The sequence below is a fragment of the Vibrio mediterranei genome, assembly GCF_013364395.1.
Lineage (GTDB): Bacteria > Pseudomonadota > Gammaproteobacteria > Enterobacterales > Vibrionaceae > Vibrio > Vibrio mediterranei.
This window is the reverse complement of the sequence record NZ_JABXGK010000001.1, coordinates 457,907-515,577: the sequence shown is the minus strand read 5'-3', so window position 1 is coordinate 515,577 and position 57,671 is coordinate 457,907. Positions and strand designations below refer to the sequence as shown.

General features: G+C 44.6%; 54 protein-coding genes and 2 tRNA genes (2 of these 56 running past the window's edge). 18 read left to right on the top strand and 38 right to left on the bottom strand.

Annotation, left to right across the window (positions count from 1 at the left end; genetic code table 11):
* The 5 genes from HOP38_RS02555 to HOP38_RS02535 form a co-directional block, all read left to right on the top strand.
* A protein-coding gene (locus HOP38_RS02555) for a PD-(D/E)XK nuclease-like domain-containing protein (RefSeq protein WP_198557345.1) crosses the window boundary here: on the top strand, positions 1–66 show its final stretch. The gene continues 2,847 nt to the left of window position 1, outside the view; the window shows 66 of its 2,913 coding nt (coding positions 2,848–2,913); the start codon falls outside the window, past its left edge; it ends in the stop codon at positions 64–66.
* 2 nt (positions 67–68) lie between these two features.
* Complete coding sequence (locus HOP38_RS02550; RefSeq protein ID WP_198557344.1) at positions 69–1,130, top strand: recombinase RecT; 1,062 nt, start codon at positions 69–71, stop codon at positions 1,128–1,130.
* Positions 1,130–1,324 carry a hypothetical protein gene (locus HOP38_RS02545; RefSeq protein WP_198557343.1) on the top strand — a complete coding sequence of 65 codons (195 nt, stop codon included), beginning with the start codon at positions 1,130–1,132 and terminating at the stop codon, positions 1,322–1,324. Before HOP38_RS02550 ends, HOP38_RS02545 begins: the two co-directional genes overlap by 1 nt.
* Entirely contained in the window at positions 1,314–1,577 is a 264-nt protein-coding gene (locus tag HOP38_RS02540) for a hypothetical protein (RefSeq protein WP_198557342.1), read from the top strand. Before HOP38_RS02545 ends, HOP38_RS02540 begins: the two co-directional genes overlap by 11 nt.
* A gap of 233 nt (positions 1,578–1,810) precedes the next feature.
* On the top strand, positions 1,811–2,068 hold the full coding sequence (locus HOP38_RS02535; protein ID WP_198557341.1) for a hypothetical protein: 258 nt from the start codon (positions 1,811–1,813) through the stop codon (positions 2,066–2,068).
* 62 nt (positions 2,069–2,130) lie between these two features.
* Here HOP38_RS02535 and HOP38_RS02530 read toward each other — a convergent pair whose 3' ends face one another.
* The gene (locus tag HOP38_RS02530; RefSeq protein ID WP_198557340.1) at positions 2,131–2,829 is read right to left on the bottom strand and encodes a hypothetical protein; all 699 of its coding nucleotides are present in this window, start codon (positions 2,827–2,829) and stop codon (positions 2,131–2,133) included.
* 374 nt (positions 2,830–3,203) lie between these two features.
* Between HOP38_RS02530 and HOP38_RS02525 the strand changes: the two genes are divergently transcribed.
* A complete protein-coding gene (locus HOP38_RS02525; protein WP_006071969.1) occupies positions 3,204–5,549 on the top strand; it encodes a PilZ domain-containing protein in 2,346 nt (781 codons plus the stop codon).
* Between the two features lie 51 nt (positions 5,550–5,600).
* Here HOP38_RS02525 and serB read toward each other — a convergent pair whose 3' ends face one another.
* Entirely contained in the window at positions 5,601–6,569 is a 969-nt protein-coding gene (gene serB, locus HOP38_RS02520; protein ID WP_198557339.1) for a phosphoserine phosphatase, read from the bottom strand.
* A 107-nt stretch (positions 6,570–6,676) separates the two neighbouring features.
* On the opposite strand from serB, the gene HOP38_RS02515 reads away from it, so the two are divergent.
* Positions 6,677–7,276 carry a YtjB family periplasmic protein gene (locus HOP38_RS02515; RefSeq protein WP_006071972.1) on the top strand — a complete coding sequence of 200 codons (600 nt, stop codon included), beginning with the start codon at positions 6,677–6,679 and terminating at the stop codon, positions 7,274–7,276.
* Positions 7,277–7,372: 96 nt separating this feature from the next.
* On the opposite strand, the gene deoD is transcribed toward HOP38_RS02515, so the two are convergent.
* From deoD to HOP38_RS02480, 7 genes are all read right to left on the bottom strand, one after another.
* On the bottom strand, positions 7,373–8,092 hold the full coding sequence (deoD, locus tag HOP38_RS02510) for a purine-nucleoside phosphorylase (protein ID WP_006071974.1): 720 nt from the start codon (positions 8,090–8,092) through the stop codon (positions 7,373–7,375).
* Between the two features lie 103 nt (positions 8,093–8,195).
* Entirely contained in the window at positions 8,196–9,416 is a 1,221-nt protein-coding gene (locus HOP38_RS02505) for a phosphopentomutase (RefSeq protein ID WP_038225473.1), read from the bottom strand.
* 15 nt (positions 9,417–9,431) lie between these two features.
* Complete coding sequence (gene deoA / locus HOP38_RS02500) at positions 9,432–10,766, bottom strand: thymidine phosphorylase (protein ID WP_006071978.1); 1,335 nt, start codon at positions 10,764–10,766, stop codon at positions 9,432–9,434.
* A gap of 85 nt (positions 10,767–10,851) precedes the next feature.
* On the bottom strand, positions 10,852–11,628 hold the full coding sequence (gene deoC, locus HOP38_RS02495; protein WP_006071980.1) for a deoxyribose-phosphate aldolase: 777 nt from the start codon (positions 11,626–11,628) through the stop codon (positions 10,852–10,854).
* A gap of 449 nt (positions 11,629–12,077) precedes the next feature.
* On the bottom strand, positions 12,078–13,343 hold the full coding sequence (locus HOP38_RS02490; RefSeq protein WP_006071982.1) for a NupC/NupG family nucleoside CNT transporter: 1,266 nt from the start codon (positions 13,341–13,343) through the stop codon (positions 12,078–12,080).
* Between the two features lie 205 nt (positions 13,344–13,548).
* Entirely contained in the window at positions 13,549–14,328 is a 780-nt protein-coding gene (locus tag HOP38_RS02485; RefSeq protein ID WP_198557338.1) for a TatD family hydrolase, read from the bottom strand.
* A complete protein-coding gene (locus tag HOP38_RS02480; RefSeq protein WP_198557337.1) occupies positions 14,318–14,440 on the bottom strand; it encodes a DUF5363 family protein in 123 nt (40 codons plus the stop codon). Before HOP38_RS02480 ends, HOP38_RS02485 begins: the two co-directional genes overlap by 11 nt.
* Before the next feature lie 317 nt (positions 14,441–14,757).
* Between HOP38_RS02480 and HOP38_RS02475 the strand changes: the two genes are divergently transcribed.
* The 4 genes from HOP38_RS02475 to HOP38_RS02460 all read left to right on the top strand — a co-directional run bounded on the left by HOP38_RS02475 (position 14,758) and on the right by HOP38_RS02460 (position 19,542).
* Positions 14,758–15,753: a BMP family lipoprotein gene (locus tag HOP38_RS02475; RefSeq protein ID WP_006071987.1), complete on the top strand. Its 996-nt coding sequence runs from the start codon at positions 14,758–14,760 to the stop codon at positions 15,751–15,753.
* A 113-nt stretch (positions 15,754–15,866) separates the two neighbouring features.
* Positions 15,867–17,447 carry an ABC transporter ATP-binding protein gene (locus HOP38_RS02470; protein ID WP_198557336.1) on the top strand — a complete coding sequence of 527 codons (1,581 nt, stop codon included), beginning with the start codon at positions 15,867–15,869 and terminating at the stop codon, positions 17,445–17,447.
* Complete coding sequence (locus tag HOP38_RS02465) at positions 17,444–18,574, top strand: ABC transporter permease (protein ID WP_006071990.1); 1,131 nt, start codon at positions 17,444–17,446, stop codon at positions 18,572–18,574. Before HOP38_RS02470 ends, HOP38_RS02465 begins: the two co-directional genes overlap by 4 nt.
* 2 nt (positions 18,575–18,576) lie before the next feature.
* On the top strand, positions 18,577–19,542 hold the full coding sequence (locus HOP38_RS02460) for an ABC transporter permease (protein ID WP_038225478.1): 966 nt from the start codon (positions 18,577–18,579) through the stop codon (positions 19,540–19,542).
* A gap of 76 nt (positions 19,543–19,618) precedes the next feature.
* Here the strand turns inward: HOP38_RS02460 and prfC are convergent, their stop codons facing one another.
* Positions 19,619–21,208, bottom strand: a complete 1,590-nt coding sequence (prfC, locus tag HOP38_RS02455) for a peptide chain release factor 3 (protein ID WP_006071994.1) — start codon at positions 21,206–21,208, stop codon at positions 19,619–19,621.
* Between the two features lie 335 nt (positions 21,209–21,543).
* Here prfC and HOP38_RS02450 point away from each other — a divergent pair, with 335 nt between their 5' ends.
* Positions 21,544–22,722: an MFS transporter gene (locus tag HOP38_RS02450; RefSeq protein WP_062456859.1), complete on the top strand. Its 1,179-nt coding sequence runs from the start codon at positions 21,544–21,546 to the stop codon at positions 22,720–22,722.
* A 52-nt stretch (positions 22,723–22,774) separates the two neighbouring features.
* Here the strand turns inward: HOP38_RS02450 and HOP38_RS02445 are convergent, their stop codons facing one another.
* Positions 22,775–23,899, bottom strand: a complete 1,125-nt coding sequence (locus HOP38_RS02445) for a BamA/TamA family outer membrane protein (protein ID WP_124940666.1) — start codon at positions 23,897–23,899, stop codon at positions 22,775–22,777.
* Between the two features lie 271 nt (positions 23,900–24,170).
* On the opposite strand from HOP38_RS02445, the gene HOP38_RS02440 reads away from it, so the two are divergent.
* A complete protein-coding gene (locus HOP38_RS02440) occupies positions 24,171–25,826 on the top strand; it encodes a transmembrane adenylate cyclase (protein WP_124940665.1) in 1,656 nt (551 codons plus the stop codon).
* Between the two features lie 54 nt (positions 25,827–25,880).
* On the opposite strand, the gene HOP38_RS02435 is transcribed toward HOP38_RS02440, so the two are convergent.
* The 7 genes from HOP38_RS02435 to ubiT form a co-directional block, all read right to left on the bottom strand.
* Entirely contained in the window at positions 25,881–26,270 is a 390-nt protein-coding gene (locus HOP38_RS02435) for a hypothetical protein (protein WP_038167341.1), read from the bottom strand.
* Between the two features lie 13 nt (positions 26,271–26,283).
* A complete protein-coding gene (locus HOP38_RS02430) occupies positions 26,284–27,051 on the bottom strand; it encodes an SDR family NAD(P)-dependent oxidoreductase (protein ID WP_031494732.1) in 768 nt (255 codons plus the stop codon).
* A gap of 203 nt (positions 27,052–27,254) precedes the next feature.
* Positions 27,255–28,046, bottom strand: coding sequence for a hypothetical protein (locus HOP38_RS02425; protein WP_031494731.1), 792 nt, complete (start codon positions 28,044–28,046; stop codon positions 27,255–27,257).
* Between the two features lie 170 nt (positions 28,047–28,216).
* Positions 28,217–28,675, bottom strand: a complete 459-nt coding sequence (rimI, locus tag HOP38_RS02420; RefSeq protein ID WP_006072005.1) for a ribosomal protein S18-alanine N-acetyltransferase — start codon at positions 28,673–28,675, stop codon at positions 28,217–28,219.
* Positions 28,668–29,099, bottom strand: coding sequence for a DNA polymerase III subunit psi (locus tag HOP38_RS02415; RefSeq protein WP_124940663.1), 432 nt, complete (start codon positions 29,097–29,099; stop codon positions 28,668–28,670). The genes rimI and HOP38_RS02415 overlap by 8 nt, the downstream gene beginning before the upstream one ends.
* Positions 29,100–29,261: 162 nt before the next feature.
* The gene (locus HOP38_RS02410) at positions 29,262–29,777 is read right to left on the bottom strand and encodes a GNAT family N-acetyltransferase (RefSeq protein WP_006072009.1); all 516 of its coding nucleotides are present in this window, start codon (positions 29,775–29,777) and stop codon (positions 29,262–29,264) included.
* Positions 29,761–30,288, bottom strand: coding sequence for a ubiquinone anaerobic biosynthesis accessory factor UbiT (gene ubiT / locus HOP38_RS02405; protein ID WP_006072010.1), 528 nt, complete (start codon positions 30,286–30,288; stop codon positions 29,761–29,763). Before ubiT ends, HOP38_RS02410 begins: the two co-directional genes overlap by 17 nt.
* Before the next feature lie 179 nt (positions 30,289–30,467).
* On the opposite strand from ubiT, the gene HOP38_RS02400 reads away from it, so the two are divergent.
* The 3 genes from HOP38_RS02400 to HOP38_RS02390 all read left to right on the top strand — a co-directional run bounded on the left by HOP38_RS02400 (position 30,468) and on the right by HOP38_RS02390 (position 34,536).
* Positions 30,468–32,507 carry a sensor domain-containing protein gene (locus HOP38_RS02400; RefSeq protein WP_006072012.1) on the top strand — a complete coding sequence of 680 codons (2,040 nt, stop codon included), beginning with the start codon at positions 30,468–30,470 and terminating at the stop codon, positions 32,505–32,507.
* A 126-nt stretch (positions 32,508–32,633) separates the two neighbouring features.
* A complete protein-coding gene (ubiU, locus tag HOP38_RS02395; RefSeq protein ID WP_038225488.1) occupies positions 32,634–33,647 on the top strand; it encodes a ubiquinone anaerobic biosynthesis protein UbiU in 1,014 nt (337 codons plus the stop codon).
* 10 nt (positions 33,648–33,657) lie between these two features.
* Positions 33,658–34,536, top strand: coding sequence for a U32 family peptidase (locus HOP38_RS02390; RefSeq protein WP_006072016.1), 879 nt, complete (start codon positions 33,658–33,660; stop codon positions 34,534–34,536).
* 46 nt (positions 34,537–34,582) lie between these two features.
* Here the strand turns inward: HOP38_RS02390 and HOP38_RS02385 are convergent, their stop codons facing one another.
* From HOP38_RS02385 to rlmE, 17 genes are all read right to left on the bottom strand, one after another.
* Positions 34,583–35,923, bottom strand: a complete 1,341-nt coding sequence (locus HOP38_RS02385) for an MATE family efflux transporter (RefSeq protein ID WP_006072018.1) — start codon at positions 35,921–35,923, stop codon at positions 34,583–34,585.
* A gap of 46 nt (positions 35,924–35,969) precedes the next feature.
* Positions 35,970–36,380, bottom strand: a complete 411-nt coding sequence (locus HOP38_RS02380; RefSeq protein WP_198557335.1) for a MarR family winged helix-turn-helix transcriptional regulator — start codon at positions 36,378–36,380, stop codon at positions 35,970–35,972.
* A 121-nt stretch (positions 36,381–36,501) separates the two neighbouring features.
* The gene (gene nlpI / locus HOP38_RS02375) at positions 36,502–37,437 is read right to left on the bottom strand and encodes a lipoprotein NlpI (protein WP_031494135.1); all 936 of its coding nucleotides are present in this window, start codon (positions 37,435–37,437) and stop codon (positions 36,502–36,504) included.
* Between the two features lie 176 nt (positions 37,438–37,613).
* On the bottom strand, positions 37,614–39,755 hold the full coding sequence (gene pnp / locus HOP38_RS02370; RefSeq protein WP_006072022.1) for a polyribonucleotide nucleotidyltransferase: 2,142 nt from the start codon (positions 39,753–39,755) through the stop codon (positions 37,614–37,616).
* Positions 39,756–40,066: 311 nt separating this feature from the next.
* Positions 40,067–40,336, bottom strand: a complete 270-nt coding sequence (gene rpsO / locus HOP38_RS02365; RefSeq protein ID WP_005380094.1) for a 30S ribosomal protein S15 — start codon at positions 40,334–40,336, stop codon at positions 40,067–40,069.
* Positions 40,337–40,454: 118 nt separating this feature from the next.
* A complete protein-coding gene (truB, locus tag HOP38_RS02360) occupies positions 40,455–41,408 on the bottom strand; it encodes a tRNA pseudouridine(55) synthase TruB (protein ID WP_198557334.1) in 954 nt (317 codons plus the stop codon).
* Entirely contained in the window at positions 41,408–41,824 is a 417-nt protein-coding gene (rbfA, locus tag HOP38_RS02355; RefSeq protein ID WP_006072035.1) for a 30S ribosome-binding factor RbfA, read from the bottom strand. Before rbfA ends, truB begins: the two co-directional genes overlap by 1 nt.
* Before the next feature lie 108 nt (positions 41,825–41,932).
* On the bottom strand, positions 41,933–44,650 hold the full coding sequence (infB, locus tag HOP38_RS02350; RefSeq protein WP_006072037.1) for a translation initiation factor IF-2: 2,718 nt from the start codon (positions 44,648–44,650) through the stop codon (positions 41,933–41,935).
* Between the two features lie 22 nt (positions 44,651–44,672).
* A complete protein-coding gene (nusA, locus tag HOP38_RS02345) occupies positions 44,673–46,160 on the bottom strand; it encodes a transcription termination factor NusA (RefSeq protein ID WP_006072040.1) in 1,488 nt (495 codons plus the stop codon).
* Positions 46,161–46,193: 33 nt separating this feature from the next.
* Positions 46,194–46,649, bottom strand: a complete 456-nt coding sequence (rimP, locus tag HOP38_RS02340) for a ribosome maturation factor RimP (RefSeq protein ID WP_006072042.1) — start codon at positions 46,647–46,649, stop codon at positions 46,194–46,196.
* Between the two features lie 234 nt (positions 46,650–46,883).
* Positions 46,884–46,960 (bottom strand) — tRNA-Met (locus HOP38_RS02335).
* A 55-nt stretch (positions 46,961–47,015) separates the two neighbouring features.
* Positions 47,016–47,099: transfer RNA gene (locus tag HOP38_RS02330), tRNA-Leu, on the bottom strand.
* Positions 47,100–47,133: 34 nt separating this feature from the next.
* Positions 47,134–47,469 (bottom strand): preprotein translocase subunit SecG, encoded by a 336-nt coding sequence (gene secG / locus HOP38_RS02325; RefSeq protein ID WP_006075643.1) that lies wholly within the window; start codon positions 47,467–47,469, stop codon positions 47,134–47,136.
* Between the two features lie 280 nt (positions 47,470–47,749).
* Positions 47,750–49,087 carry a phosphoglucosamine mutase gene (gene glmM, locus HOP38_RS02320; protein WP_198557333.1) on the bottom strand — a complete coding sequence of 446 codons (1,338 nt, stop codon included), beginning with the start codon at positions 49,085–49,087 and terminating at the stop codon, positions 47,750–47,752.
* 21 nt (positions 49,088–49,108) lie between these two features.
* Positions 49,109–49,939: a dihydropteroate synthase gene (gene folP / locus HOP38_RS02315; RefSeq protein ID WP_198558239.1), complete on the bottom strand. Its 831-nt coding sequence runs from the start codon at positions 49,937–49,939 to the stop codon at positions 49,109–49,111.
* Between the two features lie 55 nt (positions 49,940–49,994).
* Complete coding sequence (gene ftsH, locus HOP38_RS02310; RefSeq protein ID WP_124940659.1) at positions 49,995–51,974, bottom strand: ATP-dependent zinc metalloprotease FtsH; 1,980 nt, start codon at positions 51,972–51,974, stop codon at positions 49,995–49,997.
* Between the two features lie 106 nt (positions 51,975–52,080).
* The gene (gene rlmE, locus HOP38_RS02305; protein ID WP_038225504.1) at positions 52,081–52,710 is read right to left on the bottom strand and encodes a 23S rRNA (uridine(2552)-2'-O)-methyltransferase RlmE; all 630 of its coding nucleotides are present in this window, start codon (positions 52,708–52,710) and stop codon (positions 52,081–52,083) included.
* Between the two features lie 112 nt (positions 52,711–52,822).
* Here rlmE and yhbY point away from each other — a divergent pair, with 112 nt between their 5' ends.
* On the top strand, positions 52,823–53,119 hold the full coding sequence (gene yhbY / locus HOP38_RS02300; RefSeq protein ID WP_103879276.1) for a ribosome assembly RNA-binding protein YhbY: 297 nt from the start codon (positions 52,823–52,825) through the stop codon (positions 53,117–53,119).
* A gap of 147 nt (positions 53,120–53,266) precedes the next feature.
* Here yhbY and greA read toward each other — a convergent pair whose 3' ends face one another.
* Positions 53,267–53,740, bottom strand: coding sequence for a transcription elongation factor GreA (greA, locus tag HOP38_RS02295; RefSeq protein WP_006075365.1), 474 nt, complete (start codon positions 53,738–53,740; stop codon positions 53,267–53,269).
* A 460-nt stretch (positions 53,741–54,200) separates the two neighbouring features.
* Here greA and dacB point away from each other — a divergent pair, with 460 nt between their 5' ends.
* Positions 54,201–55,640 (top strand): serine-type D-Ala-D-Ala carboxypeptidase, encoded by a 1,440-nt coding sequence (gene dacB / locus HOP38_RS02290; protein ID WP_198557332.1) that lies wholly within the window; start codon positions 54,201–54,203, stop codon positions 55,638–55,640.
* A gap of 33 nt (positions 55,641–55,673) precedes the next feature.
* On the opposite strand, the gene HOP38_RS02285 is transcribed toward dacB, so the two are convergent.
* Positions 55,674–56,519 (bottom strand): magnesium transporter, encoded by an 846-nt coding sequence (locus HOP38_RS02285; protein ID WP_006075367.1) that lies wholly within the window; start codon positions 56,517–56,519, stop codon positions 55,674–55,676.
* 414 nt (positions 56,520–56,933) lie between these two features.
* Positions 56,934–57,671 carry the 3' portion of a 4-hydroxy-3-methylbut-2-enyl diphosphate reductase gene (gene ispH, locus HOP38_RS02280; protein ID WP_198557331.1) on the bottom strand. 219 nt of this gene lie beyond the right edge of the window, so 738 of the gene's 957 nt are visible here — the last part of the coding sequence; its start codon lies beyond the right edge, outside the window; its stop codon occupies positions 56,934–56,936.

The following is a 57,671-nucleotide window of genomic DNA, read 5'->3' as shown; positions in this document are numbered from 1 at the left end:
CAAGCGGAGCCTAGCGGCTTTGCAATGAAACGCCTAGAAAACTACCGCAACGGAATGGAACAATAATTATGAATCAACTAACTGTATCAAGTATCAACAACGACCTAATGCCAGCGATTGTCAACGAGGGAATAGAAGCTATTCTTCCTTCACATATAAAAGTTGAAACGTTCGTTAAATCTGCGGCTATAGCGATATTTAATAATTCATCGTTAATTAAAGCAGATCGAAACTCGGTTATTAGCTCGTTGATCCTAGCGGCTAAAGATGGTCTGGTTTGCGATGGTAGAGAAGCGGCATTAGTACCATATAGCACAAAAACAAATGGAGGTTTCATCCAGAAAGCGCAATACATGCCAATGGTGGACGGAGTATTAAAACGCGCTCGTCAATCGGGACAAATTAAAATGATCATGGCTAAGCCTATTTTTGAAAGCGATCATTTTGATTATTACGCAGACGAAAACGGCGAACATTTCAAGTATGTTCCTGCAATGACACAACGCGGAAATTTACAACGCGTATTTGCTGCAGCAATGATGACTAATGGTGAACTACAGATAGAGGTGCTCACCCTCGAAGATATCGAACGATCCAGAGCCCATAGCAAAACAGGCAATAATGAAAATGGTGCATGGAAAAATTTCTATGATCGAATGGCAGTTAAAACTGCACTGCACCGTTTAGCTCGTCGTCTTCCCAATTCTTCCGAATTAATAGAAATGCTTGAACGAGGCGATCCTAAATTATGGGATAACACGGAGGATAGGAAGGTAATGCGTCCTGAAAATATTAAAAAAGAAACCGCCGCGCAAGTCGATTCATTAATGGGCGAGTCTGCTAGTAAATCAGAAGTTATTGAAGAGGCAGAAGTAACCTCTGAGACGACATCGAGCACAGCAGATATGAGCTCACTTATGGGAGGGGGAGCAGTTGAGGCCCAAAGCAAGTACCAACAATGGCACGATCTTGTTTTATCCAGCACCACAACCAACGAAGTAAGTGAGTACATGGGTCAAGCTCGTGAAGATGCGAATAACGGACTACTTTCGCACCAAGAATGGGAAAAGCTATATGCAGCAGCTAGTGGAAAGCACAGAAGCATTGTTAACAGTACGAGAGGTCAGTGATGGAAAGGTACATCATTGCAGGGCAAATATCTGAAAATCTCGGTATCACCCTAGATGGATTAAACAAAATGATCGCAAGGGGAGATTTTCCTAAAGCAGACATAGGCAATGGTAGGGGTTCAGTTCGTCGCTGGAAGGAGTCTACTATTAAAAAATGGGAGGATAGCCTAGGGAGTGAAGAAGATGATTCCTAAACCATTGAAAGGTTACAGCAAAGGACAGCGCGCACTCGCTGAGACTATCCGGTTTAACGTACTTCGCAATAGTCAGTTTGGTTACGACGAATCTCAAGCAGAAAGATTGCGCCAAAGAATTTGTGAGATCACTAGTCCGATGTTTTTTATTCGGTATAGAGATCGCTTGATAAAGGGTGATGTTGCCAACTGCCTGTCAGAATATTCTGACGCAAACTACAAACGCAAAGCTAAGTTCATTCAAGATAGCTAAGACAATACTTTAGTCTGCTTGGATTGCAGTCTCTACAACAGTAACAGACTGTAATTTAAGCAGAAGTCCATGATTTAAAACTGGCAATTTGCGCCAAATCAGTTAATCACAATCCTATCATTTAGTCACCAAAGGACATGTGCTAAGTTGAGAAAGTAGAGTAAATACTCGAATCAACCAAGAGAGCTCTGCAAACGTCAGTTTTTCCACATGCTATAAAGAAGGTAAAAATAATGGCAGATAATGAAAACAACGCGGGACAAAAAAAAGCTGTATTTGAAACTATTTCAAATAAGATGGTTAAGGAATATTTCAGTTCAAACGGAAAAGTGGACGTGTTTGGGTGTGTCTCTGTCGCACAATCACTATTGAGTTTAACAATGCAAGCCACTGACGAATCTGGAAAGTTAGCTGATGGAAGCGAAGATGCATTATGGCTGGCATCGGGGCTATTGAAATCGGCTTATAATGACGCCATGAACAGGCAGTAAAGTATGGGCCGCGTTTGCGGCCTTTGCTTATCGATGGTAGTCGCTCGTAACTATATTGAACTCTACATCAAATAACTGTCAGTTGTGAACCATGAGTAACGGAAGTCATAGATCCAATAATCCGTTCCTTCAAAAACTTTAGTGTCAATTAAATCCACACTAGTCAAACCGATCCCTTGATGAAGACCCAATCTAAGAACCGGAAAATCCATAACACTACCAGGACCACGAACGCGGGTATTAAGTTGATATAGCTTCTCTTGGTATACCTTTCCGTCGTCAGTGTATGAGTTGGCAAAGCCTATAGCAGTTAGTGAAACAGTTTCTCTAACGCCGTTACTTTCATTGCTGCAAACCATAGAGGGGCTATTAGGCATAGCGTTATTAGTCTTTGAATCTAGGCAAACTATAGCGTCTATCAATTCCGCTTTTACCGTAGCTTTGAATAAATCCGCCATGGTAAATAAATCAGTGCCGTACGTTTTCCAGCGGGTAGCAAGGTTATTTATTTGGTCTAGATTTGGCTTGATCTCGTTGGTTATCCAAATATTTTCATTGGCAATCGGTTTTTTTGAACCTTCCTTAACTTCAAACCCAATCTGATAACTGATCTTTGATTCGGTTACATCCGGGAAAAGCGTCGCCCCATAATCTAGAGGGTAGTCAATATTTGCACTTTTTGGCGCAGGATCGCCACCACCTCCACCACACCCAGCCAACACTAAGGCCAATCCCAAAATAACCACCGTTTTACTATTCATTTTGATTTCCCTTTTTCATTATCAGGCTGATTTACTGCCAGCTTGTCTGACCACTGTATGCGCAAATATTACCATATGCGCAAATCGCATAAATTAAAGCTAAGTTTGCACTTTACCTCACTATCTACTAGTTTCTGTTACTCTATATACGTTAACGCTTGTATAAGTAATTGTATAAAATATAGAAATTGCAAAGCACAAAAACATACCAACACATTGTATTTATTAATAAAAGTATTTAATGACATTTATTTACCTTATATTTATCAGTAGATAACATTAAGGTTTTCGGCATGGTAGCCGATATAATAGCTTCACGCTGTGCTATTTCTTGATGACACTCATCATCTCAAAGGGACACTTTAACAAAACTCATGCAGCAACCTGAAATACTTTCCATCGCAGAACGCTTGATTTCGGCGTATCACGCTGATGACTTTGATTATGTACTTAGTCAAGTGACCGAGGGTGAATCTCCCTCGACAAAACTCCTGGTAAAAATGGAACTCAATCGCCTTATGGCCCCTTGCCATAAGCGTATTGACCTTCGTGGTCGAGTCACCAGCAATTGCCACGAGTATCAACTTAATGGGCTCGCTCACTGGCTTGATGACCGTGCATTTGATAGTTACCACAAACTGACCAAGAAATTTGGCGGCTACACCGAAGGCGTATGGGAATCGTTAGTTAATAAGAAAACCTTGAGCAATCTTGGTGATGAGCAACGCGCCGCGCATGAGGGCGAGTTGACCGATCCACAAAGTCCTTATCTGGCGGACGCCATTAACTTAGGTTACGACCTGAAGCGTAAAGAGAATCGCCTTAAACTCGAATCTCAAGTATCTATTCAATTGGAAAATGGAGACGTAGTCACTGGGCTTAGTGTCGATCTCTCCAGTTCAGGTGCCAAATTCAAAGTGCCAGGTACCTTTGATTACGACTTAGGCCAAGTGATTAGTGTTAGCTTTGACGAACTCGCCCAAACCAGTCAAGTTAAGGAAATCACCAAACCGATCGAATACCGTGTACTCGGTGTCGATGGTCTACACGGTGTATCCCCGGTTAAGTATCTAAGAACACTAAGATTGTCGCGCACTAATGCGGTCGAAATGGTGGTTGAAAAGCTACTGAATACTGAATCAAAAAAAATCCGCCACGATAACCAAGATAGGATTACCCGAGCTCGTACTCGAGGTTTCGAACACAGTTATCTTAAACACGCCTGTAACCTACCGCTGTTTTTTAGCGGTAATGAACTGAAGGTGGCACTGCTAACAGAAAATAACCAAGACATTTGGCACTACTGGCATGATGAGCGTAATCAACAATCGCTGGGGGCTTTGTTTTCTCGAGAGAGAATGGATTTACTGGTCAAAGCAGGCATCAAAGGCTGTAGCAACGTACTTTATACCTTTACCCACGAACATCAGGGGATGAAACTGTTTTATTCCATGATGATGCCAGAGGCAGATCGTCAAGAACGTCAATTGTTCTGGCATATTGGCGGACGTCGAGATAGTTGGAAAGCGTTTCGTCTCTCCGTATTCGAGCTGTCCGAAGAAGACGTCACCACGATTTCGCACAACTACAGCGATCTCGTGAATGGTAATGAAAAATTGACTCACTTCGGTATTCTGCAGGAGATCAGTGATGCTAATTCAGCCGCTGACTACCTATTTACAGAAAAACCTCGTCTTCCGGCTAACAGTCTAAATCGCTTTAGACACCCAAGAAAAGTAGAAAGCCAGCCAAGAGGGTTGTATTTCGATGCGCAATCCAGACGAAAAGAACCGCGATATCAATTCAGCACGCCGCTGTTTGTTCAATGTGATGAAAACACTGTTATTCGTGGAAAAACGCTCGACTTGTCTAAACGTGGTGCAAGCATAGAGCTATTGGAACCGTTGCCTGTCAAAACAGGGGCATTAATCTCGATAGATTACTTGGAGCTGAAACGCTATAACGACAGATTGCCATTGAACCGAGTCCCCTATGAGGTGGTTCGGTTATCCCAGGATCGCAAAACCGTACATTTATCGATTGTCGAATCCGGCAAAACCATCAAGACCATCGCCTTTTTCAATGGCATGATTGATAACAACCAAGATAAGCTGATCGCTAAACAAGAGCTGCTTCCAAGTCCCGCTTTACTAGAATCATTGCATAACGTCTTATTGGCTAAAATGGTCTCAACACCTATCTATATCGATAAACGAGGGACCTCAATAAAGAGTCGCACTGTTGGCGTCAATTTCCCTCTGCCAGGCTATATGCAGTTCTTGGAACGAATTGGCCACAATCAAAAATTTGCCTTAGAACCTATTTTTAAAGGACGCAGCAATACGTTAATTGCAGAACCGATGAAGAAGAAGCCCGGAGCAAAGCCGGTCTATCACGAACTGTATATTGGAGTATTAAAACTAGGGCAACGTATTCAGTCGATTCATACCAAATTACGCGAAGACTTTGAGTCCACCCAGAGCCGGATTAAGTTCATTAAAGATGCGCTAAGTATGGGCGAACTCTACGTGTTAAGGATTTCCTCTGGTCCGGTGTATGATGCTTTGACAACCTTGATGAAGAAAGACATCAATGAACTGCTCTCGTTGAGTTTGAGCCACGCTCGCAACTTAGAAAATGAGATGACATCAATTTGCGGCTATTGCGAGCTTATCGACATTACAGAAGAAGTATTGATTCGCCTAGAGCTGAATCATTAAGTTTCCCCCCATAAAACAAGGGCGCTCAATGCGCCCTTTGTTATCTTTCACTTACCAGTTGATTCGTTTTTGTCTTGCGAGCAACCCTGACAGCACACACACAACCCCACCTAAACCTGCATGGTTAATGGCTACCTGTGCCTGAGCTTCAACTTTAGGTTTTGCGTGATACGCAATACCTAAGCCGGCCGCCGCCATCATCACCAAATCATTAGCGCCATCGCCAACGGCAATGGTGTTATGCGGCTCAACATCATACTCTTCCGCTAACTCTAGCAAGATGTCTGCTTTAGTTTGTGCTGAGACGACATCCCCAAGCACTTCGCCAGTCAGTTTGCCATTTTCAATCGCCAACATATTTGATTGAGCAAAATCCAAATTCAATTTCTGCTTTAAGAAATCAGAAAAATAGGTAAATCCACCAGACGCAATCGCCGTTTTCCAGCCATAAGACTGAAGAGTTTTTAGCATTTCTTCTAACTCTGGCATCAACGGCAACTGTGAACGAACTCTCTCAAGAATCGCTTCATCTGCATCTTTTAATGCTGCAACACGTTGGCGCAAACTCGCCTCAAAATCCAACTCTCCTTGCATCGCTCGCTCTGTTACTTCTGCAACCTGCTCGCCTACTCCAGCAAGTTTGGCGATCTCGTCAATACACTCAATCTGAATGGCGGTCGAGTCCATATCCAAGACAATCACACCAGGCTTGTTGAGGTCGGGAACATCATACAGTGCTGCGCAATCCACTTTGAGCTCATTCAGAATCACTTTATGGTCGGCGGTTAACTGGCCATCCATCAGTGCCACTTCATATTGCCCGACCTGCCAAATGTCGAGAATTCGGCTAGTTTCACCGATGTAGAAATCCATATCATTGAAAATATCAGGAGACAAATAATGAGAATACATAATCCAACTGGCTTTATTTTTCTCCAGTTGATGAGACATGAGTGTCTCAGGGAAACGTTCCTTCAATGGAATACGTTTGGTAATCACTAACGGCTTTACAGCGTCCATGGCTAATCCTTCCTTTAAAAAGCTCCTAAAACGTTAACCTATTGCAATTTGGTTGTGCAAGCATCAATATGAACCAATCAGTAATTTCATAGTACTTTTAAACTTATATGGACGGTTCGCTGTTTTCGTTTCGCAACTTTTTGAGGTTAGTAGCGCTTTGCTTAATCGCTGCTATGGTGTTCTTCATCACAACAAATAGCTTTGTTATCAGTAAAGGTAACGAGCGCATTCAAGCGAATCAGTTAGAAGTGCTTTCTAAAGTTCTGATTTCTCAGGCCTCACTCTCTGCTAGACAGATGCTGATTGATCAAGACCAAGAGCGTTTAGGCGCTCTGACCAACCAGTTAGCACAAGAACGTCTGGTGTTAGATGCAACCGTTTATGATTCTGAAGGGGTCAAAATTGCCGCCAGTACAGACGCCAAAACGGCGCGCGAAGTCCTAGGGCTCGATACTCCACTCTCAACTGCCAGCATTGGCCGCCAACAGCTAGTCGAGCCGATCATCAACGATCATACCATCATAGGTTTTGTTCGAATCACCTTTGAAACTGGTAAGGTAACCGCAATTTCCGATCATCACTACCGCAAGAGTGATCGCTTTATGTATATGATGATCTTGATGAGTTTTATCTCTGGTGTGTTACTGATGGTCATCCTTAGAAAACAACCAAAAACCAAAGGCGAGAATTTACTGCTCAAGCAATAGAATGCTCGTGTACCTTTTGAAAACATAAGCCATTCCCAGATACAAAAAAGCCTCGCACAAGCGAGGCTTTTTTACATACTTTATTAAGCGTCTTGCTTATTCTGCGTCACCTAGCAAAACAGAATCTAGAGCAATCTCCATCATTTCATTAAATGTGGTTGCACGCTCATCAGAGGTCGTTTGCTCACCAGTCTTGATATGGTCAGATACGGTACAGATAGCCAGTGCTTTTGCACCGTATTCTGCTGCAACACCGTAGATGCCTGCCGCTTCCATCTCAACACCAACAATGCCATATTTGTCCATTACATCGAACATTTCAGGATCAGGAGTGTAGAACAGCTCAGCAGAGAATAGGTTACCCACCTTTACGTTGATACCGCGAGCTTTTGCCGCTTCTTCAGCGTTCTTCACCATGTTGTAGTCAGCAATCGCCGCAAAGTCATGGTTCTTAAAGCGAATACGGTTCACTTTAGAATCAGTACATGCGCCCATACCAATAACAACGTCGCGCACTTTGATGTCTTCATTAACCGCACCGCAACTACCTACACGGATAATCTTCTTAACACCAAAATCTTTGATCAGTTCAGTAACGTAAATAGAGCATGATGGAATACCCATACCGTGACCCATTACAGAGATACGACGACCTTTGTAAGTGCCTGTGTAGCCATACATATTACGTACATCACACACTTGTACCGCATCATCCAAAAACGTATCAGCAATGTATTTTGCGCGAAGTGGATCGCCCGGCATCAATACTACGTCTGCAAAATCACCCATTTCCGCATTAATGTGAGGAGTAGCCATGACTGTTTCCCTTTATTCTCAGTGCTTGTTCCTAGGACTTAGTGCCTAGAGATATGTTAAATGTACAACGCTCAAGTGAGACTTGAGCGTTGTTCGTTAATGATTATAAGAAGTTCTTTCCGTAATCCATTGAGGATGTACCAAAGTAGCTTGCAAGGCTTTGACCAATATCAGCAAAGCTATCACGAAGGCCTAAAGAACCTGCTGGAACCTTGTGACCATAAACGATAACAGGAATGTGTTCACGTGTATGGTCAGTACCTGGCCAAGTTGGGTCACAACCATGGTCAGCCGTCAGAATAAGAACATCGTCTTCTTCCATCAGTTCAATTACTTCGTGAATACGAGAATCGAAGTACTCAAGCGCAGCTGCATAACCCGCCACATCACGACGGTGACCATACGCTGAATCAAAATCAACAAAGTTAGTGAAAACGATCGTGTTGTCGCCCGCTTCTTTGATTTGTTCTTTGGTTGCTTCAAATAGCGCTGGAATGCCTGTGGCTTTCACTTTCTTAGTGATACCGCAGTTCGCGTAAATATCAGCAATCTTACCGATAGATACCACTTGTCCCTGCTTCTCTTCAACAAGCTTCGACAACACGGTTGGCGCTGGCGGTTCAACAGAAAGGTCACGACGGTTACCCGTGCGCTCAAATTGCCCTTTACCTGGACCAATAAATGGACGCGCGATAACACGACCAATATTGTAATCCTCAAGCTCTTCACGAGCGATTTGGCAAAGCTCAAGCAGACGATCTAAACCATAAGTTTCTTCATGACATGCAATCTGGAAAACTGAATCCGCTGACGTATAGAAGATAGGTTTGCCCGTCTTCATATGCTCTTCGCCCAGGTCATCAAGTACTTGAGTCCCTGATGCGTGACAGTTACCTAAAAAGCCATCTAAACCTGCACGTTCTAGAATGCGGTCGGTCAGCTCTTTCGGGAAACTATTTTGCTTATCCGTGAAGTAGCCCCAATCAAACAAAACAGGAACACCAGCAATTTCCCAGTGACCAGACGGAGTATCTTTACCTGACGATAACTCTGCTGCGTGACCATAAGCACCGACAATTTCGACGTCATCACGAAGGCCCTGTGCCAAAGCACCTGTAGACTCTTTATGCGCCATGGCTAGGCCGAGCTTGCTCAAATTCGGTAGCTTTAGCTCACCGCTGCGCTGATCGTTATCAGCCAAACCTTTTGCACACTGCTCTGCAATATGACCCAGTGTATCTGAGCCTACATCACCAAATTGCTCAGCATCGGCTGCTGCGCCAATACCAAATGAATCTAATACTAAAATAAATGCGCGTTTCATAATTTCTCCTCACGCTTATGCGAGATCTTCCGCTCGAATTTGGCGGTACACACAAGGCGTTTCTACGTAAGCTTGCTCACCGATTGTCATTGCGGCTTTCAATGCATTTGCTGCTTCTTGCCATTGCGCTTCATTACGCGCATGGATAACAGCTAGTGGCTTGTCTGCACTTGCCGTCTCGCCTAATCGAATAAATTGATCAAAGCCTACCGCGTAGTCGATGGTATCTGTTGCCACGCGGCGACCACCGCCCATGCCAACTACAGCCATACCAATCGCTCGAGTATCCATCGCTGAAACAATACCTTCATTGTCAGCGTATACTGGCTTGATAATTTCTGCTTTCTCTAAATAATTATCGTAGTTTTCAACGAAGTCTGCAGGGCCGCCTAAACCTTTGACCATTTTACCAAAGCACTCAGCAGCCTTACCGTTATCAAGTACTTCATTCAGCTTAGCTTCTGCTTGCTCAGTGTCTTCAGCTAACTTCGCTAACACCAACATTTCGCTACAAAGTGCCATCGTCACTTCATACAAACGTGGATTGCGGTATTCACCCGTCAAGAATTGTACAGCCTCACGAACCTCAACTGCATTACCTGCAGAAGAAGCAAGCACTTGATTCATATCGGTAAGGATAGCCGTAGTCTTAGTGCCAGCACCGTTAGCTACGGCAACGATAGAGTTGGCTAACTCTTCTGATGCTTCATAAGTTGGCATGAAAGCACCAGAGCCGACTTTTACATCCATCACTAGTGATTCAAGACCTGCCGCCAGTTTCTTCGATAAGATAGACGCAGTAATCAGAGAGATATTGTCAACCGTTGCAGTGATATCACGAGTCGCATAAACACGCTTATCAGCCGGCGCAAGATCGCCAGTTTGACCGATAATCGCTACACCAGCGTCTTTAGTCACTTCACCAAACACGTCATTGGTTGGCGTAATGTCATAGCCAGGAATAGATTCTAGTTTGTCCAGCGTGCCACCTGTATGACCCAGACCGCGGCCAGAAATCATCGGTACAAAGCCACCACATGCAGCAATCATAGGACCAAGCATCAGTGATGTTACATCACCAACACCACCTGTTGAGTGTTTATCAACAATCGGGCCACCAAAGTTCATGTGGCCCCAATCGATAACCATGCCAGAATCACGCATTGCGCACGTGAGAGCAATACGCTCTGGCATAGTCATTTCATTAAAAAAGATGGTCATTGCAAAGGCAGCAATCTGGCCTTCAGATACGGTGTCCTTGGCAACACCTTGGATAAAGAAGTTAATTTCTTCAGCAGTTAGCTCTTGGCCATCACGTTTTTTACGAATAATTTCTTGTGGTAAATACATTAGTACCTCCCCAGTCTAAGCTTGGGTTGTAGGGATAGAGGGAATAGTGGTGGCTGGAAATCAGCCACCAACAAAAAGATTCAGATTAATATGCAGATGGATCTGCAGTTTCGTCTGTTACTTCTAATGTATTCAGGAGATTAGTTAGAAGGCTAGAGGCACCAAAGCGGTAGTGCATGTTGTCTGCCCAATCTGCACCTAGAATGTCATCAGCCATTGCTAGATAAGCAGCAGCATCTTCCGCTGTACGAACGCCACCTGCTGGCTTGAAGCCAACTTTCTCAGCAACGCCCATATCGCGAATCACTTCTAACATCATGCGCGCGTACTCAGGAGTAGCGTTAACTGGCACTTTACCTGTCGATGTTTTGATAAAGTCCGCGCCTGCTTTGATACAGATTTCTGAAGCTTTCTTGATAAGCGCTTCTTCTTTAAGCTCACCAGTTTCGATGATCACTTTTAGAAGGATATCACCACACGCTTCTTTACATTGCTTAACAAGTTCGAAGCCTACTTCTTCGTTGCCTGCCATCAGTGCGCGGTATGGGAATACAACGTCCACTTCGTCTGCACCGTATGCAACAGCTGCTTTAGTCTCAGCTACCGCAATTTCAATGTCATCGTTACCGTGAGGGAAGTTAGTCACAGTTGCGATACGTACTTCTGGTGTACCTTGTTCGCGTAGCGTTTTCTTTGCAATAGGAATAAAGCGAGGATAAATACAGATCGCCGCCGTGTTACCCACTGGCGATTTTGCGTCATGACATAGTGCGATCACTTTTTCATTAGTGTCGTCATCATTTAGCGTGGTTAGATCCATAAGTTTTAGTGCACGTAGAGCTGCTGCTTTTAAATCGCTCATTTCTATCTCCGGTCAATATATTCAATTAATTACCTGACAAACTCGTCAGCAATAAATGAACGGACTTGGTTCCTTGAAGACTCGGTTCAGCTATTAGGTTAAAGCTGAATACCAATTGCTATCCTTGTCACCGCACAGTACCTGCTCGTTAAAATCACCTGATTCCTATCTTGGTGAGAACTGGCTCTGGCTACATAAAGCTTCGCGAAAACACGAAAGAATTACTTAGTAGCCTATACAGTATAGGACTCTCGTTCAAAACGGTAGAGCTGATTAAAACGCAAACGGTTTGCTTCTCAAAAAACTTCCATTCAGTCGTTGAATCGCTTATCCAGTAACGATTCATTAGGAATTATCTGGCTCCTAAAACCAAAAAAGCCCCGCAGCAATTTCTTGCTACGGGGCGATTTAATACGGCGTCTATATACTAATAACCTTTACGCGAGCAATTACATGCCAGCTAGGCTTAGACAGAAACCAGCAATCGTTGCTGCCATCAAGTTAGATAGCGTACCTGCGATTACTGCTTTCACACCCATGCGTGCGATATCACCACGACGCTTAGGCGCAAGGCTACCCAGACCACCTAGAAGGATTGCGATAGAAGAAAGGTTCGCAAAACCACATAGAGCGAATGAGATGATTGCCTTAGTTTTCTCAGAAAGAACAACTGGTGCTGCGTCACCTAGGTATGGTGCGAAGTTCGCGTATGCTACGAATTCGTTCGCAACAGTCTTCATACCGATGAACTCACCAGCGATTGTCGCTTCAGACCATGGCACACCTAGTAGGAACGCTAGTGGTGAGAAGATCCAACCTAGAATCATTTCTAGACGTAGTTCTGGCATACCGATCCAGCCACCGATGCCGCCAAGCATACCGTTAACTAGGGCGATAAGGCCGATGAATGCGATTAGCATTGCACCTACGTTAAGAGCTAGTTGAAGACCTGCTGATGCACCGCCCGCTGCTGCGTCGATAACGTTAGCTGGCTTGTCTTCACCTTCAGCTTGCATGCTGTGAAGCTGCTCAACAGGCTCATCAGTTTCAGGCTTGATGATCTTAGCGAATAGAAGACCACCTGGAGCTGCCATGAATGATGCCGCTACTAGGTATTCAATTGGCACGCCCATTGATGCGTAGCCCGCTAGTACACCACCAGCGATAGAAGCTAGACCACCACACATTACGGCGAATAGCTCAGATTGAGTCATCTTAGGCACGAAAGGACGTACAACAAGTGGAGCCTCAGTTTGACCTACGAAGATGTTTGCCGCAGCAGACATAGATTCCGCACGAGATGTACCTAGTGCTTTTTGCAGGCCGCCACCAAGAATCTTGATAACCCACTGCATTACACCTAGGTAGTAAAGTACCGAGATAAGCGCAGAGAAGAAGATCAGTGTCGGTAGTACACGGAATGCGAAGATGAAACCGCCGCCGCCGAATACTTCGAACATCTTGTCAGAAACAAGACCACCGAATAGGAATGACGTACCATCGTTACCGTAGTTAATCACGCTAGATACAGCGTCAGAGAAGCTACGTAGGATCTCTTGACCCCAAGGTACATAAAGAACAAACGCACCAAGTGCAAATTGGATAGCAAAAGCGCCAGCCACAGTTCTGATATTAATAGCTTTGCGGTTATCCGATAGAAGTACTGCGATAAGAATCAGTACAACCATACCAACCAGGCTCATAAACAGGCTCATAGTTTATGACTTCCTTATATTTAATAATTTGGCGTGTAACAAAATTTGAAGCTCAAAAGCGGGGGCGATTATACAAACCCACAGAAAAGAAAGTAGTACCCCCCTCACACTTTCGTCTTGAACACATAAAAGATACACGTCATTTTGCGATCGTGATCACAATTCATCTCTGCAAACGTTTTCGAATTCACAATTAACAGCACATTTAGTCACAAAAATTAAACGTCAATTTGCTATTTTTTAGTAGCTGTGACGTAACCGTTTGCTCATTTTCACTTCTCAGCATGTTTAACGATGATAGAACCATGTTTACCATTTTGGGCTGATTAGGCTGACCTTGATATCCATAAAGAGGCATATCAGGCGCATCCGTCTCCAGTAACAAACTTTCTAGTGGAAGATTAATGATAGTTGAGCGTGTTTTTTGCGCTCTTTCGTAGGTAATGACACCACCGACACCTATTTTTAAACCGAGATTGACGTAATCCATCGCTTGTTGGGAGCTGCCACTGAATCCATGAATAACGCCACTATATAGAGGAGGGTTCTGTTTCAATAAGGCAATAAGATCTTGGTGTGCTTTCCTGCAATGAAGAATAATGGGTAGTTGGTACTGGTTGGCAATACGAATTTGCTCACTAAGAAGTGATTTTTGTAGAAGCTCGTTTTCTCTACCTTGATAGAAGTCGAGACCACACTCTCCTAATGCGACAAACTTTTGGTTGTTTTTCAACTCAGCAACACGTTGCTCCAGGCGAGCAATAGAGCCATCATCCACTTCCTCAAGAAACAAAGGATGAAACCCTAAAGCGAAATACACCATTGCATGCTCACTGGCTAACTTATTTATGGCCAGCCAATTTTGCTCATTAATACCAGGTACAACGATAGCGGCAACTTGAGCCTTTGCTGCCTCTAATAGTACTTGGTTTATGTCTTTTTTCTTTGCCAATAGATCGAGGTGGCAATGGCTATCAATCACCATCTTTTGACTCTTTTCGGTAAGGCACGCAACTACGTTTATTCTCTGGTGTGAGTCCTAATGAGGCACACCAATCATCGTATTTTTTAAGCCACTTTTTGAGCAATTCAACCATGGTAAATTTACCTAAATAAATGTAATCGATTGCAATCGATATTATCTCAAATCCTTATGTTACAAAGGATAGCGCAATAGTTAGAGTTTTATCACTAAGTTGTGACTTACCCCTCAATGCTGTGATAGAAGCGGTTTTTTTTCATATACGCAAACGATAAAATGTTGCCTATTGTTTGTAAACCACACAAATTGTCTCTATCGTCATTTCTGTGTCGTTTACATACGACCATTTTCTAGGCACCTAAAACTGGAATGAGCCTAGCCTATCGAATCGTCAATGATGCTCTATCATTCGACACTACAAGGGAATTGATCGTGAAAAAAACTATTCTAAAAATGTCTGCGCTCGCAGTAGCAGTAGCTTCATTTGGTGCATTCGCAGCGAAACCAGCAGTGGTATACGATACAGCCGGTAAATTTGACAAATCATTCAACGAAGCTGTTTTCCAGAACGGTGTAAAAGTATTTAATGCGGACAAAGGCATTAAAGTTCGTGAATTTGAACCTCAAAACGAAGCGCAACGTGAGCAAGGCCTTCGTCGCCTGGCAAGCCGTGGCTTCACTCCAATTGTTGCTGTTGGCTTCAACATGGCATCAGCTGTAGAAAAAGTTGCCACTGAATTCCCTGATATTCAATTTACCATCATCGATATGGTCGTTGATAAGCCAAACGTTCAATCTATCGTCTTTAAAGAACACGAAGGTTCTTTCCTTGTAGGTGCGTTGGCAGCAAAAGCTTCTAAAACTGGCAAAGTAGGCTTTGTTGGTGGCATGGATATCCCATTGATTCGTAAGTTCGAATGTGGCTACCGTCAAGGTGCACAATACGCGAACCCAGAAATCGAAACATTCCAAAACATGACAGGTTCTACTCCTGCAGCCTTCGCTGACCCTGCGAAAGGTTCAGAGCTTGCTAAATCTCAATTCTCTAAAGGCGTTGACGTTATCTACGCAGCAGCTGGCGGTACTGGCATGGGTGTATACCAAGCAGCTAAAGATGCTGGTAAGTACGCAATCGGTGTTGACTCAAACCAAAACCACCTTCAACCAGGCACTATGCTGACGTCTATGGTTAAGAAAGTCGGTGTTGCTGCATACAACACTTGGGACGACGCTGAAAACGGTACTTGGGAAGCTGGCATCAAAGTACTTGGCCTAAAAGAAGGCGCTGTTGAGTGGGCTTACGACGAGTACAACAAAGACCTAATCACACCTGAAATGAAATCATACCTAGATACGCTTCAAGCGGACATCATCGCTGGCAAGATCGAAGTTCACGACTACATGTCTGACAACACGTGTAACTTCTAAGCGTTCTAGCTCAGAATGAAAGACTCAGCTTATTTGTTAATATCAATAAGCTAGGTAAACATAACAACGCCGCTGCCTAAAAACAGCGGCGTATAATTATAAGGCAGTATCTAGTGACAAACGGACAATCTATTGCCATTGAACTTAAGCAGATAGATAAACGCTTTGGAGCCGTTCACGCTAACCGAGCTATCGATCTTAGAGTTCCTCAGGGCACGATTCACGGCATCATTGGTGAAAATGGTGCTGGCAAGTCCACTCTTATGAGTATTATTTACGGATTTTATCATGCTGATGCTGGTGAAATGACAGTGAACGGCGCTCCTTACAAGCCCGCTAACTCTCAGGAAGCAATCAAAGCAGGAATTGGCATGGTCCACCAACACTTTATGTTAGTGGAAACATTTACCGTATTAGAGAACATTGTTCTCGGTGCCGAAGATGGATGGCAGCTAAATGAAAGTTTAGGTAAAGCGCGCAAAAAGCTGAAAGCGCTAGCACAGGATTACGGGCTCGAAGTTCCCCTTGATGCCGTTGTAGGCGAGCTACCTGTTGGTCTTCAGCAACGTGTCGAAATCTTAAAAGCGCTGTATCGTGGCGCAAAAATCTTGATTCTTGATGAGCCAACAGGTGTACTCACTCCACAAGAAGCCGATCACCTTTTCCGCATCTTAGATAAACTTCGCGCTCAAGGTACTACTATCATGATCATCACGCATAAGCTGCGTGAAGTCCTAGCGATTACCGACAATATTTCGGTAATGCGCCAAGGCACAATGGTCGAGCACGTGGTGACGGCGAAAACGAACAAAGAGCAACTGGCAGAACTGATGGTGGGACGCAAGGTTCGCCTAAAAGTGGATAAATCTGAAGCTAACCCGAAGAAAGAGCTTATCAAAGTTGATAAGTTACAGTTTTTTGATGACGCCGGTGTTGAGCGTGTCAAAAGTATCAGCTTTGGTGTCAGACAGGGTGAAGTCGTTGGTATTGCTGGTGTTTCTGGTAATGGTCAATCAGAAATACTTGGTCTGCTATCTGGGATTATTAAGCCTTATTCCGGCAGCATTGACATTAACGGTAGCCATATCGACAAACATCACCCTCTCGATCCTCAACAGGTACGTGCTATTGGTGTAGGTCATATTCCTGAAGACCGTCATAAGCAGGGTCTTATCAACAAATTTGAAGCTCAAGAAGCATATATCCTGGGCTACCACCACTTACCACAATACAACAAAGGCTTACTGCAAGATAAGCAAGCCATTAAAGAATGTTGTCAGAAGAGCATGGATAAGTGGGATGTTCGTCCTAACGACACCACATTAAAAACCGCAAACTTTTCCGGTGGTAACCAACAGAAGTTGGTCATCGCGCGCGAAATGGAACAGAACCCAGATGTGCTTTTGGTCGGCCAACCAACTCGTGGGGTAGATATCGGTGCTATCGAATACATCCACCAGCAAATCATTGCTGCACGTGATGAAGACAAAGCTGTCTTGCTGGTCTCGGTTGAGCTAGATGAAATCCTAAGCCTATCTGATCGCATTTTAGTGGTCTTTGATGGCTCTATCGTGGGTGAAGTATCCATTGAAGATGCCGATGAGAAAACGCTGGGATTAATGATGGCCAATATCATGCCTGAGCATCTTAAAGCATCCAAGGAACACGCAGAGCCACAAGGAGAAAGCGCATGAGCCAAGCAAAAGTACCCGCTTGGGTAACCGTGGCACTGCTGCCAGCCATCAACGTATTAGTTGCGTTTTTGGTGTCGGCTCTGCTGTTTATTTATATCGATATTAACCCAATTGACGCGGCAAAAGTCATGTGGACAGGAGCCTTTGGCTACGCAGAAGGCTTTGGGTACACCATGTACTACGCGACAGGCTTTATCTTTACCGGTCTTGCTGTGGCCGTCGCCTTCCATGCTGGCTTATTCAATATCGGGGGTGAAGGGCAAGCGTATATCGGTGGCTTAGGCGTTGGCTTGGTCTGTTTGACTCTAGGTGAATACGCACCTTGGTATATTGTCTTCCCAGTTGCCATCATTGCTGGCGGTTTATTTGGTGCTGCGTGGGCGTTCATTCCCGCTTACCTTCAAGCAAAACGCGGTTCCCATATCGTAATCACGACCATCATGTTCAACTTCATCGCCTCTTCGTTAATGGCATATCTACTGGTTGATATCTTGAAGCCTGAAAACACGATGGCAACAGAAAGCCGTGTGTTCGCAGTCTCAAGCTGGTTACCAAAGATGCATGAAATGCTCGCTGTTGTCGGTATTGAAATGGCACCAAGCCCAATGAACTTGAGTTTCATTTTTGCGCTCTTGTGTTGTGTGTTTGTCTGGCTATTTATGTGGCACTCACGTTGGGGTTACGAAATCCGCTCTGTCGGCTCAAATCCATCAGCTGCAAGCTATGCAGGTATTAAATATGTAAAAATCATTGTCCTTACCATGCTTATCTCAGGCATGTTAGCGGGCTTCTTTGGTTTGAATGTATTACAAGGCGAACTGCATCAAATCAAACTCAACTTCGTTGAAGGTTTTGGCTTTACTGGTATTGCGGTTGCTTTAATGGGGCGTAACCACCCTATCGGTGTTCTATTAGCAAGTTTGTTGTTCGGCTTCCTGTATCAAGGTGGTGCTGAGCTAAGTTTTGAGTACGGCGTTGACCGAAATATCGTTGTGGTATTGCAAGGTCTGGTGATTCTATTCTCAGGAGCACTAGAGCACATGTTCCGTCCTTCACTAGAACGTACTTACCTCAAACTTTTTGGCAGCAAAAACAATGAGCAACAAGCAGAGAAAGGAGTCGCTTGATTATGTTTGAAACGATTATTCTCATGCTTGATGCCACCTTACGTGTGGCAACCCCACTGATTCTTGCCTCTTTAGCCGGTATGTTCTGTGAACGTTCAGGGATAGTAAACATTGCACTAGAAGGTAAACTATTAGCCGCTGCATTTGCCGGTGCTGCTACAGCCCATGTCACCGGTTCAGCGTGGCTAGGTTTGTTTGCTGGTATAGGTATCTCGGTGCTTCTCGCCTTGCTTCACGGCTTCGCTTGTATCACCCACAGAGGTGACCAAGTCGTCAGTGGTATGGCAATCAATATTCTTGCCGCAGGCTTAACCATTACGTTAGGTCGCCACTGGTTCCAACAAGGTGGTCAAACTCCAGCCCTATCTGGTGATGCTCGTTTCGCACCAATTACCTTCCCTGGTGCTGATGCCGTTGCGGACGTACCTATTTTGGGCGATATCTACTCAGAGCTGATTAGTGGACACTCCATTTTGGTATACCTTGTGGTGTTTATCGTTCCTGCTTGTTGGTACCTACTGTTCCGAACTCGTTTCGGCTTGCGCTTACGTGCTGTAGGTGAGTCACCATCAGCAGTGGATACTGCAGGTATCTCTGTAGTGCGTATGCGTTACGCTGCCGTTGCAATCTGTGGGGTATTAGTGGGTATTGGCGGCGTCTACTTGTCGGTAGCGCAAACGGCTCAGTTCATTCCAAACATGAGTGCAGGTAAAGGTTATATGGCATTGGCTGCGCTTATTTTTGGTAAGTGGCGTCCGTTTACCGCAATGGGTGCATGTTTGCTCTTTGGTTTCTTGGATGCACTAGCTATTCGTATGCAAGGCGTGACCATTGGTGACTTCCCTATTCCGGTACAAGCGATTGAAGCGGTACCTTACGTGTTAACCGTATTCCTACTCGCGGGCTTTATTGGTAAGGCGGTAGCACCAAAAGCTATCGGCGTGCCTTACACTAAAGAACGCGAATAACCGGATGCGATATGCAGACCGAAAAAAAACCGCTCAAACGAGCGGTTTTTTATTATCTAGTATTAGCAACTATAGATTAGTGCTCACGTGTTGCGCGGAATTTAATATCCGGGAAACGCTCTTGCGCTAGGTTCAAGTTAACCATAGTTGGTGCTACGTAGCTCAAGTTGTCACCACCATCAAGCGCAAGGTTTTGCTGGTTCTTACGTTTGAAGTCTTCAAGCTTCTTGTCATCATCACACTCAACCCAACGAGCTGTTGCAACGTTAACACTTTCATAAATCGCTTCAACGTTGTACTCAGATTTTAGACGAGCAACAACCACGTCAAACTGAAGCACACCAACCGCACCAACAATAAGGTCGTTGTTTTGTAGCGGACGGAATACCTGAACAGCACCCTCTTCAGAAAGCTGAACCAAACCTTTTAGTAGCTGCTTCTGCTTCAATGGATCTTTTAGACGAATGCGACGGAATAGCTCCGGTGCAAAGTTTGGAATGCCAGAGAACTTGAGCGCTTCACCTTGAGTAAAGGTGTCACCAATTTGAATGGTACCGTGGTTATGAAGACCAATGATATCACCAGCATACGCTTTTTCGGCGCGAGAACGGTCACCCGCCATAAACGTAACCGCATCAGAAATGCTGACTGTTTTGCCGGTGCGAACGTGGTTCATCTTCATACCTTGAGAATAGGTACCAGATACAATACGCATAAAGGCGATACGGTCGCGGTGCTTTGGATCCATGTTTGCCTGAATCTTAAAGACAAAGCCAGAAAACTTCTCTTCCGTTGCTTCAACATCACGCTCATTCGCTTGACGCGTTTGCGGTGCTGGTGCCCACTTAGTTAGGCCGTCTAGCATATGGTCAACACCAAAGTTACCAAGTGCAGTACCAAAGTATACTGGAGTTAGCTCACCTTTAAGGAAAGAATCAAGATCAAACTCAGGACATGCGCCCATTACTAGCTCTAACTCTTCACGAACGCTTTCTGCTAGATCAGCACCTACCGCGTCATCAAGGTCTGGGTTATCTAACCCTTTGATGATACGAACTTCTTGGATTTCATGACCATGGCCAGATTCGTACAGAATCGTTTCGTCACGGTGAATGTGATAAACACCCTTAAACTCTTTACCACAACCAATTGGCCAAGAGATAGGGGCACACATCATACCCAGTTCACTTTCTACTTCGTCTAGCACTTCCATTGGGTCGCGTACATCACGGTCCAATTTGTTCATGAAGGTCACGATAGGCGTGTCACGAAGACGAGTTACTTCCATCAATTTACGGGTACGGTCTTCGACACCTTTTGCCGCATCAATCACCATCAAACATGAGTCAACAGCGGTAAGCGTACGATAAGTATCTTCCGAGAAGTCTTCGTGTCCAGGAGTATCAAGTAGGTTAACCAAACAGTCGTTATAAGGAAACTGCATCACGGACGTTGTTACCGAGATACCACGCTCTTTTTCCATTTCCATCCAGTCTGACTTGGCGTGCTGCGCACTGCCACGGCCTTTTACTGTGCCTGCTTTCTGAATCGCGTTTCCGAATAACAGTACTTTTTCAGTAATGGTGGTTTTACCCGCATCCGGGTGAGAGATGATCGCAAAAGTTCTGCGCTTAGAAACTTGTTGCTGAAATTGAGGATTTGACATGAATCTCGATCTTCTTGGTTTGTAGAATAGCGTTTGAGAGTATTGGCTCAACTACTACTCGAAGGCGTCGAAAAAATAATGGGCGCTATTTTCACCGATCTGGCTTCGATTCTCAATCACTAGTTTCTTCAAGCTACTGACTAACCACTCAGTGACTCAGTAACTTACTTGCTCCCCTTAAGTAACAACGGGTTACACACTGCTCATCGTAAATCGCCTCCCATATACTTTTTACCTTAAACAGAGTTTCGATAAATAAGAGCATTTTCCTGTGGTTTTACCTATCGCAATTTCATTTCTTTTGACCTTAAGGTCTTTAATTTGGGGAACACTCCATGAAAACTCTTAAACCTTGGTACATCGCACAGATGTCAAACGGCGTGGTTCAGTGGGCGGGCATTGCCCTGATGCTGACACCGCTTATTATCGAACGCACAGGCAGCGGCTCTCTTATGGGCAGCGTAATGTCTCTGATTGGCCTATTTGGCATCAGCGCACCGCTCATTGGTTGGCTTGCAGATAAATATGGTATCCACCGTCAAATGCAAAAAGTGGCGTTGTTCTCTCACTTACTTTCGCTGGTGCTACTCTATTTTGCGCAAACTGAAACATACACCTACTTGTTAGTCGGACTTACCATCGGTATTGGTACTGTCTCTCAATTGGTACTGAACCCAACATTTGTCCTAAATTCTCTACCAGAAAATGAGCAAGCGCGTGGACTAAGTCGTCTATTTCAGTTCCAGTTTTTGGGTGTGGTGATTGCGGGCTCGCTCCTCGGAGTGGTAAGTCTATTGGGTTGGACAAGTGAACAAAAGCTACTGATGCTTATGACTCTGGTCTGCGTTTCTATTGTTACTGTATTTATTGCACCGCCACCGAAAGTCAAAGTGCCTGAGGTTGAACAGCAAAGCGACGATGAATCACTAACTAAGAAGAGCAACAAACGCACCTCCATTGCATTCGTGATGTTCTTGGCAACCGTGTTCATTTCCATGTTTACCGCCAGTAACTTGATGGAAACTGGACCAATCATCATCAAAGAGGTGTTTAACGTCGACCTTGGACATTCTGCGTTTGGTCTCGCAGGCTCCGCGGTATTAACCATGATACTCCTTGAGCCAGCTGGTCGCCTCGCAGAAAAAAGCAGCCCTTATCTCATCTGGATGGCGTCACTGGCTTGCTATGCAGTAACCTCAATTGGTCTATGGCTGGCGATAGGAACGAACATTCCAAGCCTTGTCCCTATTCTATTGATAGTACTACTGATGCAAGCAATATCTTGGTTCGATATGGTAATACCAGCGATTGCAGAAGAGCTCAGCCCAAGCACACCTGCACTCACACAAGGCATTCTGATGTTTGCAATGGCAATAGGGTTTGGAGTGGGTACTTACATTGCAGGTCAGCTCATCGACGTTGAAGGTTTTGTGTCAGTTGTGGATTATTGCGCGGCAAGTATCGTTGTGACCTTAGTGCTAGCATTCGCTACTTTGTTGTTTAAACGTAAGTAAATATCCACATTAATGAAGAAAGGCTGGATGAATCCAGCCTTTCTCTTGTTCATTACAACTGCCAAGCATGACCAACGGTAATATAATACGCCCACTCTTCAGGACCTTTTGCAACATCGACACCAGCTCGCATATTTAACTGTCTCGCCACCAAATAGCGAAAACCTCCGCCGACAACATTTTGATATTTGGCATCTGAAAAACTATCACCTTCATCAAACGCTTTGCCAGTGCCAGTAAAACCAATTAGTGACCAACGAGGGGTAAGATCATAGCGAGCCTCCACTTCAACCAAAGCCATATCATCACCTTGATAGCGCATTGCTGGAATACCACGCATGCTGATAAATGGACGAGCATAGTATGGTGCATCATTGGAAACGGTTTGATAATCGCCACGTAGCCCCAAGACAAAATCATTGGTTAACGGTGCAAAATAGTTGGTTTGAAAGCGTCCTTTTTGGTAGTCCACATCGCCACCAAAAGCCGAATTATGAAAATCGACGCTCAACTTAGCTTTCAGGCCGTCATTCGGTGTAAAAATAGTATCTCTGCTGTCATAAGTGACTTTCAATTCAACCCCCGCATCGTTCATGTCGTAATCGATAGGCGGTATACCTGGAATAATATTGCCAATATCAAAAGTACTTTGAGAAGAGAGGATGGAATATTTGGCACCGACAAACCAATCGCTACCAGCAATGCGATAATCAATATCCTGCATGAAGTACAAGCCATCGATATTGAAATCGAAAGGAATATCACCTTCGTAATATTTTAGGTTGAATGAGCCGTAGAACAAACCACCTTGATAACGCCACGTATCTTCCTGCCATGAGCCGAAGTGAAACGCCCCAGTTAACCACGAGCCATTTTCTGTCGCAGCAGCGGCAACCGCCGTCACACTCGGCGGCAATCCCACGACTTCATCGGGATTTTCCTCACGCAGTTGCTTACGTTTTTCTGATTCGTGGAAAAACAGCAACGCTGCACCACCACCTGCCCCAACAGCGGGATCGGTGATAATTATGGGTACAGGCATAAAGCCAACCGCATTATCAAGTACCCATTGACTGGCATCGAACATGCCATCTTTAGGATCGAGGAACTGTTCCATCGCAGAGACAGAAGACGCCGCTGCCATACCACCTAACAACCATACTGGTAGCTTCTTCATACTTCTTCCTTGAACGCTATGTAAACCGATCCATCAAAACAATGAAAGGCTCACTAGTTATATGTTTTAACAATTATCCAACTAAATATACATCATTTCAAAAACTTGCTACTACACAAAGGCAATTTGACAAGATCTATCAACAAACCTCGGACTTACCCTACACTTCAACGCTTTCTAGCTAAGGTCTCAGTCATTTGATGCTAACCTTAAATAACACAGGTGAGCAGTCGCAAATAGTGAACTCATTACTATTTTTAGCTGTCTTAAAATGGCAAAATACCCAGATCCTACGATAAGAGAGTTAACTACGGTGTCAGAACAAGCTCCATTAGATATTCGAATAGAAGAGAACCAAACCCGAGTCAAAGATCAGCTTAACCGCATTCTTTCGAGTAAAGCATTTGATCAAAGCCCGAAGATGAAAGAGTTACTGTCTTTTGTTGTCGAGCAGACTCTCGTTGGTAACGGTGATCGTCTAAAACAGTTTACGATCGCAACTGAAGTGTTTGATCGTGATGCCGATTTTGACCACCAAGCTGATCCTATCGTTCGAATTCAAGCAGGGCGAGTTCGCCGAACTCTAGAAACCTACTACCTTACCGAAGGCGTCAATGACCCCATTGTTCTGTCAATTCCAAAAGGGCGTTATAGTCCATTGTTTACGCCGCAAGCACCTCAAGCTGCAAGACAAACAGCATCCTTGGCTCAGTTTGCACGTGAAACTCAGAAATCCTTAAGCCCTACTTTGACGGTATTACCGTTTCTTTCACTGTCAGATGATCCTGAGAAACGCTTTTTTGCTGAAGGTTTCGGCGAAGAATTAGCCACTGAGCTTGCGCGCTTTGATATGCTCAAAGTCGTCTCAATGCATGCTCTCGGTGAAACGAGCATTGATCCTCGTACCTCCGCCGATGTCAAAGGTTTAGGTGAAAAGCTAGGTGTATCGTTTATTACCTCTGGCACCATGCAGGCACTAGGTAATAAGGTGAGAATCTATGCCAAGCTGTATCGCACTGACTCCGGTGAGCAAGTTTGGGCTGAGAAGTACACCTGTGATTTAGCAACCGACGATCTATTTTCTGTTCAAGATGACATCATTGCGGAAGTCGTCGCTGAGCTGGCTTCCAGCTTTGGCATTATTCACAGAGAAATCTATCAAAGCTGTAACCAGAAAAAGATTGAGCATCTCTCTACCTATGAAGCGACACTGCGTTATCGTCACTACTTAATGACGCTCTCGGAAGATACCCACCAGCAGGCCACTCAAGCCTTGTTGAGCGCTGTACAAAATGAACCTGATGTTGCGTTGCTGCATGCTATGTTAGCTGTGCTTTACTTTGATGCTGACATGTTAGGAATGAATAAGGTCGACAGTGCTGTCGAAACAGCTCTTAACTATGCCAAACGAGCGGTTGAGCTAGAGCCGACTAACCAAGAATCTCAAATAGCGATGTTAATGGCGCACCAAGTTGCTGGAGACGTCAATAGCGTCATCGAGACTGTCGACAAAGTGATTGCGATTAACCCCAATGCCGCCTATCAGATTGGCTTATCCGGTTGGGCATTATGCATGGCAGGGGAATTTGACCGAGGATTGCAACTTATCCAAGACTCAAAAGCTCTGAACCCATTTAGACCGCCATGGTTCTCTGTGGCCTCTATTATTCACAAGATCATGCTTGATGATTTTGAGGGTGCCGATAAAGCCATTAGCAAGCTGTCTTTACGCCGTGTATTTTGGATTCCGATGCTAAAAGCGATCATTCAAGTATACAAAGGTGAGTTCAAACAGGCTCAAGCCAGCTATAAAGAAATGCTGCAAATGCAGCCAGATTTTGAGAATAATGAAGAGCACTATCTCAGCGCTTATATTGCGAGTCCAGAGATAAAATCAAAGCTGCTCGACGCTTTAGGCAGGCTTTAACCTCATTGATACTAATAAAAAAGAGAGCAGTTTGCTCTCTTTTTTATTTAGATTCTAATCGTAATAATCATCATACATTTCCTCTTCGATAATCTCTTCTTCCACGATTTCTTCGGCAATGTATTCTTCTTCGATATATTCCTCAGCAATATACTCTTCAGCGATGATCTCATCTTCAACAATAGCGTCAGTTGCCATCTCACAAGCGCCCTCATAATAAGCGCCATCGATAGCCCCACCGACTGCACCAGCGCCACCACCAATAACTGCACCAGTTTTCGCGCCTTCGCCACCATCAACAATACCACCAACGATGGCACCGGTTATTGCCCCATCCACGGCACCTACTATGGTACCTTCCGCGGTTTGGTCACAGTAGTAAGCGTAGCTGTTAAAGCTGGCTGATAATAGTAATGCTAAAGTGATTTGAATGTGTTTTTTCATTATTTGCTCTCAATTACTGCGCAAGTTGGTTGTAGGCTTCAATACTCATACCTGCGCTAAAGCCACCGTCCACCCCGATAGATTGACCATTAACAAAGCTGCTGTCTTCAGAGGCCAAGAAGTGGACAACGGCCGCCACTTCTTCAGGCTGAGCAATTCTTCCCATCGGGATCGAACGTCTCTCCATTCTCAGTTGAGGTTCGCCTCCTTTGGCATAAGCACGAGGGGTATCGACAGAGGTGGGACAAACGGCATTGACACGAATCTGTTTACTGCCAAGCTCCAAAGCTGCCGTTTGAGTAATGCCAAGCACTGCCCACTTTGAACTAGCTAACGCGCCAAGATAAGGCACACCCTGAGTTCCTGACACCGAAGCAATATTGATGATACTGCTGCCTTTGGGCATATAGGGCACCGCATGCTTCATCGACAATGCTGTCCCTAGTGCGTTGACGGAAAAATTGGCTTCATACTCATCTTTTTTCGATTCCACTATGGTGCTGTAACCATTAGTCGAACCCGCGCAATTCACTAACACGTCGATTTTGCCAAACTTCTCGAAGGTAATAGCCATCAGTTCACTCAGTGACAGCTCATCCGTCACGTCCGCATGAATATAAAGGGCTTCTAGTGACTGCAATTCTTTGTCTGATGCATTAACTCCAGCGATGACCAGCTTTGCACCCGCAGAGCTAAAACGATGAGCAATCGCCTCTCCGATACCAGAGGTGCCGCCAATAATGACAACAACTCTATCTGTTAGCTGAAATGGCACTTTCATTATTAGCCTCTCTTCTATTTTTCACACTGAGATTAAACGAGCTGAGTAACGTGGGTATAAAGTCAAAATGCACTCTATCTCGACCGATAACAGCTGTTGAGTTATTAACTGGAATCGATCCAGTAACACGGAGAAAAAAGTAAGAAACAATTAGAGAGGATGAATAAAGGCTTCCGTGCCTTAAACTGAGTAAAGCGATGAGATTAGAAGAACCAAGTCGCACCAATGCGAACTTCTCGGTTACCGTCTAAGTGTTTCATGCGCGATTCACCTGCCGCTTTAAAGAAGTGTTCAGAATAGGTCACGTTACCCCAGATGCTGCCGTCATTGGTAAGTGGAATACCACCTTCAAAGTTCAATTCAAGAGATTGTTCGTTCTTACCGATAGCATTGTTATAGTTAGCGTACTGTGGGTTTACTGTGATGTAAGACCCTTTTTCAGTTAGATAGAAAGAGTTAAACCAATTCGCTTGCCAGCCATTTTCTGAGCGACCATTGTCGTACTCATTCTTCATTACAGCCAAATTTGGATAAGAGACCCAATTTTCAAATGGCGTAATCACTTTAGCCACGGCACCAATAGCAGCAGTTTGCTCTGTGCCTGAGTTCTTAGCTACCCAGTTAGAGCCATAGCTGATGTAGTCCAATGAGAAACCTATTTCTGGGAGTACCTCTAAGCCCGTTGCGTGCACTTGAAAATAACGAGCTCGAATACGCGACAAACCAAAGTCTTTAGATTTGCCTGGCTGCGCATCCAGATTAGTTTGAAAGTCTGTTTCGAACTGACCTAAATAGCCAATATCTTCGCTGTATGAGCCCGCCATGTTTAACTGTAGGCGAGTCATACCATCTTTACCTTTGGCGCCAGAATCAACTTTAAGATAAGTTTGGGGACGGGTTACATCGGCAGGATCATTCACTTGTGCCTCATCTGCCATTACTTGAGCGCTAGTAACACTCAATAAGGCAGCAGAAAGTACAGAGAAGTGTTTCATATTCTATTCCTATTGTTATCAATAACTAATAGGAATTATGAGGAAATCGATTTTTTATCGAAGTAACTACGGGTAATGTAACCTATTTACAGAACGACTAGATTACCTTGCTTTATAGAGGTCCATGCGGATAGGTCACTACCCTCGTGATTTAGAAATAGACAGCAGAATTAACTTGAGAATAAAAAATAATAACTCATGATAACGGCGTCTTCTCGACCTTGGTCTGATGGGTAATAATCACGACGTCTGTCAACTTCATTAAACCCTTCATCAAGATACAAAGAAACTGCGGCTTGGTTACTTTCTCGAACCTCTAGCCAAGCACTTTCTGCTTCACGAGATTCACACTGTTCTAAAAAGTGATTCAGCAATGCCCTACCGTAGCCTTTGCCTTGCTCGCTCGGTGAGACCGCAATATTAAGCAACGAAACTTCACCTACAATGTTCTGTGCATAAAAGTAGCCAACAACGCGTTCGTCGGCCAATAGCACATAATTGAAAGCTCCGCGCCCATTCAATTCGGTAATCATGGAGGCTTTCCAAGGATGGGAGTGTGCCATATTTTCTATGGATAAGATGGCATCTAAGTGCTCAGTATCCATGATTGCAAAGGTAAGATTAGCCATAGCTGCGGATTTGATTCCAAAGTGCACGTCTTTCCATATCATTACCATCAATGTTAGACAGTTGCGGAGAAACGAGTTTTTTCGGGGACGAGGTGAATTGATACTGTTGCGTTAATTGAGCAAAGCGCTCATTTGCCTGTTCTTCTCCAGCAAACCATATCCATTCTGGTATATGTTGACCATCAAGACTAAGTAATTGTTCTGGAACAATATGTAGCGTCTCACTAAGATCCAACTTCATCGCTTTAAGGATCTTCTGATAGAACAGCACATTATCGCCTTGCGGCTTTACTGATGACACAAACAAGAGTCGACAGTCAGGCCGAAGTGACAACGAAGGGCTACTACGCACAGGAATACGCTCAGGGTGAGTTAGTTCCCATGTTTGAACGCCCATTAACTGTAGTTTTATGCTGTCTTGCATGATTGATTTGCGCCAAGTAATTCGCCGTCATAATGACGCGCAGTTTAGCAGAGCTCTATTTGATTACCAAGATATCAACGTGCGGATAAAGCAAAGTGCGGATAAAGCAAAGCCTAGCGGTGATGACACAGCGCTAGGCTTGATATTTCACTTTGAACGCTATTACAGACCGTTAAACTCAGGGCAGTAATCCACCAACCCTTTACGGCCCGCAAGCTGTTCGGCCACCGAATCTTCCGTCAATGAACGAACTTGGAATGCACCTTCTGGTACTTCCCACTGACAATGAAGATCATAGTCAGCTGCAGCGGAAAACTGGAATCGTCCGTAATAGCTTGGGTCTCCAAGCACTACACAAGCGGGATAACCGAACTCAGGTAGAGTGGTGAATGCCTCTTCAACGAGTGCAGATGCCACTCCTTGCCCCTGATGCTCCTTGGCAACCGCTAGCGGTGCTAAACCTTGCCATGACAAGTCGTCGCCATCGATAGTGACAGGTGTAAACAACAGATGCCCAATGACTTCACCTTCATCAGAGCACGCCACCAAAGATAACGTTAGACGACCATTTTCTCTCAGTGCCATCACTAAATTGGCTTCTGCATCCGTATCAAATACCGATTTGAGTAATCGGTCAATGGCAAGTATATCGGCCGGCGCTTCAGTTCGAATAAGCATTCGCTACCTCGTTAGGATTTGTTGCAGGCTGCATGCCTTTCTGAACAAAATCCGCTAAATGAGTCAATGCTGAAAGCATTGGTTTCGGTAATGCGTCAAGATCAACGCTATCCATCAAGTTCTTCACTTCTAGGCCTAACTCGGTATCACCTTCAATACTCAAGCGGCGTTGGAAGAATAAAGTATCTGGGTCTTCTTTACGACCCGCAATCAACACTAAGTCATTTAAATTACCGCTAAAACTGACATCTTCCTGCTCGACAGTTTCAGAAACCACCAGCTGTTCATCGCTGTAAGAAATATACCAACTGAGGTTTAGATCACGAATATGAACTTTTAACCATTTTTCTTCGAGAAATTCAAAGTCACCGTCCTCAAGTGCTTCTTTAAAAACGGTTTTTAGTCCTTCAAGCAAAGCTCTATTCTGGATTTTAGTTGGCAGAAAGTGGACTGGAGATCGCAAAATTTGTGCTGCGTTTTTAACTAGTTGACTTCGAATCTTGTCTAACACGCGGTTTTTCCGTTAATTTGTAGTTCAGAAGGCTAATAATACGGCATTAGTACAAAAAAAATCCTGTTGTGCATCAAAAATTTTTTGCTTTCGCCTTTGCCCTTTTCTAACTGATAAATCACAGTTATAGTGTTGGGGTTACTGATATATAAGCTCTCCGGAGAACTGGTAGTACATTGATGTCATCCAAAATGTTAAAGGAATACTTTGCTAAGTTAACATCCAATAGCCCCTTCTTTTTTGCTATTTTGGATGACGAACATCATTACTGTATGGTCAACGACCGTTATTGTGATGTGGCAGGGTTAACACACAGCGACTTAGTTGGCATGAATGACTTGCAAATACTAGGTGAGCGTTTTTATAACCAGTTAAAACCCTATTACGATCGAGCGCTACAAGGCGAGTCGATTGAGGCGGAAGTGACACTCGATGAGTCAGATGTCGAATCCAGCCTGCATTTCAGTGTGTCGCCAATTCTCAATGACGGCGTCATCGAATACATCGTATTCCATGCCATAGACACATCCGAAAAACAGATCCTAACCCGCTCTCTCGAAGAATCAGAAAGCAAATTCCTCAAACTTTCTCAGCTTATCCCAGATGGATTAATTCTGGTTGAAGACGATTGTATTTTATCGGCCAACCCTGCGTCTGCACGTCTATTTGGTTACGCAAAAAGTACCGATTTACTAGGTGAGTCGTTAAATCGCTTACTAAGTAACGAGAAAAATAACAATCGTGTGCAACTCGATTTAGCCAATATCGTTAACGGCACACCACTGCACTTTTTGACCAGTGAGTACTGCGGAACGCAGCGCCGACTGTCACTGCATGTCGATGACGCTAATCTGTTTGGCAATAGCGCTCACTTAGTCCTAATTCAAGATATGGACGAAAAGCCAAACCCAGTGGCTCAAAACAGCAATGAAGACGTCAACATTGATACTCTGACGAAGCTGTACAACCGACTAGGTTTCACCCGTTGCTTGGATCATTTTATTCAAGATAAAACTCCGCTCGTCATGCTGTACCTCGACATTGATAACTTTAAGAACATCAATGACTCTTTAGGGCATCACATTGGCGACCGAGTGATTCAGGAGGTATCTTCTAGACTGAAGCGTCATCTTCCTCAACAATCGGTCCTGGCCCATTTAGGCGGTGATGAGTTTGGGATTATTCTCCCAGAGCCGGAAAGCAACAGCACGGTAGAAATGTTGGCTGAGAAAATCATTGGTCTCATCAACCAACCTTTCGATTTACACCACTTCAGCAAACGCCTTGCTTGCTCCATTGGCAGTGTTCATTACCCAAACGATGGAAATGATGCGCGTATCCTGCTGCAAAATGCCGATACGGCCATGTATGAAGCCAAAGCCAGAGGTAGGAACCGTCTCGTTAAGTTCAATGACCAAATGAACAAAGAAGCGCGGATGCGCCTTTGGTTGGAAATAGAACTGCAAAAAGCGCTACAGCAAAATGGCTTGGAAGTATGGTATCAACCCAAGGTCAATGCCCGTGACTTTAGTATCAACGGTGCAGAAGCGCTAGTTCGATGGAAGCACCCCGTCGAAGGGTATATAAGCCCGGCTTCGTTCATCCCAGTGGCAGAACAAGCAGGACTGATCGAAAGCCTTGGCCGCGTGGTCATGCGTGATGTGTTCAATACCGTCAAACGCTGGAAACTACAAGGTATCTTACCAGGTCGCGTGGCGATCAACTTGTCTCCAGAACAATTTGGCAACCCTAAGCTTATCGATTATATGGAGCGCTTATTACGCAGCACAGGACTGGATCCGAGCTGTATCACGTTCGAGCTCACTGAAAGTGCGGTAATGAGCAACAGTGAACACACATTGCAAATGCTCGATGCCATTAAGAAACTCGGCTTTGCGTTGTCTATTGACGACTTCGGTACAGGATACTCTTCGCTATCCTACTTAGCGCACTTTCCAATAGATGAACTAAAAATCGACCGTGCCTTTATCATGGATATCGATACACTACCAAAACAGCTCACCGTTATCGAAAACATCATCAACCTCGGTAAATCACTCAATCTCTCTGTGGTCGCCGAAGGTGTGGAGACACGCCACCAAGCAACACTACTCTCCAATCTTAACTGTAACTCCATTCAAGGCTTCCACTTCCACCGACCACAGCCTAAGCACGAAGTCGAAGCACTATTTGCGCAAAACCGTCGTCATCGAAATTGACCATATTAACGTTACCTCTTTGGTGTTAATTACGTGTTTATTAAGGTAAACCTGCCTTACATCAAATTCGCTGTTCATAATTGTTCATAAAATGCGGGCTACTGTCAGAAATATGGTAATGAGCATATGGAACTCTTATGCCCAGCAGGGAATTTACCTGCTCTTAAAACTGCAATTGATTGCGGTGCAGATGCGGTTTACATCGGTTTCAAAGATGATACCAACGCGCGTCATTTCGCTGGTCTGAACTTTACGGGAAAGAAACTGGAGCGTGCGGCTCAATATGTTCACGATCGCAATAAAAAGCTACATATCGCGTTGAATACCTTCGCACACCCTAATGGCTTTGAGCGCTGGACTAATGCAGTCGACCAAGCTGCCGATCTTGGTGTCGATGCATTGATTGTCGCCGATATTGCTGTATTGGATTACGCTGCCAATAAGTATCCAGAGCTAGAGTTACACCTCTCAGTACAAGCCTCAGCAACCAATGTGGCTGCTGTAGACTTCTACCATAAAAACTTTAATGTAAAGCGCGTTGTATTACCTCGAGTGCTGTCTATTCATCAGGTAAAACAACTGTCTAGAAACATTACCTCTGATGTCGAGCTTGAAGTATTCGCGTTCGGCAGTCTTTGTATTATGTCTGAAGGGCGCTGCTATTTGTCGTCCTACTTGACCGGTGAATCACCTAATACGGTTGGTGCGTGTTCTCCAGCGAAATACGTGCGTTGGCAAGAAACAGAGCAAGGGTTAGAGTCTCGTCTAAATGACATTCTTATTGACCGTTACGCTCAGGGCGAAAATGCAGGCTATCCGACACTCTGCAAAGGCCGCTTTGAAGCCGAAATAGAAGGAGAGCGTAAGCGCTACCATGCACTTGAAGAGCCAACCAGTTTGAACACTTTGTCTATGCTTCCTGAACTGTTCGCCGCTAATGTCGCGTCAGTGAAAATTGAAGGACGTCAGCGCAGTCCAGCTTACGTTGAACAAGTCACTCGAACTTGGCGTGAAGCCATCGATGCGTATCAACGTAACCCTGAGAACTATCAAGTGAAACCAACCTGGGATCAAGCCTTGGCAAATGTCTCTGAAGGAACCCAAACCACATTGGGTGCATACCATAGAAAATGGCAGTAAGGAGCAACTTATGAAATACGCATTAGGCCCATTACTGTACTTTTGGCCAAAACAAGACGTTGAAAGTTTCTATGAGCAAGCTAAATCGAGCTCCGCAGATATCGTGTATCTTGGAGAAACAGTGTGCTCAAAACGCAGAGAGATGAAACCAGCACACTGGTTAGATATCGCTAAGGAGCTAAATCTAGCAGGCAAGCAGGTAGTTCTGTCAACAATGGCACTGCTAGAAGCACCAAGCGAAGTTAACATCATGAAAAAGTACATCGATAATGGTGACTTTGCGATCGAAGCCAATGATGTCTCAGCGATTCAACTAGCAAGTGAACACAAAGTTCCATTTGTTGTTGGTCCTGCCGTTAATACCTACAATGCCCACACACTGAAGCTATTTGCCAAACAAGGCATGATTCGCTGGTGTATGCCTGTTGAGTTATCGCGTGAGTGGTTAAGCAACGCTCTAGAGCAAGCCGACAAAATTGGTATCCGCGATCAATTTGAGGTAGAAGTCTTTAGTCACGGTTATCTACCGCTAGCTTACTCCGCACGCTGCTTTACTGCTCGTGCAGAGAACCGAGCAAAAGACGATTGCGAAACTTGCTGTATTAAGTATCCAACGGGTCTTCAAGTGGAGAGCCAAGAAGGTCAGTCAGTCTTTAACCTCAATGGTATTCAGACTCAATCTGGTTACCAATACAACCTGATCAATGACCTGAAATCTATGCAAGGTTTGGTAGATGTGGTTAGGCTTAGCCCGCTAGGGTTGGACACCTTCGCTGAAGTTGATCGCTTTAAAGCGAACGAAGATGGCACACAACCGGCCAAAATATTGGATAGACAATGTAACGGCTACTGGCATCAAATCGCTGGGCTCGATATCAAGCAGATTTAGTCCCGACTTTAAATGAAAAGACCTCGCTGATACGCGAGGTCTTTTTTTATGCCGTGATCGGCTTTAAAGCCGTTCTATCAAGCTTACTAATGTCACGCCATATCATCACACCGACTACCAAGCTGATCGCGATGTTGGAAAGTGGGTATGCTACCCAAATACCATCCACTCCCCATAGCTTGGGCATAATGTACAAGAATGGCAACTGAACCAACATATTACCCAGCGTCACGAACAACGCTTTGCGACTATGACTGATCGCTTGATAGTACGCAGCAGCCACCACGATAAAGCCATCTAAGAACATTGAGAATAAGTGGAGACGAATCCCGTTTACGGTGTGCTCAATCAGCAATGGCTCACTCGAGTTAAAGATTGATACTGTTTGATATGGGAACAGGTTTAGCACAGTGACAAAAATGGCACCACCTAGTACCGCACTCAAAGTCGCAATGTTAAATAGCTTGCGCATATTATCTTGTCTTCTCGCACCATAGTTATAGCTCAGTAATGGCTGCATAGCATTCGCCAGTCCCTCAGCCACAAGATAGTAAAACGCGACGATATAACCCAATATTGCATAGGCTCCCACTAAGGTTACCGAACCATAATCAGCAAACAATCCATTGTGTAGCGCGACCATAAACGAGCCATAGGCATACATAAAGAAACTCGCCAAACCAATAGATATGATTGATGGCAGCATACTAAATTGGAACTTAAGATCGGCTAACGATAAGCGCATCTTAGCTCGACCTGAGAAGAAGTAGGCAAAACCTAGCAGTGTCACTACCGCTTGAGCAATCGCTGTCGCTAACGCGGCACCACGCAACTCCCAATCAAGAACCGCGATAAACCAATAGTCCAAGGCAATATTAATAATGGCCCCCAGTACCATCAACATAGTAGCGGTGTTAGGACTATCATCATTACGTAGCAAAAATGGCACTGCTATCGAGCCCAGAGTAAACACACCACCAATAATCAAGATGTCCAAGTACTGCATAGCCAAGTCATGTACTCGCCCTTTAGCACCTTGAATGCTTAGAAATACATCTGAGTATTGCCATAAAATCACAGCGATAACAGGACTTAAGGCCACAAGCGCAATTAATCCAGTAGCCAGAGCATTCTTAGCATCTGTAAGCTTACCTTCGCCTTGTTTAATCGAGGCCAGCGCACCAGTGCCCACGCCGACCATCATACCTAGACCAAGAATCGTACCGATAATTGGCCACGCGAGGTTAATGCCGGCTAGGCCATCCCCTCCCATATATTGTCCAATAAAGATGCCATCGACCACTTGGTAAAGACCATTAACCAACATAGCCGCAACGGTCGGAATGGCATAGCGCCAGAATTGTTTATAGATTGATTTCTCAGTCATATCATCCAAATAGTTAGTTATCTTAGCTAACTAAATCCTTAAATTTTTATCTCAGTGCTTTGGTCAATAACGTGTCAAGCAAGGCGAACTCCTGCTCGTCTAAATGTGCCCGCAGTTTTTCCGCTACCACACTGTATATCTCAGCTTCCGACATTAGCGGTAATCGTGATTTCTCCGTCAAGGTCACTCGCTTTGAACGCGCGTCTTCGGTACACGATAATCGCTTCACCAAACCTTTACGCTCAAGCCTTTTAACCATATTGGTTGCTGAGGGTTTGGACACCTCTAGATCTTTTGCCAGATCGGTTAATCGAATCGGCTCTGCTGAAGATTGTATTGCTTTTAAATAATCGTATTCATTGAAGCTTAGGTGCCCTAGTGGGTCTTCTTTGCTGTAGCTACGCCATACTTTCGACGTCAGCCGCTCCATCTTCTCTAAATTAGTTTCTATAGTCATTCATATTAACTATTAATTAGCATAGCTAACTAGTTTAGCTAAATTAGAACTAGAGTCAACGGATAAAAAAACACCAGCGCTAGGCTGGTGTTTTTTTAGCGATGATTGTGAAAAGTTCACATTACTGTGAGTCGGTGGTGCTCTCTGCTGCTTGCTTAGCTTCTTGCTTAGCCTGCTCTGCTTGTTGTGCTCTCACAATTTCAAAGATTTTAGTTAACTCAAGAAATGCGTACTTATGCTCGGCATAATCGTAGACATTCTGGGCGATGGCCAGTTTATATAGAGAGACAGCTGCTGGATAATTGCCATCGATTTGATGACGTTTTGCCAAGTAGAAGTAGACTTCAGTGAGTCTTTCCGCTAACACGTTATTGTCTCGGCTGCTAGCAAGAATCGCTTTAAATGCTTGTTCTTCAGAGACTTTATCTAACATCAACGCAACCAGGATCCAGCCCCAATCATTATTACGCGCTTGGTAGCGCTTCTCTAGTGCAATAGCGGCATCCAGTGGACCAGCCTCACGAGAAATGATGTAGAGCCAAAGGGCACGATACGGATCGGCAGGGTTCTCTTGGTAATAACGCGTCATGCCCTCAATCGCTAATGGGATACGATCACCATAGTAAAGCGCAATAGAACGGTTTCTTAATGCATAAGAGTTTGAAGGATCAAGCTCTAAACTCGAATCGAAGGCTTCATACGCAGAGTCAAAATCGCCAATTTGGGTGAAGTACTGTCCCACTTGGTTAAAAACGACAGGTTGCGCAGGGTTAAGTTGTAATGACTGATTAAAGTCTAACTGAGCCAAGTCACGTAATCCGAGGCTGTTGTAATAAGAGCCTCGCTCGAAGTGCATTTTTGCTCTGACGTCATTCTCAAGGTCACTGCGCTGCAGAAGCTGTGTCAATCGGGCGACTTGAACTTCGTATTGAACATTTGCCTGTAATGGCACAGCCATTGGTGGGTTCAACCATTGTTCATCTTGTGTTGACGAGTTGGTAGCACAACCAGTCACTGCCACCACTAAGCTTAATCCTAAGATTCGAAACAACTTCACTATATCATTCTCCTTGTACCCACTATGGCGTCGCTATTATTGGCAACATTTAAAGTATCGTTATAGTTGCACAGCGTAATGCGTAGTAGCGGGAATTATCCTTCGCGCATTAAAAAAGGGGGCTATTGCCCCCTCTTTATAGCACGCTTTTTAACGTAATGGTCTAGAAAAGCGAATTATTCTGCGTCAGACGCTGAATTTTCATCCGCTGCTGGAGCTTTCGCTTCAGGCTTTTCCATTGCTTCTTTCATGCTTAGGCGTACACGACCTTGGCGGTCAATTTCAAGTACTTTAACTTGAACTTCTTGACCTTCTTTTAGGTAGTCAGTCACTTTCTCAACACGCTCATGAGCGATTTGAGAGATGTGTACTAGACCATCTTTGCCAGGAAGAACCGTTACGAATGCACCGAAGTCTGCTAGACGAGCAACTTTACCCGTGTAGATCTTACCCACTTCAACTTCTGCAGTGATAGCTTCGATACGAGCGATCGCATCTTTCGCTTGGTCACCGTCAGTTGCAGCGATCTTGATAGTACCATCATCTTCGATCTCGATAGTCGTACCAGTTTCTTCAGTTAGCTGACGGATAACCGCGCCACCTTTACCGATAACGTCTTTGATCTTGTCTGCGCTGATCTTCATTGTGTGGATACGTGGAGCGAACTCAGAGATCTCTTCACGAGCACCAGAGATAGCTTCATCCATTACAGAAAGGATGTGCTTACGTGCACCTTGCGCTTGGTTAAGAGCAATTTGCATGATCTCTTTAGTGATACCTTCGATCTTGATGTCCATCTGAAGTGCAGTGATACCAGTGTTAGTACCTGCTACTTTAAAGTCCATGTCACCTAGGTGGTCTTCGTCACCAAGGATGTCAGAAAGAACAACGAAATCGTCGCCTTCTTTAACAAGACCCATTGCGATACCCGCAACAGAAGACTTAATTGGAACACCAGCATCCATAAGCGCTAGAGACGTACCACATACAGAAGCCATTGAAGATGAACCGTTAGATTCAGTGATTTCCGATACAACACGTACTGTGTATGGGAATTCTTCAACAGAAGGCATTACTGCTGCGATACCGCGCTTAGCCAATTTACCGTGACCGATTTCACGACGCTTTGGAGAACCTACAAAACCAGTTTCGCCAACACAGTATGGAGGGAAGTTGTAGTGTAGTAGGAAGTGATCTTTACGCTCACCTGTTAGCTCATCGATGATTTGAGCATCACGCTGCGTACCAAGAGTCGCAGTTACGATTGCCTGAGTTTCACCACGAGTAAACAGTGAAGAACCGTGAGTACGTGGAAGAACGCCTGTGCGTACATCTAGTGCACGAACCATGTCTTTTTCACGGCCATCAATACGTGGGTTACCCGCGATGATGCTGCGACGTACCACTGTCTTCTCTAGATCGTGGAAGATAGTGTGGATTTCTTTAGTGTTCGCTTCTGGATCTTCAGCAAGAAGAACCTCGTTAACTTCTGCTGCAATCGCGTGAATGCGATCGTAACGAGCCATCTTCTCAGTGATTTGGTACGCTTCAACAAGCTTAGCTTCTGCTAGCTCAGCGATGCGGTTGTTAAGAGCCGTGTTCTCTTCTGGAGCAACCCAATCCCAAGCTGGAGTAGCAACTTCAGCTGCAAATTCGTTGATTGCTTTGATAACAACTTGCTGTTGGTCGTGGCCGTAAACCACTGCTGATAGCATCTCTTCTTCTGTTAGGTTGTCAGCTTCAGACTCAACCATAAGAACAGCGCCTTCAGTACCAGCAACTACTAGGTCTAGTTTAGAGTTTTCTAGCTCAGTGTTGCTTGGGTTCAGTACAAGTTGACCGTCAATATGACCAACACGTGCTGCACCGATAGGACCGTTGAACGGAATACCAGAGATAGCAAGAGCAGCTGAAGTACCGATCATTGTTACCATGTCTGGTTGAACGTTCGGGTTTACAGACATTACTGTCGCGATAACCTGAACTTCGTTTTTGAATGCGTCTGGGAATAGTGGACGAATTGGACGGTCGATTAGACGTGCAGTCAGTGTTTCGCCTTCAGAAGGACGACCTTCACGCTTGAAGAAACCACCAGGGATTTTACCTGCAGCGTAAGTACGCTCTTGGTAGTTTACTGTTAGTGGGAAGAAGTCTTGACCTTCTACTGCTTCTTTCTTACCAACAACAGAAACGAATACTGACGTATCGTCCATTGTTACCATTACAGCTGCAGTAGCTTGACGTGCAATAACGCCAGTTTCTAGCGTCACAGTGTGGTTGCCGTATTGGAACGACTTAACAACTGGTTTTTCGAACATTGTATTTCCTTTTTTCTGGAATCATTCCAGATAATTGATTGTGCGCTCAATGCATTACAAATCGCGACTAGTTCAAACAAACTTCACTTGAAAAAAGTAAGTGTGCTTGGAATAGTCGCGACCCTGCGGTCGACTAAATGGACTGTAATGTACTGAACAGATTGTGACTAAACGAATGCACTTTAGACAACTCTGTTTAGACGGGACGTAGTATAAACTACTTAGTGGAAGTTTTGCCATTAACTAAAGAATTTAGCTAACAAAAAAGGGGCATATAGCCCCTTTTAACAAACTTTCTATGCAGACGCTGATTAGCGACGTAGGCCTAGACGTTTGATTAGGTCTTGGTAGCGAGCTAGGTTTTTACCTTTTAGGTAATCTAGAAGCTTACGACGACGAGAAACCATACGTAGAAGACCACGACGGCTGTGGTGATCGCCTTTGTGTGCTTTGAAGTGACCTTGTAGGTGGTTGATAGAAGCTGTAAGTAGAGCTACTTGAACTTCTGGTGAACCAGTGTCGCCTTCGCCTTGTGCGTATTCTGCAACGATTGCTGCTTTAGTTTCTGCATTCAGAGACATAATTCTCTCCTAATAAGAGTAAGTTTAAAAGTTGTAGCAGCCAATCTCTGATTCAGCCGCTACGCGAAGCGCGAATTATAGGGAATAATTCTAGCTAGAGCAAGGAGTATTCGTGGCTCTATTGAGCACTTTCTTCCTCACGGAAAACAACGAGTCGCTTAGGTGCTAGTTTGCCATCATCATTCATGGCACCAACGCCAATAAACAAGCGATCTTCACCCATGGTCATGCGTACTGGTGCATCGACTGGTAAGCCTGAAACCTGTACTGGCTGACCATGCTGAAGCAAGTCACCAAGCTCAGGTGATACATTCACTTCTTGAAGATCTTGTACTGCGCTGTCCATTGGCATTAGCAGTGGATCAAGCAACTCGCGCGGCTGACGCTCTTCACGCTTTGCCTGCTCAAATAACTCGTTAAGCTGCTCTAGGGTCACCATGTTCTCATAAGGATACTTAGCAACAGCAGTACGACGTAGCATAGTTACGTGCGCACCACAGCCTAACATTTCACCGAGGTCATCGACGATAGTGCGGATGTAAGTGCCTTTCGAGCAATGTACTTCCATCTCTACTTCATCACCTTCAAAGCGATGTAGGACAATTTCATACACGGTAATTTTGCGCGCTTCACGAGGAACTTCGATACCTTGACGAGCGTACTCATATAGTGGCTTACCTTGGTATTTCAGTGCAGAGAACATTGACGGCACTTGATCAGATTCACCACGGAACTTGTCTATGCACTCATCAAGAAGCTCAGGTGTTACATTGATATCGCGAGTTTCTACCACTTCACCATCAGAGTCAGAGGTATTGGTACGCTCACCAAGTTTAGCGATAACACGGTAGCGCTTGTCTGAATCTAACAAGAATTGAGAAAACTTAGTTGCTTCGCCCAAGCAAATTGGCAACATGCCAGTTGCTAATGGGTCAAGTGCACCAGTGTGCCCTGCTTTCTCAGCGAAGTAGATGCGCTTTACTTTTTGTAGAGCATCATTCGATGAGATTCCGGTAGGTTTATCTAGAAGGATAACGCCGTTGACTGGACGTCCCTTGCGACGTCTAGCCATTACTGCTCTTCTCCCTCTGCACCGTTTTCTTCGCTGCGACCTGCTTCGTCTTGCTTACGCTTATCTTCGTTAACCACTTCACTCACTAGGTTAGACATACGCATACCTTCGACAAGCGTGTTGTCATAGTGGAAGCGTACTTCCGGTGTTAGGCGTAGGCGAATGCGCTTACCTAGCATCATGCGAATGTGAGCTTCGTGTTCACGAAGGGCTGCTAGGCTCGATTCTGGAGTCTGTTCACCAACACATAGGAAAGTAACGAATACTTTCGCGTATGCGAGGTCACGAGAGACTTCTACGTCTGAAATCGTCACCATACCTAGGCGAGAGTCACGAACTTCGCGTTGAAGAATAAGAGCAAGCTCTTTTTGTAGTTGCTGCGCAACACGTTGTGTGCGGCTAAATTCTTTTGACATTTCTTTTCTCACTATAGAAAGAATGGGGGGATGGTATTAACCAGCCCCCCATGGCGTATTCAACAACCATCAATACTCAAGTTAAAAACTGAGTAACGATTTTGTCAATTAGTCTAGAGTACGTTTGATTTCAACGATTTCGAATACTTCGATTTGGTCGCCAACGCGAACATCGTTGTAGTTCTTAACGCCGATACCACATTCGTAACCGTTCTTAACTTCTTGAACGTCATCTTTGAAGCGGCGTAGAGATTCTAGCTCACCTTCGTAGATTACAACGTTATCACGCAGTACGCGGATTGGGTTGTTACGTTTGATAGTACCTTCTGTCACCATACAACCAGCGATTGCGCCAAGTTTTGGAGACTTAAATACGTCACGTACTTCTGCAAGGCCGATGATTTCTTGCTTGAACTCAGGAGCAAGCATACCGCCCATTGCTTGTTTCACTTCATCAATCAATTGGTAAATGATTGAGTAGTAACGAAGGTCTAGGTTTTCTGTTTCAACGGCACGACGAGCAGATGCGTCAGCACGTACGTTGAAACCTAGGATGATAGCGTTAGATGCTGCTGCAAGTACTGCATCAGTTTCTGTAATACCACCAACACCAGAACCTACGATGTTTACTTTAACTTCATCAGTAGACAGTTTCAGTAGCGAGTCTGCAATTGCTTCTACAGAACCTTGTACGTCTGCTTTCAGTACTACGTTAAGCTCAGCAACATCACCAGCTGTCATGTTAGAGAACATGTTTTCTAGTTTCGCTTTTTGCTGACGCGCAAGTTTCACGTCACGGAATTTACCTTGACGGTAGTTTGCTACTTCACGAGCTTTACGCTCATCACGTACTACAGTTGCTTCATCACCTGAAGATGGCACACCAGACAGACCTAGGATTTCTACAGGAATAGAAGGACCAGCTTCTGCTACCTCTTTACCTAGTTCATCACGCATTGCACGCACACGGCCGTATTCTTGACCACATAGTACGATGTCGCCTTTACGTAGCGTACCAGATTGAACTAGGACTGTAGCAACTGGACCACGGCCTTTATCTAGGAATGATTCTACAACCACACCAGATGCCATGCCGTCAGCAACCGCTGTTAGCTCAAGTACTTCTGATTGAAGTAGGATAGCTTCTAGAAGACCGTCAATGTTAGTACCTTGTTTCGCAGAGATGTGAACGAACATGTTCTCACCGCCCCACTCTTCAGGAATAACATCGTACTGTGCCAGCTCGTTCTTAACGTTATCTGGGTTCGCGTCTTCTTTATCGATCTTGTTTACAGCAACGATTAGAGGTACGCCTGCTGCTTTCGCGTGCTGGATAGCTTCAACCGTTTGTGGCATTACGCCATCGTCCGCAGCAACTACAAGAACAACGATATCTGTCGCTTGAGCACCACGAGCACGCATAGCAGTAAACGCCGCGTGTCCTGGAGTATCAAGGAAGGTGATCATACCGTTTTCAGTTTCAACGTGGTATGCACCGATGTGCTGTGTAATACCACCCGCTTCGCCAGAAGCAACGTGTGTACGACGAATGTAGTCAAGTGTTGAAGTCTTACCGTGGTCAACGTGACCCATGATAGTAACAACTGGCGCACGAGATACGGCTTCAGACGTTGCGTCACGATCAGACAGTACTGCTTCTTCCAGTTCGTTCTCTTTACGAAGAACAACTTTGTGACCCATTTCTTCAGCAACAAGTTGAGCTGTCTCTTGGTCAATCACTTGGTTGATTGTCGCCATTGCACCCATCTTCATCATCACTTTGATGACTTCAGTGCCTTTAACTGACATCTTCTGAGCTAGCTCAGAAACCACGATTGTCTCACCAATTACAACGTCTTGCTTAGCAACGGTTGCTGTCTTATCGAAGCCGTGCTGCATAGAAGTTGGTTTAGCCAACTTACCTTTCTTGCCACGTTGGTTACGACCACCGCGACCACCACGTGAATCATCACGCTCTTGTGCAGATTTCTTCTTACGACGACGAGGTGCTTTCTCTTCGCTGCGGTCTTGAGCGTCTTCCGCTTCACGAGCGTAAGTTGAAGTCGTTGTGTGATAGTCAGCTTTTTCGCTGTCTTTTGACTTCTTCTCTTCCTCAGACCAACGAGCTGCATTTTCTTCAGCTAGTTTACGAGCTTCTTCTGCTAGACGAGCCGCTTCAGCTTCTGCCTTGCGTTGCGCCTCTTCTTCTTGACGGCGCTTCAGCTCGTCCGCTTCTTTCTTCGCTTCAGCATTCTTTGCGTTCATTTGTTTCTTAGCCTTTTCCGCTTCGTCGCGCTTTTCTGCTGTTGATTCTGCATTGCGTTTCTCATCCGCTTCACGTTTTGCTTTTTCCTCAGCTAAACGTTTTTCTTCGGCTTCTCGCTTCGCTTTCTCTTCAGCTTCGCGCTGTGCTTTTTCTGCAGCTTCACGTTTGGCTAGCTCTTCGGCTTCACGTTGTGCACGCTCTTCCGCCTCACGATTTGCTGCTTCCTCAGCTTCACGTTTTGCTTGCTCGTCGATCGCACTGCGTTTTACATAAGTGCGCTTCTTACGCACTTCTACCTGTACATCTTTGCTTTTACCGCCACCTGCAGAAACAGATAACGTGCTACGAGTCTTACGTTGTAGTGTAAGACGTGTAGGCTCAGCATCGCCCGATGTATCACCATGTTCTTTTTTCAGGTGAGTAAGAAGCGTTTGCTTCTCCTCATCATTCACCTGATCGCTCTCTGATTTGTTAAGACCAGCATCAGCAAGTTGTTCAATTAGGCGATCCACTGGCGTACCAATTTCTTCGCTAAGTGCTTTAACCGTAAGTTTTGTCATGCAACTACCTCCTTGCTGATTATTATTCTTCGTCGCCGAACCAACAGATGTTACGTGCAGCCATGATTAGCTCGCCTGCGCGCTCTTCTGTTAGCCCTTCAATACCCTCTAACTCGTCTACACCTTGGTCTGCAAGATCTTCAAGCGTAGCTACACCTTTGGCAGCTAGTTTAAATGCCATTTCACGCTCAAGACCTTCTAGTGCTAGTAGGTCTTCTGCTGGTTCAACACCTTCAAATGACTCTTCTTGAGCAAGCGCAAGTGTAGTTAGGGCATCTTTTGCACGGCTACGAAGTTCTTCTACAAGCTCTTCGTTTAAGCCGTCGATTTCTAGAAGCTCATTCACTGGCACATATGCCACTTCTTCTAGTGTTGAGAAGCCTTCTTCAACCAGCATTTCTGCAAAGTCTTGCTCGATGTCGAGGTGCTTCATAAAGTTTTCGATAGAAGCGATAGCTTCTTCTTGGTGTTTCTTCTGTAGGTCTGCAACCGTCATTACGTTCAGTTCCCAACCCGTTAGTTGAGACGCTAGACGTACGTTTTGACCGCTACGACCGATAGCTTGTGCTAGGTTGTCTGCTTCAACAGCGATATCCATAGAGTGCGCGTCTTCATCAACGATGATAGAAGCAACATCCGCTGGAGCCATTGCATTAATAACAAACTGTGCTGGGTTATCGTCCCAAAGCACGATATCGATACGCTCACCGCCAAGTTCACCAGAAACAGCTTGAACACGCGCGCCACGCATACCAACACACGCACCCACAGGGTCAATACGACGGTCGTTAGTTTTCACGGCGATCTTAGCGCGAGAACCAGGATCGCGAGCTGCGCCCTTAAGTTCAATTAGCTCTTCTGCAATTTCCGGCACTTCAACACGGAATAGCTCTGCAAGCATTTCAGGCTTAGAACGAGTAATGAATAGTTGGAAACCGCGAGCTTCTGGTGCAACTTTGTATAGAAGACCACGTACACGGTCGCCCGGACGGAAGTTTTCACGAGGTAATTGATCATCACGCAAAATAACCGCTTCAGCGTTGTTACCAAGGTCTAGGATAATAGTGTCACGGTTAACTTTCTTAACCACACCAGTCACTAGATCGCCTTCGTTATCAATGAACTGCTCAACGATTTGTGCACGCTCAGCTTCACGTACTTTTTGCACGATAACTTGTTTAGCAGTTTGAGTCGTAATACGGTCAAACGTTACAGAATCGATTTCTTCTTCTACAAAGTCACCAACCTGAATAGATTCATCATCGAATTGAGCTGCTTCAATTGAGATTTCTTTTGTTGGGAACTCAACTTCTTCTACTGCCATCCAACGGCGGAATGTTTCGAATTCGCCCGTTTTACGATCGATAGCTACGCGTACATCAATTTCGATTTCGTGTTTCTTTTTCGTTGATGTTGCTAGCGCAATTTCTAGCGCTTCAAAAATACGCTCACGAGGAACAGCTTTCTCGTTAGAAACTGCTTCTACTACCGCTAAAATTTCTTTACTCATTTATCTAGCCTCTAAGCTTTTATTATTAGGGACCTAAAATTTAGGGATCAGGTTAGCTTTAGAAATGTTACTCAGTGCCATTTCTTCTTCGTTGCCGTCAACAATGATTGTGACAGTCTCGCCTTCAATAGATTGGATTGTACCTTTCCATTTACGACGGTTACCCACAGCCATTTTCAGAACGATGCTGACCTCGTGACCAATAAATTGTTCGTAGTGTGCTGCTTTGAAAAGTGGTCTTTCTAAGCCTGGTGAAGACACCTCTAGGTTATAAGCCACCGTAATTGGGTCTTCAACATCCATTACTGCACTTACTTGATGACTTACTTCTGCGCAAGCATCAACAGTAATACCATCTTCATGGTCGATATAGATACGAAGGGTAGAATGCTCACCAGCACGGATGAACTCTAAACCAACAAGCTCGTAGCCAAGTGCCTCAACAGGCGCTTCGAGCAATTCTGTAAGTTGTCTTTCTAAACCAGTCATTTAACCACTCCAGAAACAAAAAAAGGGCATATAGCCCAATTTAAATTCCAAGCATTTATTCGAGCGTTTCAAAAAGCTCAAATAACAAAAAACCCCGAAAGTCGGGGTTGTTTGTTGCTGGACCCTGATCACTAAGAAAAATTAACACTCTACACATAGTAGTCAGTGTTTTCTTAGTGTGCAGTGATTTTTTCACACTGCTAAACTTGCAATCCATCAACACTTAGAAAGTATTGGTTGCGGGGGCCGGATTTGAACCGACGACCTTCGGGTTATGAGCCCGACGAGCTACCAAGCTGCTCCACCCCGCGTCCGACTTGCTGAGCATTATACGCTCACCAAACTGTATTACAAGTTTATAAATAATGGTGCCGAGAGAGGGACTCGAACCCTCACACCAAAGGCACTAGCACCTCATGCTAGCGTGTCTACCAATTTCACCATCTCGGCATTTAAGTTAATCGTCTAATAAATAGCAATTAACTTATTGAGGGATTTCATCACTACTTTTAGCAGGAACATCACTCGCTGCATCAACTTGCTGTTCAACAACTTGACCTTGAGAAGGGTCAACCCATTGAGACTCACCTTTGTGAGTGTACATGTTGCCAAGTACTAAGCTGATAACAAAAAATACGATTGCAAAAATTGCAGTCATTCGGGTTAGGAAATTCCCTGAGCCACTAGCACCAAACACAGTGTTTGACGCGCCAGCACCGAATGAGGCTCCCATATCTGCGCCTTTACCTTGTTGAATTAACACTAGGCCAATAACACCAAGCGCAGCCAACAGGTAAATCACAAGTAGAACTTGAATCATTTGTCCACCTATGTTCCAAATTGTTGAGCCAGCGCCGCTTTCATTGCTACATGCATTGAAAACCTGGCTATGACCTCCTAAGAGAAGGCGGTGGCAATACTAGCGAATGCCGCACTGACTGACAAGAGAAAAATGACAAAAATCTTTCGCCGAGCCGTTAACCGCTCAAAAAAAAGGCGAAAGCTCAATTATCGTAAAGAAGAAGCGGTTAATCATATAGAAAACAAACAAGAACCAAAAGCAATTTTTGGTTCTTGTTAAATACAATAGCCTGCGAAGGTTAGCAGTTTTCTTTTACAATATCGGCAATGTACTGAGCTGAATCGTTAACCAAAGTTTCGTCCTCACCTTCAACCATAACTCGCAGCAGAGGTTCAGTACCTGATTTACGCAGAAGTACTCGACCTTTATCACCTAGATCTGCTTCTGCTTTCTTCACCGCAGCAATAACAGCATCCGCTTCCAATGGATTTGCATCACCGCTAAAACGAACATTAATCAGTACTTGCGGATAAAGCGTCATGCCACTTGCTAGTTCATTGAGTGACATTTTCGCACCAACGATAGAAGCCAGTACTTGCAGTGCCGCAACAATCGCATCACCAGTGGTGACTTTATCAAGTAGAATAACGTGCCCAGAGTTTTCAGCACCAATACGCCAACCTTTCTCTAACAGTTGCTCCATTACGTAACGGTCACCAACTGCTGCGCGAACAAAAGGAATTCCTAACTGCTTAAGACCGTTTTCCATCCCTAAGTTGGTCATCAATGTACCAACAACACCGCCTTTAAGTTCACCGCGGCGCAGTGCATCGCGAGCAACAATATAAGCGATTTGGTCACCATCGACTTTATTGCCTTGGTCGTCAACCATAATAATGCGGTCACCATCACCATCAAACGCTAAACCAATATCTGCTTTTTCAGCTACCACTCGAGCTTGTAAGGCACGCACATCCGTTGCGCCAACTTCATGGTTGATGTTCGTTCCATCTGGTTCAACACCCATTGTGATGATATCAGCACCTAATTCGGCAAACACAGACGGTGCAATTTTGTACGTCGCACCATGAGCACAATCTAGAACGATTTTTAATCCCGCTAGGCTCAGATCATGTGGGAAAGTACTTTTACAAAACTCAATATAACGACCAGCGGCATCATTTAGACGGCTTGCTTTACCCAACTCAGCAGATTCAACACATTCAATATCCTTGTCGAGCTCTTCTTCAATAGCCAGTTCAATCGCGTCCGGCAATTTCGTGCCTTCCGAAGAGAAGAACTTAATACCGTTGTCGTAATATGGGTTGTGTGACGCTGAAATCACGATACCAGCTTCGGCACGAAACGTCTGAGTAAGGTATGCAACGGCTGGCGTTGGCAATGGGCCTGTGAAAATAGCTTTTAGACCCGCCGCAGAAAGACCTGCTTCCAAGGCAGACTCCAACATGTAACCAGAGATACGAGTATCTTTACCGATGATAACCTTTTTAGTGCCTTGTTTCGCAAGTACTCGGCCGGCAGCCCAACCGAGTTTTAGTACAAAGTCTGGAGTGATCGGAAATTGACCGACCTTTCCACGAATACCATCAGTACCAAAATAACGTCGTTGTGACATAGTATTTCCCTAATTTTATTCTTATATATTTGATTGCATCATCTGGACGATTTTCATCGCTTCGATGGTTTCTTCTGCATCGTGCACACGAATAATTTGCGCACCTTTAGCTGCGGCAAGCGTCGCGCAAGCTAAGCTCCCTGCAAGACAGTCTGCTGGTGCTTTATCAAGTAATTTAAAGATCATCGACTTTCTCGACATGCCCGCCAGTATTGGCAGACCAAACTGGTGAAATTTCTCCAGGTGAGCCAGAAGGTGATAATTATGCTCTAGCGTTTTACCAAAACCAAATCCAGGGTCAAGAATCAATTGATCTTTTTTGATTCCCACTTCCTCACAAGCCTTGATGCGCTGTTCTAGAAACTCAGCGACGTCTCCAAGTAAATCGTTATAAGTTGGATTCGTTTGCATAGTCCTAGGCTGACCTTGCATATGCATTAAGCAAATAGGAACGCATGCATCAGCTGCAACTTGAAGCGCTCCAGGCTCTTGCAGTGCTCGAACGTCATTGATGATATCCGCACCCGCTTCAATTGCCTTTTGCATCACTTCAGCTTTACTGGTATCGATTGAGATCCAGACATCGTAACGTTCACGAATCGCTTGGATAATCGGAATTACGCGTGATAATTCTTCCTCAAGTGTCACATCTGGCGCACCAGGACGTGTTGACTCGCCACCGATATCGATGATCGATACACCGGCTTGAATCATAGATTCAACCTGAGTCAAAGCTGCATCGATAGAATTGAATTTACCACCATCAGAAAACGAATCAGGGGTAACATTGACGATACCCATGACATGTGGGCGATCCAAAGGGAGGGATTTATTGTTTGCTTTTAAAATCATAGTTGCCATAAACAAGAAAAGCCCCGAGCAAAACTCGGGGCTTATTTATTACTGCTTATTCTGAATCTTTCTTCGTAGTTTCAGAATCTACTTTTTCAGCCTTAGCATCGGAGTCAACCGCTGGTGCAGACTCTTCTACTTTAGGCTCAGCTTGTTGCGGTTTCGCTTCCGCTTTTGGCTCTGGAGCACTTTCCTGCTGAGATTTAGCTTGGTCACCCCAACCCGCTGGCTCACGAATGTCATCTTTACGTTCCATTAGGTCATCGATTTGACCCGCGTCGATGGTTTCGTACTTAACAAGCGCATCTTTCATCGAGTGCATGATGTCCATGTTCTCTTCAAGAATTCTCTTCGCACGGTCATAGTTGCGGTCGATGATCAAACGAACTTCTTCATCAATCAGTTTCGCTGTTTCACCAGATATATGTTTAGTCTGAGTTACACTGCGACCCAAGAATACTTCGCCTTCATCTTCTGCATACAGAAGAGGCCCAAGTTTCTCAGAGAAACCCCATTGAGTAACCATTTTACGAGCGATATCAGTTGCGCGTTCAATATCGTTTGATGCACCTGTAGATACCTTGTCTTTACCGTAAATAAGCTCTTCAGCAAGACGACCGCCGTATAGGCTTGAGATCATAGACTCTAGGTGTTGGCGAGACATACTCACACGATCTTGCTCTGGCAGATACATAGTCACACCCAGTGCTCGACCACGTGGAATGATGGAAACCTTATACACTGGATCGTGTTCAGGAACCAAACGACCAACGATCGCGTGACCCGCTTCGTGGTATGCCGTCGACTCTTTGGTTTCTTCCGACAGCACCATAGAGCGGCGCTCTGCACCCATCATGATCTTATCTTTCGCTAATTCGAACTCGACCATAGATACATTGCGCTTGTTACCGCGCGCCGCAAATAGTGCCGCTTCGTTAACTAGGTTTGCAAGGTCTGCACCAGAGAAGCCCGGAGTACCACGTGCAATCAAAGATGGCTCTACGTCTGACGCTAGAGGTACTTTGCGCATATGAACTTTAAGAATCTGCTCACGACCACGTACATCTGGTAGACCAACCACAACTTGACGGTCAAAACGACCAGGGCGAAGTAGTGCTGGGTCAAGTACGTCAGGACGGTTAGTTGCTGCGATAACGATGATACCTTCGTTACCTTCAAAGCCATCCATTTCCACTAGCATTTGGTTCAATGTTTGTTCACGTTCATCGTGACCACCACCAACACCAGCGCCACGCTGACGACCTACCGCATCGATCTCATCGATGAAGATAATACAAGGTGCAGCTTTCTTCGCTTGCTCGAACATGTCACGTACACGAGATGCACCCACACCAACGAACATTTCAACGAAATCTGAACCAGAGATAGTGAAGAACGGTACTTTTGCTTCACCAGCAATAGCTTTAGCAAGCAACGTTTTACCAGTACCTGGAGGACCAACCATTAGAACACCAGTTGGGATCTTACCGCCCAATTTCTGGAATCGGCTTGGATCACGTAGGTAATCTACCAGCTCTTTTACGTCTTCTTTTGCTTCATCACAACCCGCAACATCAGCAAACGTGGTTTTGATCTGCTCTTCACTCATCATACGAGCTTTGCTCTTACCAAACGACATGGCACCTTTACCACCGCCGCCTTGCATTTGACGCATGAAGAAAATCCAAACACCAATAAGAAGAATCATTGGGAACCATGAGATAAAGATAGTGCCCAACAGGCTTTGTTCTTCTGGTGGTGTCCCTGAAACTTTTACGTTTTGGTTAATTAGGTCATCAAGTAGCTTTTGATCATAAACTGGCATGTAAGTCACAAAGCGACTGCCACCGCCACGGCGAGTAAAGGTTATCTCGCTGTCTTTAAATTGAGCTTCTTGAATCTGGCCATTGCCAACTTCCTGTACGAACGTGGTGTAATCTACCGCTCGACCGTTGCTTTCGCCTGGTCCAAAGCTTTGGAATACCGACATCAACACAACGGCGATGACTAACCACAAAATTAAATTCTTTGCCATGTCACTCAAGGTGTCAGCCTCTCGATAACTAATTGTAATTAAAGGTAGGGTACTACAGTTTTTCGGCTGTAGCTACATTGTTAATTTTGTCTTTGTAAACTAATGTTCAGCCTTTGAAACCATTAGCTACAATAAACACCTCACGAGAGCGAGCTCTAGATGAGTCTGGTTTGCGAATCTTCACTACTTTGAAGGCATCGCGCACCTGTTTGACGTACTCATCAAATCCTTCACCTTGGAACACTTTCACTACGAAACTGCCGCCTGGTGCCAAAGTTTGATGACACATATCTAATGCTAGTTCAACAAGATACATTGCTCTAGGCTGATCGACAGATAAGTTTCCTGCCATGTTAGGAGCCATATCAGACATTACTACGTCGACCATATCCGGTTGGATTCTTTCGAGTAGTGCATTTAGAACCGCTTCTTCTCGAAAGTCCCCTTGGAGAAAGCTTACACCTGATATTGGATCCATCGGCAATAAATCACAAGCAATTACCTGCCCTTCATCACCTAAAACCTTTGCGGCGTATTGAGACCAGCCACCGGGAGCAGCGCCTAAGTCAACCACTGTCATCCCAGGTTTCAGTAGCTTATCTTTATTTTGAATCTCTTCAATCTTAAAGATAGCACGAGAGCGGTAACCTTTTCTTCTGGCTTCATTCGCATATTTATCATCAAAATGCTCTTTCAACCAACGACCAGAACTGGCCGAATGTTTTTGCTTACTCATTCAAATTCCAACTCAATAAGGGCACGCCCTCAGAATAAAGTATAGTCTTCGTCATTAGATGGCGTTAAAATACGACTTTTCAACCCTAATAGTAAATAAATTTGGCCGCGTTATGAACCTAAGCACCAAACAAAAGCAGCACCTAAAAGGCCTAGCACACGCACTTAAACCTGTCGTGCTTCTAGGCGCAAATGGACTAACAGAGGCTGTTCTAGCGGAAATAGAAATCGCTCTTGACCACCACGAACTGATTAAAGTGAAAGTGGCATCAGAAGACCGTGAAACTAAGCTACTGATTATCGACGCTATTGTGCGCGAAACTAAAGCTGAAAAAGTTCAGGTTATCGGTAAGACGCTTGTTCTTTACCGTCAGTCAGAGCAAAAGAAAATCGAACTGCCACGCAAATAATTTGCTCACCGTTTGATTTGATTGAAACATTTTGTTTCAAAGTGGAAAAGGTCGCAACAGCGGCCTTTTCATTTTTCTTACATCCTTAACTCGTATCTCATCTACAAAAAAAGCCGCCCTTGGCGACTTTTTCTCTGCGAAATCAGCTTAAATATAAGCAACTTTATCGATTTCAAAATCTTTTTGACCGCCTGGAGTCACGATAGTCACCTCATCGCCTTCCATTTTGCCAATCAGTCCACGTGCAATTGGGGAACTCACTGAAATACGGCCCGACTTAATATCAGCCTCGTCATCACCAACAATTTGGTAAGTCTGTTCAGCATCAGTATCGATATCAATCAAAGTCACTGTAGAGCCGAAGATGATCTTGCCAGAGTTATCTAGCTTCGTCACATCAATAACTTGAGCTACAGAGAGTTTATATTCAATATCACGAATTTGAGCTTCACAAATGCCTTGCTCTTCACGCGCAGCATGGTACTCAGCATTTTCTTTTAGGTCACCTAGCTCACGAGCTTCAGCGATAGCTTCAGAAATTTGTGGGCGAAGCTTAAGTAGACGATCTAAATCTTCACGTAGCTTTTGTTCGCCACGTACAGTCATTGGAACCTTTTCCATTTTAACAACCTCTTTTCCAAAGCAGACTTTGGACAATAAAACCCTACTCAGGCTCGCCTGAGTACAATTTAAAAAATAACTGGATTAAGCCTAGTGTAATCAAAGTGCGTATACAAATCACTGAAATTCACACATTCGTTCATTGATGCTAGAAACAATCAGTCATCTTAAAATTCACAATTGCGACGACTATCTGTGTGTTTCGAAGTGAACACTGGCTCTATTCTGCCTTAAGTTCGAAAGCTTACTGGTCAGCAAGACAATATAGCTTAGGTCTCTTAGCATACGCAAGGTCAACTCAACTAAGTTGAGACTTATATTGTCAACAAATGCATATCGTATTTCACTGTCTATCTTGAGATAAAAACTTCATAGATTTCTTTGATAATTTATCACTTTATCTCGACTTAATAGGTTGTTAGCCTACATTAAAAATAAGCCCAACTTAACGAACCGACTTATGAAATCCAAATGCTTGCTCACTGCATTAATGATGCTACCTTTTTCCTCTTTCGCTACTGGTGTCGACGCGACTCAGTACTTACCAGATGGTAGCCGCAACGCATTACTTTTGGCGCCATTACATTCACCAACAGAAACGCTCATCTCACTAGATGCCGACCAGTTTTTTCCTCCCGCTAGCACGCTTAAAGTGGTCACTGCGCTCGCAGCAAAGCTGGCGCTACCCAATAATTTTCGTTTTGAAACAGTGTTATCACACTCTAAAAACACTTTAATTATTCGCTATACAGGCGATCCAACTTTTAGTCGCGAAGCACTAAGAACGATGCTAAAAGAAGCTAAATCAAGTGTCGGCAAGAACATCGATACGATATGGCTTGATGATACAGTGTTCAGTGGATACGAAAGAGCTGTAGGGTGGCCATGGGATATTCTTGGTGTCTGTTATAGTGCCCCATCTTCAGCGATCACCTTAGATGGCAACTGTGTCCAAGGTGCACTTTATACCAATAAAGATGGCACTACGCGGGTAAATGTTCCTGCTCATCAGCCTATTACTGTCTCTACTTCTGCCGTTAGTCTTTCTAAACAAGATCAAGAACAAGCTCACTGCGACCTCGAACTTCAATTTGATGGACAAAATCATTACTCAATTGATGGCTGTGTGGTCAATAGGAGCTCGCCCTTACCACTTAAATTTGCTGTCGCCTCACCCAATTTATTTACCTCAGAAGTCATCAAAACAGAGCTCAAGCGTTTAGGAATGAATCTTAAAGGTGAAATAAAGATGGGTAATCCTGAGATAGCGAATGAGCAGCCACTATTTATCCAACGCTCAAAACCTCTTCCTGAGTTATTGGCCGTGATGCTTCAGGACTCCAACAACCTCTATGCCGACAATATCACCAAAACACTCGGCGCTCGCTATTATGGGCAAGCGGGCTCATTTAATAACGGAACAGCGGCAATTAAAGAGATTTTGAAGACTAAAGCAGGTATCGACATTCAATCTGCCGTGCTTGAAGATGGCTCTGGGCTTTCACGCAATAATCGCCTTACAGCCAACCAGATGCAGCAAGTATTGCGCTACATCTATGATAATGACAGCACGTTAAAACTCATCAAGCTTATGCCCGTTTCCGGTAACAATGGCACATTGAAATATCGCTCTAGTATGAGAAAGGCTCCTATCAAAGGCGCGCTTATCGCCAAAAGTGGGTCGCTATTCGGAACTTACAATATGATGGGATATGGCCTTGATGATAAGGGGAAACCAGAGAGTCTATTTGTGCAGTTTGTCACCGACTATCACCCTCAAAAACCAAAAACTAAAACTCCCACTATTTCACCGTTAACGCAGTTTGAGCAGAGCTACTATCGTCAAGTAGTAGACTATAGCTACTCTTTGGGACGTTCAAAAAACAAAGCGCAGCCTTAGCTGCGCTTTACTTAAGTGACTCTTTAGGCAGATTTAAGATAAACCTAAGAAGTGATTCACAACAGTGAAGTAAATCCACATCCCTGAAATATCAACAATCGAAGCCAGTACTGGGCTCACCAGTACTGCTGGGTCTAGTTTAAAGACTCGAGCAATAATAGGCAGCACACCACCTAGGGTCGTTGATACCGTTACCTGAATAAACAACGCTACTGCAATGGCCATGGCAATTAAATGAATGTCAAAGCCACCGGCTGAGTTCACATCACCGAAGACGAGAATTCGGCCAACCATAACTAAAGCAACCGCCGCAGCAAGACAGACTGCAACTCGGCTTTCTTTCCAAAGTACCTCTAGCCACTGACGCTTTCTTAGCTCTCCTGTTGCTAGAGCGCGGATCACCAATGTCGCCGCTTGAGTACCGGTGTTACCACCAGCTGCGGCTATTACAGGCATATAGACCGCTAGCAGTACTAGCTGGCTAAGCGTATCTTCGTACTGAGCTATAATAAGACCCGAGACAATCCCTAACAGTGCCAACGTAATGATCCAACCAATGCGTTGCTTTACGTGTTCCATAACACCTGTTGTCAGATAACCACCAGTGGTCTCTGCTTCAGAGTGAATCAGTCCCAATTGGTGAGCAAAATGCCTGGCTCGTCTATCATGACCTTGTAAGTCGAGTTGTTCGATTAAATATTGCACCTGCCCTAAAGCACAGTGTTGCAACACGCCAACGGCTTCGTCTATTGGCATCACGGTCAATAGGTTCAATTGCTGTGGTGTGTCGTATTTCAAAAATGCTTGGGTTGCTGCACTGATTTCTTCTTCTGAAAACAGTGGTGCATTCTCAATATAAGTATTGTTCATTACCGTCATGGCGAATCTCCCGATTAGCGTTGGTAACGACCATCAAACGTCAAAATAATAGCCTTACACGCGAATGTGCAGACGTCTTAACGAAATAGCAGAAAGGAGAAAAAGAACGATAAGTTATTAAAAGGAAAGGAGCCCTACCTCGAAGGTAGGTACGAAGATCGCAATTACCGACGAGTTGTTACTTTTCTCCCTTGATACTAGGAGGATGGTCGGTATTGTTCATAGTTATCTCCGAAAAAACTATCGATTCGATAGCGGCGCTAGGATACCAAAATTCGTCAATGAGTAAAGGTGATTATCGTAGTTGAAACGATTTTTTACCTTTCGTAATCTTTACGCAATGCTTTATAAAGCCGCCATGGTAATGTCAATAATTAATAAAAAAAAGCCGCATTATGATGCGGCGTTTTCATATTAATCAACCTGCTTGATTTGCAGCTCTCTAGGGACTTCAAAGAACATGTTTTCTTCTCTGCCTAACACTTCTTCAACATCTTCAGCACCCAAGTCTTTAATTTTATCAATGATCTGATTCACGAGCTCTTCAGGAGCTGAAGCGCCCGCCGTTACGCCTACTAACCCCTTACTTTCAAACCAAGACGCCTCAATCAAGTCTGGAGTATCAGTGAGATAAGCCGGTGTCCCTAGTTTTTCCGCAAGTTCTTTAAGACGAGTGGAGTTCGATGAGTTTGTTGAACCAACAACAACCATCACATCCACGGCTTGTGCTAGCTCTCGGACTGCATCTTGACGGTTTTGTGTCGCGTAGCAAATATCATCTTTGCGAGGCCCTTGAATCTCAGGGAACACTTCACGCAACTTTTCAATCACATCGGCCGTTTCATCCACAGATAAGGTCGTTTGGCTTACATAATGAAGGTTGGTTGGATCGTTTACCTTAAGTGTAAGAACATCTTCTGGTCGCTCAACAAGGTACATGCCACCTGTCTCACTAGAGTATTGACCCATTGTGCCTTCCACTTCTGGATGACCAGCATGACCAATAAGAACAACTTCCATACTTTTACGACTGGCGCGTGCTACTTCCATATGAACTTTCGTTACCAGAGGACACGTCGCATCAAACACAGTGAGAGCACGTTGCTTAGCTTCTTTACGAACCGCTTGGGAGACGCCATGAGCAGAAAATAT

What these genes read in the sequence shown, in the direction of transcription:
- rimI (WP_006072005.1), bottom strand. Translation starts at nt 28,675, where the DNA reads ATGGCTAATCTTACCTTTGCAATCATGGATACTGAGCACTTAGATGCC.
- HOP38_RS02485 (WP_198557338.1), bottom strand. Translation starts at nt 14,328, where the DNA reads ATGGTGATTGATAGCCATTGCCACCTCGATCTATTGGCAAAGAAAAAA.
- HOP38_RS02445 (WP_124940666.1), bottom strand. Translation starts at nt 23,899, where the DNA reads ATGAAGAAGCTACCAGTATGGTTGTTAGGTGGTATGGCAGCGGCGTCT.
- HOP38_RS02385 (WP_006072018.1), bottom strand. Translation starts at nt 35,923, where the DNA reads ATGACTGAGAAATCAATCTATAAACAATTCTGGCGCTATGCCATTCCG.
- greA (WP_006075365.1), bottom strand. Translation starts at nt 53,740, where the DNA reads ATGGAAAAGGTTCCAATGACTGTACGTGGCGAACAAAAGCTACGTGAA.
- HOP38_RS02545 (WP_198557343.1), top strand. Translation starts at nt 1,130, where the DNA reads ATGGAAAGGTACATCATTGCAGGGCAAATATCTGAAAATCTCGGTATC.
- HOP38_RS02530 (WP_198557340.1), bottom strand. Translation starts at nt 2,829, where the DNA reads ATGAATAGTAAAACGGTGGTTATTTTGGGATTGGCCTTAGTGTTGGCT.
- HOP38_RS02540 (WP_198557342.1), top strand. Translation starts at nt 1,314, where the DNA reads ATGATTCCTAAACCATTGAAAGGTTACAGCAAAGGACAGCGCGCACTC.
- dacB (WP_198557332.1), top strand. Translation starts at nt 54,201, where the DNA reads ATGAAATCCAAATGCTTGCTCACTGCATTAATGATGCTACCTTTTTCC.
- HOP38_RS02285 (WP_006075367.1), bottom strand. Translation starts at nt 56,519, where the DNA reads ATGACGGTAATGAACAATACTTATATTGAGAATGCACCACTGTTTTCA.
- deoC (WP_006071980.1), bottom strand. Translation starts at nt 11,628, where the DNA reads ATGAGCGATTTAAAAGCAGCAGCTCTACGTGCACTAAAACTTATGGAT.
- HOP38_RS02550 (WP_198557344.1), top strand. Translation starts at nt 69, where the DNA reads ATGAATCAACTAACTGTATCAAGTATCAACAACGACCTAATGCCAGCG.
- HOP38_RS02415 (WP_124940663.1), bottom strand. Translation starts at nt 29,099, where the DNA reads ATGCAAGACAGCATAAAACTACAGTTAATGGGCGTTCAAACATGGGAA.
- glmM (WP_198557333.1), bottom strand. Translation starts at nt 49,087, where the DNA reads ATGTCACAACGACGTTATTTTGGTACTGATGGTATTCGTGGAAAGGTC.
- HOP38_RS02440 (WP_124940665.1), top strand. Translation starts at nt 24,171, where the DNA reads ATGGCAAAATACCCAGATCCTACGATAAGAGAGTTAACTACGGTGTCA.
- HOP38_RS02435 (WP_038167341.1), bottom strand. Translation starts at nt 26,270, where the DNA reads ATGAAAAAACACATTCAAATCACTTTAGCATTACTATTATCAGCCAGC.
- deoD (WP_006071974.1), bottom strand. Translation starts at nt 8,092, where the DNA reads ATGGCTACTCCTCACATTAATGCGGAAATGGGTGATTTTGCAGACGTA.
- yhbY (WP_103879276.1), top strand. Translation starts at nt 52,823, where the DNA reads ATGAACCTAAGCACCAAACAAAAGCAGCACCTAAAAGGCCTAGCACAC.
- HOP38_RS02515 (WP_006071972.1), top strand. Translation starts at nt 6,677, where the DNA reads ATGGACGGTTCGCTGTTTTCGTTTCGCAACTTTTTGAGGTTAGTAGCG.
- rpsO (WP_005380094.1), bottom strand. Translation starts at nt 40,336, where the DNA reads ATGTCTCTGAATGCAGAAACTAAAGCAGCAATCGTTGCAGAATACGCA.
- prfC (WP_006071994.1), bottom strand. Translation starts at nt 21,208, where the DNA reads ATGTCAAATCCTCAATTTCAGCAACAAGTTTCTAAGCGCAGAACTTTT.
- HOP38_RS02535 (WP_198557341.1), top strand. Translation starts at nt 1,811, where the DNA reads ATGGCAGATAATGAAAACAACGCGGGACAAAAAAAAGCTGTATTTGAA.
- HOP38_RS02450 (WP_062456859.1), top strand. Translation starts at nt 21,544, where the DNA reads ATGAAAACTCTTAAACCTTGGTACATCGCACAGATGTCAAACGGCGTG.
- nusA (WP_006072040.1), bottom strand. Translation starts at nt 46,160, where the DNA reads ATGAGTAAAGAAATTTTAGCGGTAGTAGAAGCAGTTTCTAACGAGAAA.
- rlmE (WP_038225504.1), bottom strand. Translation starts at nt 52,710, where the DNA reads ATGAGTAAGCAAAAACATTCGGCCAGTTCTGGTCGTTGGTTGAAAGAG.
- HOP38_RS02390 (WP_006072016.1), top strand. Translation starts at nt 33,658, where the DNA reads ATGAAATACGCATTAGGCCCATTACTGTACTTTTGGCCAAAACAAGAC.
- ftsH (WP_124940659.1), bottom strand. Translation starts at nt 51,974, where the DNA reads ATGGCAAAGAATTTAATTTTGTGGTTAGTCATCGCCGTTGTGTTGATG.
- HOP38_RS02480 (WP_198557337.1), bottom strand. Translation starts at nt 14,440, where the DNA reads ATGGTTGAATTGCTCAAAAAGTGGCTTAAAAAATACGATGATTGGTGT.
- HOP38_RS02490 (WP_006071982.1), bottom strand. Translation starts at nt 13,343, where the DNA reads ATGAGCCTGTTTATGAGCCTGGTTGGTATGGTTGTACTGATTCTTATC.
- HOP38_RS02410 (WP_006072009.1), bottom strand. Translation starts at nt 29,777, where the DNA reads ATGCTTATTCGAACTGAAGCGCCGGCCGATATACTTGCCATTGACCGA.
- truB (WP_198557334.1), bottom strand. Translation starts at nt 41,408, where the DNA reads ATGGCTAGACGTCGCAAGGGACGTCCAGTCAACGGCGTTATCCTTCTA.
- HOP38_RS02525 (WP_006071969.1), top strand. Translation starts at nt 3,204, where the DNA reads ATGCAGCAACCTGAAATACTTTCCATCGCAGAACGCTTGATTTCGGCG.
- HOP38_RS02380 (WP_198557335.1), bottom strand. Translation starts at nt 36,380, where the DNA reads ATGACTATAGAAACTAATTTAGAGAAGATGGAGCGGCTGACGTCGAAA.
- rbfA (WP_006072035.1), bottom strand. Translation starts at nt 41,824, where the DNA reads ATGTCAAAAGAATTTAGCCGCACACAACGTGTTGCGCAGCAACTACAA.
- HOP38_RS02505 (WP_038225473.1), bottom strand. Translation starts at nt 9,416, where the DNA reads ATGAAACGCGCATTTATTTTAGTATTAGATTCATTTGGTATTGGCGCA.
- serB (WP_198557339.1), bottom strand. Translation starts at nt 6,569, where the DNA reads ATGGACGCTGTAAAGCCGTTAGTGATTACCAAACGTATTCCATTGAAG.
- HOP38_RS02460 (WP_038225478.1), top strand. Translation starts at nt 18,577, where the DNA reads ATGTTTGAAACGATTATTCTCATGCTTGATGCCACCTTACGTGTGGCA.
- infB (WP_006072037.1), bottom strand. Translation starts at nt 44,650, where the DNA reads ATGACAAAACTTACGGTTAAAGCACTTAGCGAAGAAATTGGTACGCCA.
- HOP38_RS02430 (WP_031494732.1), bottom strand. Translation starts at nt 27,051, where the DNA reads ATGAAAGTGCCATTTCAGCTAACAGATAGAGTTGTTGTCATTATTGGC.
- HOP38_RS02425 (WP_031494731.1), bottom strand. Translation starts at nt 28,046, where the DNA reads ATGAAACACTTCTCTGTACTTTCTGCTGCCTTATTGAGTGTTACTAGC.
- ubiU (WP_038225488.1), top strand. Translation starts at nt 32,634, where the DNA reads ATGGAACTCTTATGCCCAGCAGGGAATTTACCTGCTCTTAAAACTGCA.
- deoA (WP_006071978.1), bottom strand. Translation starts at nt 10,766, where the DNA reads ATGTATTTACCACAAGAAATTATTCGTAAAAAACGTGATGGCCAAGAG.
- rimP (WP_006072042.1), bottom strand. Translation starts at nt 46,649, where the DNA reads ATGACTGGTTTAGAAAGACAACTTACAGAATTGCTCGAAGCGCCTGTT.
- secG (WP_006075643.1), bottom strand. Translation starts at nt 47,469, where the DNA reads ATGATTCAAGTTCTACTTGTGATTTACCTGTTGGCTGCGCTTGGTGTT.
- pnp (WP_006072022.1), bottom strand. Translation starts at nt 39,755, where the DNA reads ATGTTCGAAAAACCAGTTGTTAAGTCGTTCCAATACGGCAACCACACT.
- folP (WP_198558239.1), bottom strand. Translation starts at nt 49,939, where the DNA reads ATGATTTTAAAAGCAAACAATAAATCCCTCCCTTTGGATCGCCCACAT.
- HOP38_RS02465 (WP_006071990.1), top strand. Translation starts at nt 17,444, where the DNA reads ATGAGCCAAGCAAAAGTACCCGCTTGGGTAACCGTGGCACTGCTGCCA.
- HOP38_RS02400 (WP_006072012.1), top strand. Translation starts at nt 30,468, where the DNA reads ATGTCATCCAAAATGTTAAAGGAATACTTTGCTAAGTTAACATCCAAT.